Consider the following 55,895-nt stretch of genomic DNA (forward strand, 5'->3'; position numbering starts at 1 on the left):
GTCTATTAGTATAGAAGAAAGCTCTCAGCACATGTTGAGTGTGTAAGTTTGTTAGTGAAACGTAGCTAAATCTCTCGCTTTTTTATTTCAAAGCTCCAGTGGAGCTTTGAACTCCCAAACCTTTTGAGTCCCACAGATGCATTATAACGGGGCTGTAGCATTGATGTCAAAACTTTCACCTCCTATATAAACAAATTCTATCCAACGTTTAAAAAGGATCAGTAGCTGATAATATATAGCGGTTTGCATCGTGACGACAAGTAGGTGGATTACGATTATTTGTAATTTATAAAATCTATGATGAGAGGTACGTGATTAGAGGTATCAAGTAATTTTTATTTTGCTAGAGCAAGCAACAAATCTTCTTCATAAGGACTATGCTAAGCAGATGTATCAGATACTAGATTTAGATAAATTTGAATGAGTTATGATGAATCAACTTCTAGACCACATCAGCATTTAAGAGGATAGGAAAATTAGAGTACCCTTCACAGAGGGAACTGAGGTACAGTTATAGAAAAAGAAAGGCTGTAATAACAGCTGGAAAACATTTTCGTTACAGCCTAATTTGCGTTTTTGTGGTATACTGAAATTGTTGAATGACTTTGAAAGTAAACAAGAAAAATAACTATTAAGGCTTTTATATTTGATAGTTATATTTTCGAAAATATAATATAATCAAAGATATTGCAGATGGATAATAAAATATGACTAGAGAAAAAGCGTTTAAAACTATTGAAGAGCAGATTTTGATTCAACGGGGCAGGAATTTGAAGATTACCGATGAGCCAGGGATGGTAAGTTTTATTCAGCAGAAAAATTATTTTAATTCTATAAATGGTTTTGAAACTATTTTTTTGGAGACCTCTAACCCTAAAAAATATATGAAAAGAGTCTCTTTTAAAGATTTTGAGAGAATATACACATTAGATAGAAATATAGCTAAGTACCTATTTCAAGAAATCGAAAAGATTGAGGTTGAACTGAAGTCGAGAATTGCATACGAATTTTCAAAAGTTCATTGCAATAATGGTATTGCTTCTAACTTAAAGTATTTAGATATCAATTGTTATGTGCTACCGATAGCACACAATCGAAATTCTTTTACAGAGTATTTTTATACTCATGGAGATAATAAAAAAACGCATTCTTTTTTTAGAGTGCATACTATTTCTGCCAAGATTAAAGATGTAATGTTTACAGGTAAAATTAGTACCTCTCATACTCGTAACGGAGATGTATATTACAACCTAGAAGGTGATTTTGATGGAATAGTTGATGACCTTAAAATAAATCAATATCGAGGGAGATTTTCAATAAAAGCTTCTAATACTCCTAGTAATATTTCTTCATTAAACGGTTCTATGAATGTGACGATTCAAATTAATAACATAGAGGGAAGATTTTTTGAATTATCTTATTCAGACTTCTGTAAAATTAAATATCCATATATTTCTAGCTATAAAAATCCTCCGCTTTGGGTTATTATTGATACACTAATGTTGAATGACTTGCTGGTTTTATTCCAAGGATTAGACATTGCTATACAAAATAAAATTATGAGTGAGATGGGATTTGATTCCTCTATTAGTGGGAGTCGAGAAAAATTCATTAACGCTTGTGAAATACTGCGTGAGTTGAGAAACCAATTGGCACACTTTGGTCTCATAACCAGATATAGGACGGGAAATAGTATTCTAATCAATAGACTTTTTATCTCTGATTTGTTACTTACTCCTAAAAGGAATAATAGAGTTTTAAAGTTTTATCAAGGTTTAAAAATTTTAAATTCTTTTAATAGATTCTCTCTTAAAAGGATTGATCGAGCTATTCAATCATATTATTTAAAAAATATGTTACTATTGAAGTTTGATATTAATAAAAATTTTTTTAATAGAATTGGCAAGTAAGTGTTGCAAAAAGTTGCTGGTTATGATAGAATAATATAGTTATATTTTAGTGCCACGACGGCGTGAAATCCTTGAAAGAGGTTTTCAAAAAGTCATAAGGGGGAAGGTTAATAAACTTTCCTCCTTATTTTATTTATTTAGATAAGTTGAAAATAGTGTTGAAGATGTTTGATTTCTGAAGTACCTTGAATTGTATAGAGTTTACATGCAGTTTAGAATTTCTGATTTATTATCCAGAGGATAGAACCGCTTATTGAAGATATTTTAGAAAGTTAGTCATTACCAAAGTTAATATTTATTTCTACAGTATAATTCTAAAATCACTTTTTTTCTCTTTCGTCTATTAGTATAGAAAAAAGCTAACACTACATGTGGAGTGTGTGAGTTTGTTAGTGAAACGAAATTAATCCTCAAAAGGTTTCCCAAAACTTTTGAGTCCCACAGACGCATCATGAGGAGAAATCATGAGGGATATTATCAGTTGAATAAGTAAGAGTATAATCTACATCTCCAAAGTAGGAGTGGCTAGTTCCAGCAGAAAGACCTTCATAGGTTTTATAACTGAATAGATCGACTTACTTTGTTGTCGAATTTTTCCTGTTCTTCAAGTAATTCTGAGGAATAGACGACAACTTTAAAATCAAATAAGCTAAAAACGCTCTAAAATCATTAAATTGATATTAAAGTGTTTTTTATTGTCAAAATATACAATTGAAAAAATTTCCAGCTTTTTTAAAATCACTATCTCAGATGACAATTTAATCAAAATATGATATAATACAGAAAAAGTAAAAATAACAAAAGTAACTTACCAAAGTAAAAGAAAAAAAGTATATAGATAGCCACGGCGGATATTCCTTTCATCGTTTAGAAGGAGTTGCTGTGGTTATCGTTGTTGCTGAGCTAGTTAATTGCTCTTATTACTTAGATGAAGTTACTTTTATTATTGAATTAATTTAAATAATAATAACGATCAATGAAAGTACTCATCGATATTTCCTTTTTGCAGTTTAGAGCTCAAAGGAGAACAGTACTGATTTGGTCGTTTTTTTGCGTATTGACATCCTAAAAGCCAGTCAGAACCTTCAGTCATGATAAACAAGGAGAATTAATGAAATTTGTAGTTTATAAACATTCGCTGGTTTTAGGTGATAACAACATCGTGACAAAGCAATTGATTGCACTCAAACATGATGATGGCACATTACAATTCACTGATTTTCATAGATATGTAAAATCTGCCACAAAGATTAAATCTATTTCAGACGATGGAAACAAACGATTTTCATACGTTGTTAAATTTTTGAATTTTATATACGGAACAGTTGGGGTTAACAATCTTGATCAACTAACTTTAGAAATGGTCAAGGAGTTTTTTATGCTTTATGGTTTAGGACAACTTCCAGAAGATAGAAAAAATAGAAAGAAAAGTACAGTCGAAAAATGTGTAAATGCAGTTCTTGATTTTTTAACTCTATACTTGAATGAACGAAAAGGAAAGGTTAAATTGAAGCCAAAAGACCTTTATTCTATCAATACGTTTACCAATAGACGAGGCAGAGTCATCAAAAGAAAAGAGCTGAATTTTGAGATATTTGTTGATGATAGCAACACACAGAAGTCAATTTTTAGAGATATGCCAAACAGCGCCTTTGAAATGCTCTTCGCTCACATTGCTCAATGTCACAAGGATTTACTTATGGCTGTTGCCTTGGGAGCATTTGTTGGTTTAAGACCATCAGAAGCTTGTAATGTAAGACGTGAAGATAGCCCTTTGGGGGCAGGTATCATATTTCACCAAAGTGATAATCAAGTATTTAAAATTGAGGTTGATCTGCGAAAAGAAATGCCCCTTAGAAGCGATTTAAAGTCAACTGGACGAATTAAAAAGGAAAGACTTCAAGCTGTACCTTATATCTTCTTAGAGGTCTTTTTAGACACCTACAATGACTATATGAGCTACCTAGAAGGTAAAAGGTATGAGAAAGATTATGGTCCATTAAGCCTTAACAAGCAAGGGAAAGCATTGTCATACGATGTGTACTATCAACGATTTCGTAAGATTATTCGCGAAGAAATGATTCCAATATTTCTTAAATCTGATGACCCAGAGGTTGTCTTTTTTGGTCAACTCTTGCAAGAAAATAATATTTCACCCCATATCTTTAGGCACTGGTACACCACACAATTGGTTTTGTCAGGTGTTAATGAAGTTAGTGAACTGATGTCTGCTAGAGGAGACAATTCACCAGAAAGTGCTTGGGTTTATTTACAAAATAAAGGAGAAATTGCAAAACAATATGGTCAGGTTAATAATGGTGTTTTTGAATATATGAACTGGCAAGCAGAAAAATTGTTTGGAGAAGATTAAAAGGAGTAGCTATTGGTAGTAGATTTAAAAAATTATCTTGAAAGAATATTAGTCGAGTTAGGTGCTGCTACAATAAAACACCGTGAGAAAGTCAGTGGATTCTTACTAGACAATGAATGGTTTGGTGTGTCTATAAATCTTGATGATTATACTATTTCTGAAAAAGATGCTGAAGTTCTTAAAAATCACATCAAAGACTATCTAACAACACCTCCTGGAATTAAGAGTATGGAAGGAATCTTTTCAAAAAAATTTCCTTCTACAAGTGAATTATTCGTACAATTTGCTGAAGAAGAAAAGCTGAGTGAAACAAATCGTTTCTATCTACTTGATTTTTTAGCATACTACTTAACAAAGGATTTGTTTCTATATAGTGATGCTGAAGTAGAGACCTTAGTAGAAGTAGCAACAGAAGTTCTTACGAAGTCACAAGGCAATATCCTCATTCAATTTATTAAATGGCTACTCAATAAAGGCGTTACTCGTTATCGAGTAAGTTTTGAAATGACAAAGCGTTACACGATTGAGAGTGCAAATGGAGCGTATGAATTAGATGAATACCTTGAATTAATGTACTACCTATTCAACGAAAACTACATCATAAAAAATGATATGTTGTGTAAAGCAGCAAATTCAAAAAACTATGCAGATACATGGTTGTATCTAGGGTTACATTTTATTTGCGCACTAAGATCAACAGACTTAGAAAGATTAGGACATCCTAAATTAACAAGAGAACCATTAGAAGTTTTAGAAGCAGTAGTAGATGGAACTTGGAGTAGTAGTGAAGCTAGAAGGACTTTACTAAGTATTACAACAAGATTGACTTATTTAAACTTAACACCTAATAAAACCAAAAACGCTTCTAATGTTGCTCAGTTAAAGTTTCATGTCCCAGAAAGTTGTCAGGTTCTTATTGGAACGTTATTGGCTATCTGTGAGGCACATTTCCAACTTCAAATACCATACAATGCAGAAAATCCATTGATCAGACAAATTAAAACTTATGAAAAGATTACTAGTTATATGGGAGAGGAAATCGGAAATTTATTTTTAGAGCGTAACTTTAGTAGTCGTTCTGCAAACAAGTCCTACTTACAATCTGTCGCAATGTTAGCAGATGATGTTCTTGAAGAAAAGTCAGAACTGAATATTAAAGGTTATTTTCTAGCAGCATTAGCTCGTAGCCATAAAGGGGATTTTAATGAATTTGCACAAACCACAACAACGTATCTAAAAGATGCCCAACTCGGACAACTAAAACCTGAAATGGTTGCAAAAGAGCTATTTGAACGAGGCGTATTATCCATGATTCCGTCTATGCTCTTGACCATTGTAACTAGAGGAAAGTATAAAAAATTAAGTCCAAGCCAACAAACTCAAATGATTAAAAGTTTAGATTTAACGCCAATTGAAATTGAAAAAACGTTGGAATTGAGTATTAGGGCTGATTCACGTTCGCAACAAGCATTAAAAACTCTAGTTGAAAATAATGTTGATCCTGAACAATTACTGACGATCTGTCATCGAATTGGTAACGGAGAAGCTTTTTCTAAGCAAGGAGAGAGTATGTGTCTTTTATCTGCACTAGGGAAACTATGTCCCTATGATGACCGTCAGCATTGCGTCGGCTGTCAGTATGAATTACAAACAAAATCTACCTTGCTTTTGTTAATTGGTGAGTTTAATCGACTCAATAAACAATATCAAAAATTAAAGAATGAACTTGAACGAGGAAAGGTTCGAGCCATTCTTGAGAAGCAGATTAAACCATGTCTTACAGAAATGTTGCAAGCTTTATCAGAACAGTATGGCGAAGCTGTATTGTCTGATTATGAGGATATTATTAAGGAGTTAGTCAGTTGAATAATCAATCAAAATTATTTCGTAAAGTAAATGAAATTATCCTGTTTGATGACAATATGATTGAGAGCGCAAAAGAATGTTTTCAAGACTATGTTGAAAAAGGGATTATTCTAACCACCAATTTTGAAGAAAATAAATGGGAAACGACTAATGAATATTCTAACGTTAGCTTCATTTTTAACTTGAATAAATTCCAATATAAAAGGTTTTATGAACAAGTATTTCAATTATCTTTTGATGATTTTGTTACCTACTTAAAGAGTTTTATAGTGCTATCTATGGAACATCATGTTTTAATCACTCTCCAAGCCTTTTTAAGAGATATAAAGAAATTAGTCAGAGAACTAAAAGTGAACGAAGCCTTCTCATTAGCAAATATGAAGATTTCCAACCCCTCAGTATGTATAGATTTTCTTTCTACACTACCATGTTTAGAGAGTAACGAATTAACCCAACTGATTGAGCAACTAGATGAACTTTTAAATGTTAGTTATCAACTGAACACTAAAAAACAGCGAAAGTTAGCCCAATTTCAATCCTATTTTTTATTTAATGATATTTTAAACGACTATTGGGTTAAATCATTATTAGATGAGGAAAGATTGTTTTACTACCCTCTTTACTTATGGTGGCAAATAACAGCAGTAGTACCACTTAGACCAAGGGAGTTTTTGCTCACTCAGAGAAATTGTCTCACAGAAAAAGACGGAAAATATTACTTAACTCTCAGACGAAATAACTTAAAAGGAAAAGACAAGGGAGTATCCCATAAAATTTCAGAGGATTATTATTTAACAACTTACGAAGTACCATTTAAGCTTGCGAGTGAGATTTTAAATTATTTAGAGCTAACCAAAGACTTATCATCTACACAGTTAGATACCCTATTTGTGACAGACTCTCATTATCGGAAATGGAAACGTATTGCTAGTACTAAAAACCGTTTCTTGACGTACAGTAACTTAAATACAATTTTAAAATATTTCTTTAATGAGATTGTATCTCAACAGTATGGGTATTTTGTCCATCATATCAATTCCCCAAATCAATTAGACGATCATGAGATTAATTTCATTCATATTGGAGATACTAGACACATTGCAATGATCAATTTGATAGCAGAAGGAGCTAGTCCAGTAACAGCAATGCTCTTAGCTGGACATGATAGTATCACAACATCTTCACATTATTTTTCAAATCTGAGTCAGTTTATTGAATGTAGGAGCTATCAGCTTTATCGTAAATTAACAAACTCTCAAACGTCTTACGCTATAAGTAAAACTCAACATAAATACACCATTAATAAAAACTATGTTCCTCTTGATAATAAGGGCAGATGTTATTCACCTCGATTTGCGGAAGGTGATTATTCAGACTGTCTTAAAGTCATTAGCTCACATGCAGAGCTTGGTGCTTGTACTAGTTGTCCATTTTACAGAAAAGCTGGAAAAGATTATTTCTCTATGGATAAATCCTTTAAGAAATCAATCGACGAGGAAGCTTTAATTGTAGATGAGGCTATAAAAAGAGTTCGACAAGGAAAGGGGAATATAGAAGATATTGGTGAGGCATTATTAAAACTTAAAACAGTTAGTCATTCTTATCAAGAATATCTAACTGAAAAACATTTATCCTTACAGGAGTTCTCAAATGGCTAGAAAGAAGTATATTGATAATCAAGAATTGCTATTATTATTTGAACATTATTTACTGGAACATTGTTCGAATAATCCTAGACTATTCAAAATTCCACAGTTTGGAAATTACCTTAGAAGCAACGGATTTCCGCAGGTTGCAGACACAACGATTAGAAGAAACAAAGAATTTAGACAAGCCCTTAATGATAGATTGGAACTATTTGAAGACGACACTTATCAAACAGTTATAACGTATAAAACTCTAGATGTAGAACGTTTCTTAATGACCAATAGAACCCCTAAAGCAATCAAATCAGCATTGATGGAACTTAACAATTATTATAAAAGAGTTGTTGATGCAGCAATAGAATATAAGGAAGAAGCCAGTAAGCTCAAAACAAGAGTTTCAGAGTTGAAAAATGAGGTAGCACAACTTAATGAAAAGAATGCTGAAATAAAGGAGCAGACAGCGTTAAACAAAGAATTATTAGAGGAAAACAAAAAGTTAAGGAATCTTCTTAAAACTAGTTTGTATCCTGATATTGCGAATGAATTGTTAAAAGAAGAGGGCTTGTTAAAATCTGATCAGCAACTAGTAACTAAGAAGTATCTTAGTGAGAATGTTATTACTTCAGACACAAAAATATCTTTTGAAAAACATACTCATACTGAAAAGCAAACAAGCAAAAGTAAGATTTTGGAAATAAAAGACTTACTGGATAACAAGACTAAGTATTAGGAGGAGAAAATGTCAGACTTAATCACTGATTTTCCAGCCTTATTGAACTATTGGGACTTTGACAAGAATATCAAAATAGATGTAGAAAAAATAACAATTACCAGTAAAAAACACATTAACTGGAAATGTCCTACCTGTTCTTATGAATGGAAAGCAAGTACATCAAAATCTTATAAGAATATTCAAAATCATTCAAAAATCTGTCCTGTATGTGAGCTTGGAAAAGTGTTCATAAAAGGGGAAAACTCTATATCTGCAAGGATTCCTAACTTTCTAAGGTACATAAACTTTCATTATGAAAATATAGAAACCATTCAGGAAGAGATTGATAATTTATCTTTTTCTTCAAAGAGGTTATTTCACTTCAAATGTCCTACCTGTCATGTTGGGTGGAAAGATGTAGCAAACACTTCTAAATTAATCAATAAACATAATCAAGAGCTTGTTCATGTCGGATGTAATGAAAGTACACATTTTGTACCTTACACTAAAGCATACCCTAATCTTCGGAAAATTTATCTTCCAGGGGAGCAAAACGATGTAGAGTTTAATGATCTGAAGTTAAGTGACAATGTTACAATCCCTAGAAATTGGAAATGCGACAAATGTGACCATATCTTTAAGTTGTCTATTGATCAGCTAATTTCAAGAATCAAAAGATATAGTTTCTATTGTACTAACTGTAAAGCTACATTCGATACCTCAATTAAAGTGAAAGCGAACCCCCTATTACATACAGATAGAAATCTTTTTAAGCAATTTATTCCAACTCATGTAAAAAGTAATATGATTGATAGTTTATCCAACATCTTAGTAAGATGGCAGTGTTTTAAATGTCATGGTCAATATGAATGTAGTGTTGTCAAAAGGCATCTTGAAGGCTGCCCTTATTGTGATAATAAATTGATGTTAAAAGGATATAATACTTTACAAGAAACTCATCCTTATTTAGAGAAATTTTGGGATAAAAGTAATGATAAACCTATTTCTGAATACTGGTATAAGTCTTCTAAATGCATAAATTGGAAATGCCCTTGCTGCAAAGTCAGTTTTTATTGTAGTCCAATTGAAATGATTTTAAGAACCGACTTAGAGAATAGTAATTTTCAAACTTGTCCTAATCGTTGTGATTGGGATACACTTGTTTTTAACAATGATATACTCTATAATTTCCCAAAATTACAGGAAGAATGGAGCGATAAAAATGGATTGCCTGTTCATTTAGCATTGAGCCACATTGAAACAAAAAAATATTGGTGGAAGTGTTCTGTTTGTCAAGGTGAATACCTTTGTTCAATTCCAATAAGAAAAGAAGTAATAGATAGCTGTCCATATTGTAATGATGAACAAGCATTAAAAGGTTATAATACAATTGCAGATACTTATCCTGAGTTGTGTGACCTTTGGAGTAGCAAGAATGTAGAAAAACCTGATGAGGTGACGAAATCGTCAGAAACCGAGAATAAAATATTTAATTGGATTTGTGATTGTTGTGATTTAGAATTTCAGGAGAGATTAGGGATTGTTCTAGGTGTGTTTACAAACAATAATTCTAATAGTCTCAATTCTATATGTCCTTACTGTAATAAAAAAATTCCTAAACCAAATGAAACACTAAGCTATGTTAAACCGTACTTAAACAATGAATGGGTAAAAGAACTGAATGGTGATATTGATACCTTCTTTTATGATTCAAATGCTTTAACCAATTGGATTTGTCGAAAATGTCACAGAAGTTTTAAAGCAAAAATTTCTGATCGCCACAAAAACGACCAATGTTGTCCATATTGTTCTTTTAAGAAGACTGCAAAAGGTTATAATGATCTTGAAACAACACATCCTTGGTTAATTAAAGAATGGTCATCATTAAATAAACAAGAAATGTCTTCAGTAAGGGCAAATTCAACATATAATGCATGGTGGAAATGCCCTGTATGTACTGGAGAATATCAGAAAGTTATTAAAGAAAAATTTTACAGAGAAAATTCTTGTCCATACTGTAGAAATCAAAAAGTATTAAAAGGATTTAACGATTTAGCAACAACGCAACAAAGTCTAATGAATGAGTGGGATTATCTAAATAACTCCTTGATAGTAAGTCCAACTGAAATTACAGAGTTGAGTATTCTGCCTGTATGGTGGATATGTCAAGAAAATCTTAATCACCGTTACAAAATTCAAGTAAAAGAAAGAATGGCATACAAAAAACGCAATAAAAGGTCGTGTTCCATTTGCAAAGGCCACAGAAGAAAGCAAGAACACTTTGTACAGTTTGAAAAAATATAGATAAATAAAAACACTCTAAATTTCATTAAATTGATATTAGAGTGTTTTTTTATTGTCAAAATGTACATTTGAAAATTTTTTAGTTTTCACTTAAATAAAGTACATTTTCAACTGAATTGAGAGTAGTAAAAAATTTCCAGTGTTCACTTAAATAAAGTACATAATTGAGTATAATTGGCTTAAAAAATTTTTTTGGTTATTTTTTTAAAACTAAAACAGTCCTATATAAACCCTATAACATCTTTCCGAAAAACTATAATTTTCTTGAAAAATATATCTGGCTATGCTATACTACTAGTATAGAAAGATTTGGAGAAAAACATGAAACGCGAGATCTTATTAGAACGTATCGATAAACTCAAACAAGTCATGCCTTGGTACGTCTTAGAATATTACCAATCAAAACTGGCCGTTCCATATAGTTTTACGACCTTATACGAATACTTAAAGGAATACGATCGATTTTTCACCTGGGTCTTAGAATCTGGTATATCAGATGCTGACACCATGGCCAATATTCCCTTAGACGTTCTGGAACACATGACCAAGAAAGACATGGAATCCTTTATCCTTTACTTACGTGAACGTCCTCTGCTCAATGCCAATACGACGAAAAACGGGGTTTCTCAAACAACCATTAACCGTACCCTTTCGGCACTTTCTAGTCTTTATAAGTATTTGACTGAGGAAGTTGAAAACGAGCATGGGGAACCTTATTTCTACCGCAATGTCATGAAGAAGGTTGCGACCAAGAAAAAGAAAGAAACCTTGGCTGCTCGAGCTGAAAATATTAAGCAAAAGCTCTTTTTAGGTGATGAGACAGAAGGTTTCCTCAACTATATAGATCAGGAATACCCTCAAACACTCTCCAATCGCGCCTTATCTTCATTCAATAAGAATAAAGAGCGTGATTTAGCCATTATCGCACTCCTTCTTGCCTCTGGTGTCCGTCTCTCTGAAGCAGTTAACCTAGATCTTCGAGATCTCAACCTTAAGATGATGGTGATTGACGTCACTCGAAAAGGTGGAAAACGAGACTCAGTTAATGTCGCTGCCTTTGCGAAGCCTTATCTGGAGCAATATCTCGCTATTCGAGACAAACGGTACAAGACAGAAAAGACCGATTCAGCTCTCTTTCTGACCTTGTATCGAGGTGTTCCAAACCGGATTGATGCTTCTAGCGTTGAAAAAATGGTGGCTAAGTATTCAGAAGATTTTAAAGTCCGTGTGACTCCCCACAAACTGCGCCATACTCTTGCAACTCGTCTCTACGATGCTACCAAATCCCAAGTTTTGGTCAGTCATCAGCTGGGGCATGCTAGCACACAGGTAACGGACTTGTATACGCATATCGTTAATGACGAACAGAAAAATGCCTTAGATAGTTTATAAGTTACATAATATAAATTATGTAACGTTTTAGTGTTAGAAAAAGAGCGTAGGATTTTTTATCGAATCTTACGCTCTTTTATTCTTTCTATAAAAATTCGATCCAATAATTACGGTGTGGCTCAATAATGACTGGTTTTCCCCAGAATGATTTTAGATAGGCCAAGTTTGTAGGGGTGACCGGTCTTTTTTCACCATTGAACTTCTCTGCACTCTCTTCCGTTAGAAAGCATTTAACTGCTTCATATGGTGTACCATCGCTCGCTATTCGATCAATTCCTAAATAAGCAATTTCATCACCGGCTTTTGGAATATCTGTAAATAGTTTACCAATAAAATAAACCGTCTTATCTTTCATTAATTCATAAGCCTTACTATTTTCCAGTCTGTTATTCGCTGCAGCATACATAATACAAAAACTGTCCACAATATCTTTCAAAGGCATTAATTCTTCTTTGCCAACTATAATTTCGTCGGGAGCAAGTCCGCCAATGATTAAATTTTGATAATGAGGTTGCTGGATGACATTATCTAAAGCCATTCCTAATGGTAGTTGGACAGCTTGATAGCCTAATGGTTCTAGCTCTTGCTTTTTCTGGTCAAGGTGTTCTTGTGTAATACTGACATTTAAATCGTAAGGACTGGAAGGTTGTTGCTTACTAAAAAAAGCCACTACTATACGATCTAACTGTTCAAATAGACCAAGTTTTTCCACTGGAATTTTCATCATCGAATATGATCCCCTTTTTTGTTGAGATTTCCTCTATATTCTACTCTCATTATTTTTGAATATCAAGTTTAAGATAAAAGATATCCATGTTAAATGGATATCTTTTACTTTATTCCACCACTGCTTCAGCAATTTCTTCTGCTGTGATTCCTGCAAAGTAACGACCTAAGTTAATGGTTTGTAGGGCTTTAAGAACATCTTCGCGTTCATATTTAACACCACGAAGAAGCTCTTCTACTGCTGCAACATCTTCGATACCAAAGAAGTCACCGTAGATCTTGATGTCTTGGATTTTTGATTCAATGACGTTGGCGAAGATTTCAACCTTACCGCTTGGGAATTTTGTGCCACGACGGACATTGTATTCAGGAGATTTTCCATAGTTCCAATCCCAGGTACCGAACTTGGTTTCCTTGATCCGGTTGATTTCAGCCAATTCTTTATCTGAGAAGACGTACTCCGTCATTTCAGGGTATTCTTTCTTCATGTAGTCCAAAAGTAGGTCACGGAACTCTTCAACCGTGATTTTTTCTGGCAATTCATCGATAATATTGGTCACACGAGCACGGACTGATTTTACCCCTTTTGATTCAAACTTATCTTTAGACACTTTAAGCGCGTTAGCTAGGACTGACAAATCCACGTCAAAGAGAAGACAACCATGATGCATGATCCGGCCATTGATATAGGCTTGGGCATTCCCACAGAATTTCTTACCGTCAATCTCTAAGTCGTTACGGCCTGTAAATTCAGCTTTAACACCAAGTTCAGCTAAAGTATTGATAACTGGAGTAGAGAAGCTCTTGAAGTCAAAGGCCTTGTTTTCATCTTCTTTTGAAATGATTGTATAGTTAAGGTTGTTCAAATCATGGTAAACAGCTCCGCCACCACTGATTCGACGGACTACTTCAATTCCATTTTCACGAACATAGTCACGGTTAATTTCCTCGATGGTATTTTGGTGACGTCCTACAATAATAGATGGTTTGTTAATCCAAAGAAGGAAGATTTGATCCTCGTCCAAAAGGTGTTTAAAAGCATATTCCTCTAAAGCAATATTAAAAGAAGTGTCGTTTGAATAATTAATAATGTATTTCATAGTAATTCCAAAAATTCGTTTTATAAATCCTACTCATAGCAAGATGAGCATTAGACAGAAATAGTTGAATTTCACTTAAATTTTCTGAAGTAGTAAAAAGAAATGTAACGATAACTCGTTACATTTCTCGGAAAAATTGAGACAAGTGGCTCAATTTTTAGGCATGGAACTCTATGAGAGGTCGCTGCCGTCCGTACTACTTAAAGAAAATTTAAGTGAAAGAATAATATTATTTCTTCTTAGGTGAGTGAACTGCCAATCCAAGTACGTCCGCAAAGGCTTCGTACATCACTTCTGAGAAGGTTGGGTGCCCATGGATGGTCTTGAGCATTTCTTCTACAGTGATTTCCATCTCAATGATAGTTGAAGCTTCGTTGATCAATTCAGCTGCTGCTGGTCCAATGATGTGAACTCCAAGAACTTCACCATATTTCTTGTCTGCAATGACTTTTACAAATCCTTGAGCCGCATCTGATGCAATGGCACGTCCGTTAGCCGCAAAGTTGAATTTACCGATTTGGACATCATATTTCTCACGAGCTTGTTCTTCTGTCAAACCAACAGCCGCAACTTCTGGAAGTGTGTAGATAGCTGCAGGAGTTAAGTTCAATTTGGCAACAGCGTGGTTTCCTTTAAGGGCATTTTCAGCCGCTACTTCACCCATACGGAAGGCAGCGTGGGCCAACATCTTAGTACCGTTGATATCACCTGGCGCATAGATACCTGGAACAGACGTTTCCATGTATTCATTAACCTTGATCCGTCCACGATCCAATTCAAACTCAACTTCACCTATTCCTTCAAGATCTGGAACACGACCGATTGAAAGAAGAGCTTTGTTTGCGATGATATCGTCTTTGCCTTCAACCTTGATACGGAGTTTGCCATCTTCTTCAATGATTTCTTGCAGTTTCGTATCAGTCAAGATGGTCATTCCCTTACGTTCAAGGATCAAACGAAGGTTCTTAGAAACTTCCGCATCCATGGCTGGCACGATGCGATCCATCATTTCGATGACCGTAACCTTAGAACCAAAGGTCATGAAGGCTTGGCCAAGTTCGATACCGACAACCCCACCACCAATGATCACAAGGCTTTCTGGGACTTCATTCATATCCAAAATATCATCACTAGTCATTACAAGAGAAGACTCCATACCAGGAACGTTAATCTTGCTGACTTTTGAACCACCAGCAAGGATGATCTTCTTAGTTTCAAGTAACTCAGAACCATTGACCAAAACATTCTTATCTTTCGTAATGGTACCGATACCCTTATGAACATCAACTCCGTAGCTACGAAGAAGCCCTGCAACACCACCAACCAAAGTATTTACGACCTTGTTCTTAGTTTCAAGAACCTTGTCCATATCCACTGTGAAGCTAGGATTGTCAATGATGATCCCACGGTTTGCCGCATGACCGATATTTTCAATGATTTCAGCATTATGTAGGTAAGTCTTAGTTGGGATACATCCACGGTTCAAGCAAGTTCCACCAAGTTCAGATTTCTCAACAAGGGCAACTTTACCACCCAATTGAGCTGCCTTGATAGCAGATACGTAACCAGCAGGACCACCACCGATCACTACGATATCATAAGCATCATCGCTCTTATTGTCATCGTTTGAAGCACTTGCTGCAGCTGGTGCTGGGCTCGCTTCTGGTGCTGCTGCTCCAGCTGTAGGGATATTTTCCCCTTCTTCACCAAGGTAACCGATTACTTCTGTTACAGGAACAGTTTCTCCGTCCCCTTTCAAGATAGCGATCAAGTAACCGTCTTCTTCTGCTTCCAATTCCATGCTGACTTTGTCTGTCATGATTTCAAGGAGCACTTCTCCTTCTTTTACAAATTCGCCGACTTTTTTATTCCACTGGACGATTTGTCCTTCGGTCATATCTACGCCGGCTTTTGGCATAATTACTTCTAAGGCCATTTTATTTCCCTCTTTTTCTTGTTTCTATTCTCTCTCGTTGATTAGACCAACATTGAAATCGGGTCTTCAATCAAGGCTTTCAAGTCTTTCATGAATTTGGCACCAGCCATACCATCGACAACGCGGTGGTCAATGGTCAAGCCCAAGCTCATGATTGGACGAATGACAATTTCACCATTTACAACAACTGGTTTTTCAACCGTTGCACTAACTCCAAGGATGGCAGAGTTTGGTTGGTTGATAATCGGTCCAAATGATTGAACGCCAAACATTCCTAAGTTACTAATGGTAAAGGTTGAGTTTTGCAATTCACTTGGAGCAAGCTTACCATCCAAAGTACGTCCGATAACGTCCTTGAAGGCTACCACCAACTCTGATAAAGTCATCTTTTCTGCGTTATAGACAACCGGTGTCATCAGCCCATTATCCATCCCAACTGCCATCGCCAAGTTGACATAGTTGTGAGTGATGATGGTTTTGCCATCTTCCGTCAATGACGCATTGATGTATGGGTGTTTCATCAAGGTCTTAACAACTGCTAGAGAAAGCAAATCTGTTACAGTGACTTTTTTGCCAGTTGCTTCCATGATTGGATCCAATACTTTCTTACGAAGGGCCAACATTTGAGACATATCAACGTCATAGTTCAAAGTAAAGGTTGGTGCTGTCAAGTAAGATTCCACCATCCGTTGAGCGATCACCTTGCGCATTGGTGTCATCGGAATCCGCTCAATCTCACCATAAGGTGTCACATTATCTGGAACTTCTTCCACCTTCTCGATTTGAGCCGGTGACTTAATGGTCTCATTCTCAATATTTTCAGGAAGGAAAGCAAGGACGTCCTTCTTCATGATCTTACCACGATGACCAGTTCCTTGAATCTCTTGCCAAGCAATATTGTGTTCTAAAGCAATTCGTTTTGCAAGTGGTGAAATGCGAACCACATTTGTGTCTTTATAGGTTTCCACGTCTTCTTTGTGGACACGACCGTTTGCGCCTGAACCAGAAACATCATAGAGGTTGATCCCAAGATCATCCGCTAATTTTCTAGCCGCAGGAGTCGCTCTTAGCTTATCATCAGCCATGACCTCTCCTATTCTATACTAAGATATCAGGGACGCAGAGGACAAAGAAAAAATAGGAGATTGACGCTGTGTTCGATGAACACAAGGAAATCTATCTTTTTTTCACAGTCCTCCGTCCGGATTCAGTTATAAGATACTAAGGGCGTCAAAAGTCAAAGTGAAAATAGGAAACTTGACGAAGAAACTTTAGTTTCTATGAAAGTTTATCTTTTTCACCCAGACTTTAGCCCGTGCTCTAATCTAAGATATTAAGGACGCAGAGAACTTTGTACCTAAAAAGATACAAAGTTTCCTCGTCTAATTCAAATGACATTACATAATTTATGTTATGTACTATTCTTTATTGTACGTTTTACGAATGGCATCTTTGATGCTTTCAACTGTCGGAATCATTGCATTCTCAAGATTTTGTGCGTAAGGCATTGGCACATCTTCCCCCGCACAACGGCGGATCGGTGCATCCAAGTAATCAAATGCTTCTGATTCAGAAATGATAGCTGAAATTTCACCGATATAGCCACTTGTTTTGTGGGCATCATTGACAAGGACTACTTTTCCTGTCTTCTTGACAGAATTAATGATGATCTCTTTATCGAGTGGGACCAAGGTCCGTGGGTCTACTACTTCTACTGAGATGCCTTCTTCTGCCAATTCTTCAGCTGCTTGCATAACACGACGAAGCATTTTTCCATAGGTTACGACAGTGACGTCAGTTCCTTCGCGTTTGATTTCTCCGACACCAAGTGGAATCGTATAGTCTGGATCCACTGGCACTTCCCCTTTTTGGTTGAATTCTGATTTATACTCAAGAATGATTACTGGGTTGTTATCACGGATCGATGACTTGAGAAGTCCCTTCATATCTGCTGGAGTTCCAGGAGCAACAACTTTCAAACCAGGAATATGAGTAAACCATGATTCCAAGGATTGGGAGTGTTGAGCTGCAGATCCAACTCCGTTACCAGCAGCACAGCGAATGGTCATCGGCACTTGACCTTTACCACCAAACATGTAGCGAGTCTTAGCAGCTTGGTTAACGATAGCATCCATGGCAATTACTGAGAAATCCATGAAGGTCATATCAACGATTGGACGAAGGCCAGTCATGGCTGCACCAGCTGCCGCCCCTGAAATCGCAGCCTCAGAAATCGGACAGTCACGAACTCGTTCTGGTCCAAATTCTTCCAGCATCCCTACAGAAGTACCGAAGTCTCCACCGAAAACTCCGACATCTTCTCCCATCAACAATACATTTTCATCGCGACGCATTTCCTCAGACATAGCAAGGATAATGGTATCGCGGAAAGACATTAATTTAGTTTCCATAATTCTCTACTCCCCCTTAGTCTGCGTAAATATCTTCGAAAGCTGATTCGAGTGGAGGGAATGGGCTTTCTTCCGCAAATTTCACTGAAGCTTCCACTGCTTCTTTTACTTCTTCTTGGATCTGATCCAATTCTTCTGCGCTCGCAATCTCATTTTCAAGGAGATACTTGCGAAGGTTTTCGATTGGATCTTTCTTCTTCCACTCTTCTACTTCTTCACGGGTCCGGTATTTACCAGGATCAGATGAAGAGTGACCAAGCCAACGATAGGTGACACTTTCAATCAAGACAGGGCCTTTACCAGAGCGGACGTGTTCAACAGCCTTTTTAAATCCTTCATAGACATCGATAACGTTGTTTCCATCAGGAATAAACATTCCAGGAATGCCGTAAGCAGCACTACGTTCGTGGATATGCTCCACATTAGTCATTTTCTTGATGTCAGCAGAGATTCCGTAACCATTATTGATACAGTAGAAAATAACTGGCAGATTCCAGATTGAAGCCATATTGACCGCTTCGTGGAAGACACCTTCGTTGGTTGCGCCGTCCCCAAAGAAGCAGACAACAATCTTGCCAGTCTTATGCATTTGTTGAGTAAGGGCTGCACCTACGGCAATCCCCATACCACCACCAACAATTCCGTTGGCACCAAGGTTACCTGCATCAAGGTCAGCGATATGCATGGAGCCGCCTTTCCCCTTACAAGTACCGGTATACTTACCAAGGATCTCAGCCATCATGCCATTTAAATCGATTCCTTTAGCAATGGCTTGTCCGTGACCACGGTGGTTAGATGTCAGCAAATCATCGTCGTTTAAAGCCAACATAGCTCCAACATTGGCTGCTTCTTCCCCAACAGAAAAGTGCGTCATTCCTGGCACTTTCCCTTTTTTTACTAACTGTGCAATTTTTAAGTCCATACGACGGATTTCTTCCATTTTACGGAACATTTTCAATAAGAGACTTTTATCTAATGTTGCCATCATTTCGCCTTTCTTAGCATTTATTCATTCTCTTTCATTCTAGCCAAAAATGAAAGCACTGTCAAAAATAATGCTCATATAATTTCACAAACTTTATTCCTTGGAAGAAGGTTTTATAAGCTTTTTAAAATCCAAATACAATTTTTCACAATCTTTTCTCTTCTTCCTTTGCTATACATATAAAAAAACCGATAAGATCCTATCCTACCGGTCGTTATCTTATGATTGGCGTTGACCAAAGTCATGAATCATTTGTTCCAATTCTTCACGACTAGGTGTTGTAAGCATATAGAGGTAATCTCCCTGAAGTTCCGCAAAGGCCGCTGGCATGTCTTTCTTGACGCGGAATTGATCATGGTATTTAGCCAAAACTTCTTCCTCTGACAGAGCATAAGCTGCATTTGCACGACGAGAAGTTGCCAAGCAATAAAGGGGCTCAAACTCAGAAGCTGGGAAAGTTTCTCCTGCTACGATGGCAGCATAGCCACGGTACAAATCAATCGAGTGAGCGTAGTTGTAGACATCGATAGTAAAGCCACCTGCAGGGCGATTATTGTACTCGATCGCAATATAGTCATCCCCATCGCGGAAGAACTCAATGTGGAAGAAACGTTCCTTCATGCCAAAAGCTTTGACAATGGCTTCCCCGTATTGACGCAATTTTGAATCCATCTCTTTGAGGACATAATAAGAATTGTCCATCTTGTAGAGCATCAAATCGAGTGGCGTATAGGCATAGTCAAAAGTAGTCGAGAAGACAATATTACCATCGCGATCGACCAGACCATCAAAGGTACAAATCTCGCTAGAAGTGACGAATTTCTCAAAGAAGTACTCGGTATGGCCATCCCATTCTGCCTTGAAATGGTCCACATCTTCTGCTGTTTCGATCTTGAAGGTCGCTGCTGCTCCTACCCCATTGTCAGGCTTAGCAATCAATGGCAACCCAATCTTCTTCACGGCCTTATCAATGTCTTTTTCTGTTTTAACCACAGCACCCGGAACGACTGGGACTCCAGCCTTCTTGAAGAGTTTCTTCATTTCGGATTTGAACTTGGTTTTCTTCAAATCTTTTGGCTTGGCACCAAAGACATTGAATTGCTCCCGAAGCGCCGCATCCAATTCCAACCAGTATTCATTGTGGGATTCGATACGATCGATTGGACCGTGTTTGTAGAAAAGAAAGGCTACTGCACGCTTCACTTCGTCCAGATTTTCTAAATTTTCAACACGGAAATATTCTGTTAAGCTGTTGCGCAATGGCTCATCTAACTGTTCATATGGCTCTTGACCAATTCCCAAGACAGTGATCCCTTTATTAGCCAGTTCGATTGTAAATTGTTGGAAGTTTTGTGGGTAATATGGTGAAATAACGATATAATTCATTGAGGTCTCCTCCCTTTTTACTTATAGATGCATTTGGCCTAGGAAATAAGGCATTTGTTTGCGCCACCATTCCCAATCGTGGGCTACATCATGTCCCCATTCAGCGAACCATGCAGGAATATTTTTGTGATCAAAGGCTTCTTTCAGTTTGTAGAAAGAGGGAAGCCCGTCTTGTTCCCAAGCCCCTAAACCAGTACAAACAACGATTTCAGCCTGACGGTAACGATCGATAAACCAGCCATCGTTTTGGTTCCAAATATAATCAGATGGCGAGTTTTGGTAAATGGCTTCATCGCCTCCAAAGTCACCAACAAAGAAACGAGCGTCATAGACACCACTCAAGGCAATCACTTTGTTAAAGACATCTGGATGTTGCAAGAAGAAATTAAGTGCGTGGTAGGCCCCCATAGAGCAACCAGTTGTCATCATCGGATCAAACCAGCCTGTTTTGTGTTTGATAAAAGGAATGGCTTCTTCAATCACATAGCGTTCATAAGCTCGGTGCATTTCTGCTCGATCGTGAGGATTCTTCCAATTACAAAGCCAGCTTTCACTATCGACACTCGAAAGGGTGAAGAATTGAACCCGTCCTTCTTCGATAAACTGAGCACAAGCATCAATCATACCAAAGTCATAGTATTCGTTATGGCTTCCACCTGAGGAGGCAAAGACCACAACAGGAATCCCTGCGTGCCCATAGCGGTTCAAATACATTTCACGGTTGAGTTGGCCACTCCAGTGGCTTAAATGTTCAATATTCATAAGTTCCCTCTTTCCTTTATTTCTTTAATTTACAGTCTATTAATCCCATTTTTCTGCCAAAAAGCGAAGGCATTCTGGTAAATGTTCGGCCCATGCTTCTTCGTGGTGAATAGCCCCAGATTGAATCCGAATGGCAATATTTTCCAAAGCCACCCCTTGTTGAATGACATCGTGATAGTAACGAAGGGATGAGTCGATGTAGGCTTGCTTGATGTTTCCTGCCATCAGCGTTTTATCCGTATCATCCGCCTCTTCAGTCCCAACATAAATGTAGATCCGTTGGTCTGCATATAATTTTTTGCGTTCGATATAATGATTGAAGGCATCTTGATGCAGCCAGTTAGCAGAGGAGAAGACTCCCAGACAACCGATTTGATCTTGGTATTCTAATCCCAAGAATTGGGTAATATTTCCACCCAAGGAAGATCCAATCATGGCCGTATGTTCTCGATCAGCAAGAGTTCGGTATTCTTGGTCGATAAAAGGTTTCACCACCTCCATGACAAATTCGCCGTACTCAACGCCCTTGCCACCAAATTGCATGCCAGGAATATTAGATTCCTTGTACTTCCAGGCAGAGTATTCATTCATCCGTTGCAAACCATCGTTATCAATCGCAACGACAATCATGCGACTAATATCGGGATTCCGCTTAATGGCTGGAATCACCTTCCAGGAATGACCCGCATAGGCCTCCTTGCTATACAAAACGTTTTGTCCATCGTGGAAATAAACAACAGGGTAACGTCTGTCTGTATCCGTTTCATAATTCTTAGGTAATAAGACTCGCACACGACGGAGTTTTCCGGTATAAGGCACTTTCAACTCGTGTGTCTTCATATCTAAATAAAAATAGGATTTGTTCATTGTCAGAAAACTCTCTATATTCTAAATTTTATTCATTATACCATTTTTAGAAGAAAAAGTCTGGATTTTCTCCAAACTTTTTCCTTTCTTGGGTTATTTTTCCATAAACTGAGCCAAATCTTGTAAAGAACGTTCGGCAATTTTCTCATACCGTTCCTTTTTATCCCGAATGCGTGGGCCTTCTAGCTCCTTGATAATCCCGAAGTTGACATTCATGGGTTGGAAATGTTTGCTGTCAGCATGGGTGATATAGTGAGCCAAACTTCCGATAGCTGTTGTTTCTGGGAAAATGGCCGCTTCTTCTCCTTTGAAAAGGCGAGCTGCATTAATCCCAGCAACCAAACCTGAGGCAGCTGACTCAACATAGCCTTCTACCCCTGTCATTTGACCCGCAAAGAAGAGGTTTGGTTGTTTCTTCGAACGGTAGGTTTGTTCAAGCAAATTTGGAGAGTCCATGTAAGAATTGCGGTGCATGACTCCGTATCTGACAAACTCCGCATTTTCCAAACCTGGAATCATTTGGAAAACCCGTTTTTGCTCACCCCATTTAAGGTGAGTTTGGAAGCCAACGATATTGTAGAGGCTAGCAGCCGCATTGTCTTGGCGCAACTGAACGACTGCGTAAGGTGTCTTAAACTCTCCATCACGTGGACCTTTGTAATCATCTGGATACTCGAGTCCAACTGGCTTCATAGGACCATAGAGCATGGTTTTGATACCACGTTTGGCCATGACTTCAATGGGCATGCAGCCTTCGAAATACTTTTCTTTTTCAAAAGAGTTGAGCGGGGCTTCTTCCGCATTGACCAAAGCCTCATGGAAATCCATAAACTCTTGTTTGGTCATGGGACAGTTGAGATAAGCCGCTTCTCCCTTGTCATAGCGTGACTTGAGATAGACCTTGTTCATATCGACAGTATTGACATCGATAATAGGAGCTGCTGCATCATAGAAATAGAAGCCATCTCCACCATTAAGGGCATGGATCTTCTCTGCCAAGGCATCACTGGTTAGGGGACCCGTTGCGACCACTGTAATAGCATCTGTCGGCAATTCCGTAATTTCATCACGAATGACTTCAATGAGAGGGTGTTGGGACACCTTCTCCGTCACCCGGCTAGCAAACCCTTCCCGGTCCACTGCCAGTGCTCCACCGGCTGGTACACGAGTCGCTTCAGCTGCTTCAAGGATGACAGAACCCAGACGGCGCATTTCTTCTTTGAGGAGACCGACAGCATTGGTGAGAGAATCCCCACGAAGAGAGTTGGAACACACTAACTCAGCAAAGTTATCTGTTTTGTGTTGCGGAGTTGATTTGACCCCCCGCATTTCGTAAAGCTTGACCGGAATACCACGTTCTGCGATTTGGTAGGCTGCTTCCGAACCCGCCAATCCAGCACCGATAACATTGATATAAGATTGAGACACGACACTAATACCTCTTTGGGTATCAAAACACCCTTCTGGACTGTTTGACACCCACAAATCTTTCTAATTTTCTACTTGGTCCATTATACCAAAAAGCCAAGTAAAAAGACAGGGAGGCTTTTCCTTCCTGTCTAGACTTTAACTAATTATTTTCTTATAAACACAACCAAGCTGCTAAGAGGGCAGAGAGGATACTGAATAAGGACCCGATCAAGTAATACTCCGCAAAGGCTGGATTTTCCGAAATTTTATTGTAGCGAGCGATGGACTTGGCTGTAAAGACTAGACCGATCGAAGCAAATTGCCCATAGACGAGACAGGCGCCAATCACCAAACGCTCTAAAAAACCAATCATAGAACCAGCCCCAGTGATCGTATCCATTTTCTTCTTGCTGGTTGGTTGATACTTGGCAAACAGAATTTTAAAGGCAATATTGCTTGGTTTCCCAACTAGGAGGACATAAAAGATTAGATTTAAAATGTCCAAAGGCAGATAGGTCGAACCATTCTTCGCTCCTAAAAGGACTAGACAGCTAATGATGCTGATATGCAAGACTTGATCCAATGCAAAAATCCAGGCGGTTGGTAATTTCAATTGCTTCTGCACGATAGGTTTCAAGAAATCTATTGCGGCATGGCTTATTAAAACGACTAAGCAAATCCACCACAAGTCTAGATGAAAGAGCGAAACAATGAACAAAGGCAAAGCCACATACAGAATGTGAAGCCCGAGCACCTTCTTATCCTGATCCTTGCGATCCGCCATCTTCTGACTTTGAAAATAATAATCCGATAACAAATGACAAATCAACAAAAGAATCAAGTATGGATTCGTTACGATACTAGACAATCCGCTCATGGGCCTCTCCTTTCTCTAATCTTTGAATACAAGCTAGTGCTGCTGCTCGTCCCCGTAAATAAACACGAATACTACTACTCTTTAAGCGCTTGGACAGGGCACTTGGGTTAAGCCCCAGCGATTGGGCCAAATCTTGCTGACTAAAGTTTTCACTATAGACAGATCTCTTTAGCAGATTGAGCAGGATCTCTTCCTGACTCTCTCTCCAGCCCGAACGTATGGCCTCTCCAGAAGCGATGAGCGCATTCACCACTAAATCCTGGCTGTCATTACCGCTCAAAAAATAGATCTGGGTATTGCCATAATCATTTTTCTGATGGACCAGATTAATGGCTGCGCGTGCATTCCAATAGGCTGGTCCATCTGCACCGATACTTTGCAGAGGATCAATATCCGTTACAATCTCCCCGAGGCCAATGCCGAAACGAAGTTGAGTCGGTTTTAGTTCTGAACGCAAGGTATCGATAATTTGAAAAACGGGAGCCTCTACTTTCAAAAGGGCCTGAAACTCATCGCCCAAAGTTAAGGTAAAAGCCGATGCTAGGCAGTCTTTAAAAAGCTCATTGATCTTTTGAAGCGTTTTTTCTAACTGTTTTTGCAGGTCAAAACGTTCTTGTACGATTTTGGAATCAATCACATCTGCAATCAAAGCAAGATACATAAGCCCACCTCCTTGTGTCTATTATAACGAAAAAAACAAAAAATGTCTATTATAACAGACATTTATAAAAATTGCCGTTATAATAGACATTGAATCGTTTGAAAGCTTATTTCACTTTTTCTTCTTCGTAGTCGCCATTGCTACATACGACTTGTTTGCCGCCACCACGAACTTTTTTCTCAACTAAGTAGTGGCCACATTTTGGACAATCCCGACCGATCGGCTTATCCCAAGAGGTAAATTCACACTCTGGGTAGCGATTGCATCCATAGAAGATACGGTTGCGCTTGGTTTTGCGTTCGATGATTTGTCCCTGATGACACTCAGGACACTCCACGCCGATTTCTTTGACAATGGCCTGGGTATGACGACAATCTGGGAAATTGCTACAAGCATAGAACTTTCCAAAACGTCCTAATTTAATCACCATCGGGCTTCCACAAACTTCACAATCAAAACCAGCTGGTTCGTCTTTAATTTGGATTTTTTCCATCTCTTCTTCAGCCTTTGCGACCTCTTTAGAAAATGGTTTGTAGAAAGCATCGATGACCTTTTGCCACTCTTCCTTTCCAAGTTCGACATCATCGAGTTTCCCTTCCATCTCCGCTGTGAAGGTCACGTTGACAATATCTGGGAAGAATTCAACGATCAGTTTATTGACGATCTCCCCTAATTCTGTTGGTTCAAAGCGTTTGGCTACCAGCTTCACATAATAACGTTTTTGAATGGTCTCAATCGTCGGTGCATAGGTTGAAGGACGGCCAACACCGTTCTCTTCCAAGGTCTTAATCAAAGTCGCTTCAGAATATCGAGCAGGTGGTTGGGTAAAGTGTTGCTCAGGCTTGCTATTGACTTGCTTAACAATATCGCCTTCTACCATATCCGGCAACATCTTGTTCTTATCTGAGTCGTTATAAATAGCCAAATAACCATCAAACTTCACCTGGCTCCCATTTGCCGTATACTGAACCCCATTTTGACCTAAACGGACATTCATGGTATCAAAGACAGCTGCTGTCATTTGACTAGCTACAAAGCGGTTCCAAATCAATGTGTAGAGTTTTAATTGATCTTTGTCCAAGTATTTAGCAATGCTTTCAGGTGTATTGAAGACGCTGGATGGACGGATCGCCTCGTGGGCATCTTGGGCACCAGAAGCATTCTTCACACGGCTTCCATGCTTGGAATATTTCTCACCAAAGCGATCCACGATAAAGTTAGCCGCCTCATTTTGCGCAACTGGACTGATCCGTGTAGAATCAGTACGCATATAGGTAATCAAACCTTGAACACCAGAACCAATATTGATTCCTTCATACAACTGCTGGGCGACCATCATGGTCTTACGTGTACGGAAGTTGATCTTATTGGCAGCATCCATCTGCATGGAAGAGGTGGTGTATGGAAGTGGCGCATTCCGACGACGTTCTTTCTTTTCAACTTTTTCAACGGTAAAATCTTTGCCATCTAAGTGTTCAAGAACAGCTTTCACCTCTTCATTGGTGTTGAGCTTCATCTTCTTGCCATCAATCCCATAGAAGCTAGCTTGGAATTGCTTAGTCCCTTTTTTAAAGACACCATCAATGGTCCAGTATTCTTCCGGCTTGAAATCATTAATCTCATTTTCACGATCAATGATTAACTTGAGGGCAACTGATTGCACGCGCCCTGCAGAAAGTCCTTTTTTAACCTTTTTCCAAAGAATAGGCGAAATGGAATACCCTACAATCCGGTCCAAGACCCGACGTGCTTGTTGGGCATCGACCAAGTCCATATCGATTTGGCGCGGTTCTTTAAAGGCATTTTTAACAGCATCCTTGGTGATTTCGTTAAAGACCACACGGTTTTTTTCTTTGGCATCCAAGTTCAAAATATGCGCTAAATGCCAAGAAATAGCTTCTCCCTCGCGGTCCGGGTCACTTGCGAGAAAGACTTGTTTGGCTTTTTTAGCTTCTTTTTTCAAATCATTGATCAAGGGACCTTTTCCGCGAATATTGATATACTCCGGTTCATAGTTATTGTCGAAGTCGATCGACATCGTAGATTTTTTCAGGTCCCGAATGTGGCCAACACTGGCCATGACTTTGTAGTTACGACCAAGGTATTTCTCGATTGTTTTGGCCTTCGCAGGAGACTCCACAATCACCAAATTTTTCTTGGTTGTACTGCTTTTCTTTTTTGTTACCACGTTTTATCCCTCTGTATTGTATAAATCTCATTGAGTTTAATACATTTTAAGAAAGATGTCAACTAGGAACTTCTCCTATAGGAAAATCACAATTTGTATTTCAATTCATCAAGAATGTCCTGGCCTGAGGTGACAAGTTTTGCGCCTTCTTGAATCAGGTGATGGCAGCCTGCAGATTTACCATCTAAAATATTTCCTGGAATAGCAAAAACGTCTCGGCCTTCTTCCATAGCACGCTCACAAGTAATCAAACTCCCTGAACGGAGTCGAGCCTCTGCTACAATCACTGCCTGACAGAGACCTGCAATGATGCGATTTCTCTCAGGAAAATGAAACTTAAGAGGGGCCTGCCCTGGTCCATACTCACTCAAGATCAGATGGTGTTCCCCCATATGTGCCTGCAGTCTTTGATTGCTCTTAGGATAAGAGACATCCAGTCCTGTTCCAATCACTCCGATGGTCTTGCCACCATTGCGGATACTGGCATAATGAGCTGTCGCATCAATCCCCTTAGCAAGTCCACTAACAATGACCAGTTCATTTCCAAGTTCCTTAATTATCTTCTCTACAGAACGAACCCCTTCTCGCGTGGTCTCGCGAGCTCCAACAACTGCAATCTTCGGTTTGCTTAACAGTTGCAAATCCCCTTGGTAAAAAAGGAGTACAGGAGGATTGAAGATCTGTAGCAATTCCTCAGGGTATTCAGGATCAAAAATGGATAGAGATGGGAACCGTTCAAACTCCTTGTGTAAATGCTCTTCATCCAGCTGCCGGTATTTGTCTACAAAATGAATAATACTGCGACAGCGAGCGATCCTTGCTATCTCTTCTAAGCTTGGTAAGGCTTGGTCTTTCCTACAGTAGTCCAAAACTCTCAAGACTTGCTCATTTGATAAACCAGCTTCTTTTAATTTAAAGATTTCAAATTTCTCCATGGTCACCTTCTACTTCCTCTCACTTATTTATTCGAAAAAGAATGGAAAAAAAGCTCTATTTCTAGAACTTTTTTTGATATGTAGAAGAATAAAAGTAAGATGCGGCACCAATCAAGTTGCTTTCATTATGGAAGCGAGCCGCTTGGATCGGCAAGGCCTCAAATTGTTTATGCCCTTTTTGAGAGAGTAGGTTATGGTATTGTCGACTGATCTCATCGATCAGTAGCGGTTGGCTACTAATGCCCCCTCCAATTGTCACCTTCTCAAGCAGGAGCAATGATTGAAGATTAAAAATCAGAATAGCAATATCATGACAATACTCCCGAAACAAGGATTTCAGCTCCTCATGGCCTCCTTGATCAAGAGCCTTGAAAACGGCTATACCATCTGCCTTTTCTAGGTTTAAGATGTGACTAGCCTTCTCAACAAATTGAACAGCTGAACCGGTGTTTTCCAAAAGATTGGAAATACCTTGCAAAAAGAGTTCACGATGAAAGCGGCGATTTTCTGGTGTTCTTTCTGCCTTATCAATAGACCGAATGTATTCTGTCAGTTGCCATCCTCTCAATAGATCACCGTTAGAAAGAAGAGCAAGGCCGACTCCTGTCCCTAAGACCAAGGTCGCACCGCAAGAACAATCTTTTAGATTACCAAGCCTTGCTTCTGCTAGACCAGCGGCTTCTCCATCATTGAGAACAGTGACGGGTACTTGAAATGTTTGTTCGAGTCTACTTGCTAGAGGAATGCCGCGCAAATATGGAATGAGACCACCTCGAAAGACAAAGCCAAGGCTCTTTTGGATCTCACCGGGGCATGAAATGGCGATTCCCTCGATTTCTTCCCTTACGGGTGTAACGATTTCTTCTAATCCTTGCCAAAACTCCTCAATCGTAGGTGGTGTTGGGATCTTGTCTGTATGAACCAATTGATAGTCTGCGTCCATCAGACCGTACTTTATAAAGGTACCACCGATGTCGATAGTGAATAGCATAACCTAATCCTCACACATTGATTTGACGGGTTCAAACGAACGCCGATGGATAGGGGTCACTCCCAGCTGGTCGAGGCCAGCCAGATGCTTAGCTGTCCCATAGCCAGCGTTCTGTGCAAAATCATAACCCGGATATTCTCGATCAAAGTCTTCCATCATCTGATCCCGAGTCACCTTGGCTACAATAGAGGCAGCAGCAATGGATAAGGAGTTAGCATCCCCTTTGATGATACTAGTTTGGGAAATAGGAAGATCTAACTTCATAGCATCAATCAAAAGATGCTGGGGTTGAGGCTCTAGCTGACCAATGGCTTCCATCATGGCTAGCTTCGTAGCTTCATAGATATTAACCTGATCAATCACGTGATTGTCCTTGACGCCGACTCCGATCGCAATGGCGTTTTGGAGCACAGCCTCATAGATTTCCTTGTGTTTGGCTTTTGGAATCTTTTTACTATCGTTGAGCCCTGGAATCTTACAAGCTTTCGGCAAGATCACGGCAGCTGCAACAACTGGCCCTGCTAACGGGCCACGTCCCACTTCGTCTACTCCTGCAATGAGGTGAATCCCTTGAGTATAAAGTTCTTTTTCATAGGCTAGCATTTTTTCCAAACGCAAATCTTCGTCCACTTGTTTTTGGAGTTCGCGTTTTCGTTTGCTGATAGCCGCTTGAACGCCTGCTCGACCATCAAGGATCAACTCTTCAAATAAGGGATGATCTAGCTCGTCAATCATTGCCAAACGCTCTTTAACTTCTTTAATCGTTGACATCTATTTCACCTACGCGATCCAGCGTATACCGTCCCAATTTCCCATCGCGAACATCTTTGACAAAGAGTTGGTAAAAACGGTCGTAATCCTCTCGAAAGCCTAATTTCTGGGTCATCTCCATAATGATTTCAGGAGCTTCTTGTTCCAGATCCATTTGTTTAAAACGTTCTTGCAAAACAGCTGGATAATGCTCTTTAAAATAGTTAAGGCCAAAAATGGTCACTTCATCCATTGGAAGCAACTGATCCTTGATGGCGCCTGTTAAAGCAAGTTTTAAGGCCACTTCTTCATCTTCAAACTTGGGCCAGAGAATCCCTGGGGTATCCAAGATTTCAAGGTCTTTATTGGTTTTCAACCATTGTTGCCCCTTGGTCACCCCTGGTTTATTTCCAACAACAGCAATCTTTTTCCCCGCTAAGCGGTTCATCAGAGTTGATTTCCCGGCATTAGGAATCCCGATAATCATGGTCCGAAGGGTTTCAATCTGAATACCTCGTTCCTTCTGACGGGCAATTTTATCGGCCATCAAAGACTTAGCAGCATCTGTGACCTTCTTAACCGTAGATTGCTCTTTGGAGTTGATAGCCAAGGTTTTGATGCCTTGAGACTCAAAATAGTCCTGCCATTCTTTTGTTGCCACAGGATCTGCCAAGTCTACCTTGTTCAAAATCATTAATTTAGGCTTATCACCAACAATTTTGGTTAACATAGGATTTTGGCTTGATAGGGGCAAACGAGCATCTACCAGAACCGTCACAAAATCCACGAATTTTAAATTTTCTTGTACTTGTCTTCTAGCTTTGGACATGTGTCCAGGAAACCATTGAATAGTTGCCATGTTCTCCATTCCTTTCCAGTTCAATCTCTTCTATTATACCATGTTTTCTTGAATTCTCAGCCTTAAACGAGAATACAAAAAATGAAGCTACCTAGGTAACTTCATTTTTCTTCTATTCTGTCCAATTTATCAACGATTTCAATTGATTGTCCATTGTATAAGTATAGGTGTCGATATTTCTAGTAAAGTAGTTCTTCAAGTCATTCTCATCAGACATGCTTTGGAAATCGTACTTCTTAGCATTTTTCTCAAAGGTTTGAATGGTTTTTCCAGGTTTTTTATGAACGTTGGCTTTTCCATGGTTTTCGACCTGTTCAATAACCGCTATCTTGGAAATGACAAAATAACTTGTTTTTGATTTACCATAAGATGTATCGGTAATAGAGTATACATAGACCAATTGAGGGATTTTGGAATCAAATGTACCTCCCCAATCAACTCCATCTTTGATTGCCGCAAAAGCCATCCCTTCAAATTTTGGAAGGTCTTTATAATTGCGGTCAGCTGCATAAGCCTTTGCTGCATCCTCTACATTCTTAGAGATGGCTTCTTGTGTATCCTTATCCACTTTTGACAAGGAAGTCACATAAGCCCCTTCCTCAAAATCAGCCAAGGTGACCTTGTATTTCTTACTGTCTTTTCCTTTCTCAACAGTTTTACCTTGTTCTTTCAATGCATTTTTACCACTTTCATTGAGACGAATCTCAATTTCATCTCCAACTGCAATAGGATCATTACTTGATACTTCTTTACCGTTCAGATAATAATCAAATGGGAAGCCATAGTTAGCGGTTGCTTTTGCAATAATTTCTAGATCTTTTCCTTCAAATTGAGATGGTTTTGATAAACTTCCATTTGGAGAAATGCCCTTGATCTTTGGATAAAACCCTTTAAAGGGATCAATACCTACAAGCGGGATAAGATCCGCCTCCTTAGTTACAGATGTACCAGTAAAGTGAAGGCCAGGTATCATGTCTTCAAGATCATTTTTATCGTAAAGTAATTTGACCGTAATTTTATCATGATTATTTAGGTTCTTGCGATCTTTTACATCGATCAGTTCATCCCCTTTATAAACACTAAATTCTACTTTTGAAACTAGCTGATCGATATTGTAGTTTGAACTCTCAGTATTCAAGCCTTCCGCTTCTAACTTCTTCTTGATATCCCGGTCTAATTTTTCCTTGTTCAAACTAGGCGACTTCTCAACAATAGATCCTTCACCATCAGTTCCTTTAATTTCCAGATTCACATAATCTTCTAAATTAATGGTGTCACTGCTACCACGATTTAATAAGAAATAACTTGCAAGAGAAATTACAGTAAGAAGGGCAAAAATCCCTAGTAAAATTCCTATCATGTTTCTTTTGTTTTTTTTAGGTGCTGGGGATTGAGTTGGACTTGGCCCTAATTGCACTGTCTTTGGTTGAAACGCAACAGCTTTTGGTTCAGCTTGGGTAGCTACTTGAACTTTAGCTCCACACTTAGAACAAAATGCATCACCGGCATTAATAGGTGCCTGGCAATTGGTACAGTTTTTCATAAATCATCTCCTTATTGTTTATCGAGCGTCCTTACGGACAGAAGTCAATACGAGGGAAGTTGCGACTATAAATAGAGCGGCAAAAGCAAGCAAGGCTCCCCAATTTCCAAGAATCGCAAGTAGATCATAAGCATAGGTTCCTACCCCATCTTTTTGATAAACTTGCCAGTCAGTATGACCTTGAGACGGGACCATATTGTTCATGTTTGCAATCCGAAAGAAGGCAGTTGTTCCCCATCTCGTAATGGTCGCGTGTGAGATCCACACTAAAAATGGAATTTTTTCATCCAAGGATTGGAGAAAATTTGAAAACAGCAATTGAACCATCAATACTAGCGGCATGGCTGTCATCGCTTGAGATGATTTTTTTACAAAAGCTGAAATCAATAAGGCCAACATATCCGAAGTAAAGATGACTAAAAACAATGTGATCCCCAAAAGGAATATCTGGCTACCGTTTCCTTGGATACGTGGATAGCGCACAACAATGGTTCCAATCATTAAGATCGCTTCCGCAAAACAGAGAACCAACTCTGTCAGCACGCGCGCCGTCACATAGGAAGGCAAGGACAAGCCTTTAATTTGGTACTCAAACTTGATGACTTTACGCTCGTTACAAATACTGGTCACTGAATTAAAGAGACCAATCCAGAGTGCTGCAGAAATAAACATAATGGAAGAAGTTCTCGTAATATGGTATTTATCAAAAACTTCATTGGCATTAAAAGCGATCGAAATGATGAAAGGAAGAAGAATCGCTTCTAACACAAAAAACAGAGATTTTTTATTGAGAAGGAGTCGAAGGAATTTTCTAAAATAAATCGAGACTTGCTTCTTATCCAGCATGGCCACCTCTCCTTTCATTTTCAAACCATTGAACATATTGGTCAACAAGAGCTGCATTTTCAGCACCTGAAATTTTATGGACGATTTCTTCCAAACTCTGAGCAGCAAAAACTTTCAGCGCATTGTCTACGGAGCCAAAGTAACACAGTCTCCCACAGCCTTCCGAGCTCTTTCCGACCACCATGACCTTGTCAAAGAGATGACGAATACGATCGGGCGTATGCGTGATGACACATAAGATCTTTCCTTCATCTGTAATCTCTCTCAATGTGGTCATGACCTCCATGACCATGCTCCCATCAACACCGGAATCCGGTTCATCCATAAAGAGGATTTCAGGGCGCGTGATGTATTCCATGGCAATCGTGAGTTTTTTCTTTTGTCCGCCAGATAGAGAAGAACACTTGGATCCTTTGACAGATTCTAAATCCAGCTTTTTCAGAACAGATAGCACTTCTTCTTTACGAAGTTCAGGATTGTCTGCTAATTCAGATGGACCGTAGAGCTTTGCTGCATCTTCTAGATTCTTATAGACCGTGTCTTCCATTCGGTAATGCTCGTCAGGGGATTGAGGAGCCAGGGTGATGACCCCTTGTTTCTTCCCATCGTTTAACAAATCAACCCCATTAAAATAAGCACTGGTATTTGAATGAACAAGTCCTGTCACTGCTTCCATAAAGGTAGATTTTCCAGCACCTGATCCACCCAGAATTAAGATCATTTCCTTGGGTTTAAATTCCACCTGAATATCCTTGAGGATGGTTTTACGGTTTAAGAGAGTTCCGACTGTTACATCTTGAATAGCAATCGTTAGTGATGAATGAGAAAAGTTCTGACGATCCCTCGGTGAAACGGATGGGTCTGCAGTTGCTGCCTGAAGATCTTGGTAAATAATCTGATCTCCTAATTGGACAACCAACTGATTCGATAAGACTGCACAATCAATCCTAGCAAGCGAGGATAGATCCATCGGAAAAGCATCTTTTGCAATGGTCTTCCATTCTAGAGATTTCATTTCAACAATGATGAATTTTGAGCGAAAAACATGGCCGTCGGCGTCACAAAGATGGATAATGGAACGATGATTTAATATAACACGTTGATTTTTCGGATAGGTGACACCATCCACCTCGATCATCCCAGACAAACATTCAAGAAACCATTGACCGTTTAAAAAATGGAAAACAGCTTTAGAAGGGGACTGAAAATCATCAGCCAGATGCAAATCTGCCTGACTTCCTTGAGAAATACCATCAACGCTCAATCCATCAAAAAGTGGAATAGCTGTAAAATCCTGATTGAGATAGGTATAGATGGTTGGGTTTTGCATACATGTAAACCTTTCGAAATAAACTAATTGGCTAGACAGTCAAAACCACCCTATAAGGGTGGTTCAAAACGATAGCTCTACCTAGCGAGCACTACTCTAGCTTAGCGAATTTGCTCAAAATGCAAATGCACGGCGATGTGATCACCATAGCCGCTCCGTTCCAAATCACGTTGCAAGCGATAAGAAATGTAGTGTTCTGCAATGGTAATATAACCAGCACCAAGTAAGCGGTGCTCAACCATTGACTGGATCATGCTGATCGTCGCACGTTCCACTTTAGCTTCTTCCAAATCCATGGCAACTTTCTTGGTCACTTGCGCCAAGTTTTGGCGAAGATCATCCGTCAAGACATAAACTGTTTGTGCTGCCTTCAAAACAGCTTGATAGATTTTATCTGGGTCAAATTCTACAACTTCACCACTACGTTTAATGACTTCCATCTTATTCTCCTTGATTATCAATATACTTCTATTATCTTAATAAATAGGGGATTTGTCAAGAATCTAAGACATCAATAATCCGGGCGAAGAACTCCCGTAATGATCTCTTTAGTAGCATGGTAATCCCCATCTACTACAACCTTGATAATGCGCTTCGCTTCTTCTGCCGGTGCTGGCACCAATGGCAAACGGGTTGGCCCTGCTTCAAAGCCCATATAGTTTAAGACAGCTTTGACAGGAGCTGGACTCGGATATGAGAAGAGAGCGTTGACTTTAGGGATAAATTGACGTTGGATGGCTGCAGCCTTTTTAATATCATTGTGTTCAATGGCTTGGAACATCTCATGCATTTCATCTCCATTTGTATGAGAAGCCACTGAGATCACTCCATCTGCCCCAAGGTTCATCGCGTGGAAAGCATCCCCATCTTCCCCTGTATAGACGAGAAATTCTTCTGGCTTGTGTTCAATCAAATAGGCCATATTAGCCAGGGTTGTACACTCTTTGACCCCAATGATATTTGGGTGTTCTGCCAAACGAAGCATGGTTTCAGGCGTCATTTCCACAACCACGCGTCCAGGAATATTGTAGATAATAATCGGAAGATTAGATGCATCCGCAATCGCTTTAAAGTGTTGATACATTCCTTCTTGGGATGGTTTATTGTAGTAAGGGACGATAGCCAATCCTGCTGCAAAGCCACCAAAAGCATCCACTTCTTTAACGAACTCAATCGAGTCGCGGGTTTCATTGGTTCCGACACCAGCGATCAAAGGGACCCGTCCATTGACAATCTTTTGAACAGCCGCAAAGAGTTGTAATTCCTCATCGTGGGTCAGAGTTGGACTTTCTGCAGTCGTTCCAGCTAAGAGAATCCCATCTGTATGATGTGCCAAGAGGTGCTCGATCAAGGCAGGAAGAGCGTCAAAATTAATGGTTCCATCTTCATGGAAGGGAGTGATAAATGCAGTGATGATTTTACAATCTTTTAAATCATTATAAGACATAGAAAAACCTTTCTCTATATAAGAAAGAGGCTGGGGCATGCTTGCCTTTGCCTCATGATCTGTTCATAAAACAAGTTGATTCGCTAAAAAGATGAGAAAGAAATCAAACTCTTCGAGTTACTGATTTCTGTTTCGCTCTCTACTTCAACTCAAATTTCAATTCAGCTGTTGGACGTACGAGTCCACGTTCGTGAAGGGTTTCTGCGATTTGGACTGAGTTCCAAGCAGCTCCTTTAAGGAGGTTATCTGAAACAACCCACATGTGGATTCCTTTTTCAGCATCCAAGTCTTTACGAATCCGCCCAACGAAAGTATCGCGTGAACCGACCGCATTAACGGCTTGTGGGTAGATTTGGTGAGCAACATCGTCTTCAAGGACTGCACCTGGGAATTCTGCAATAGCAGCTTTCACTTCGTCAATTGGTGCCACTTCTTTTGTTTCAATGTAGACTGACTCTGAGTGAGCTGACAAGACTGGAATCCGCACACAAGTTGCTGAAACGGCAATGCTATCATTTTCCATGATTTTCTTAGTCTCGTTCGTCATCTTCATTTCTTCATAAGTATAGTCATTTTCTGTGAAGACGTCGATTTGTGGAAGAGCGTTGAAGGCGATTGGATAGTGTTTCTTATCTCCACCTGAAGGTAAGATTTCTGCTTTAACATCACGTGGATTAACTCCATCATTTAAGACTTCTTTCAACTCACGTTGGGTTTCAAGAATAGCTCCCATACCAGCACCTGAAACAGCTTGGTAAGTAGATACGATGATACGGTCCAAGCCCCATTTTTGACGGACTGGTTCAAGAGCTACCATCATTTGAATGGTTGAACAGTTTGGACAAGAGATGATTCCGTTATGAGCATCAAGAGCATGTGCATTCACTTCAGGAACAACCAATGGGACATCCGGATTTTGACGGAAATAAGAAGTGTTATCAACCACTACTGCGCCTGCTTTTACCGCATAAGGTGCATATTTGGCAGATGTTGAACCACCAGCTGAGAAGAGAGCAATATCAACCCCTTCAAAAGCATCTTCAGTCGTTTCTTCGATGGTCACGTCTTGCCCTTTAAATTGCAAGACTTTTCCTGCAGAACGTGCAGACGCAAGGTAGCGAATCTTATCGATTGGAAGAGTAGATTCTTCCAACATTATGATCATTTGAGCACCAACGGCACCTGTAGCACCGACAACAGCAACTGTGTATCCCATAGTAAATCCTCTTTCAAAATTTTCTAAAAATTGAGTATTTGTACTATTATACAATTTTTTGGCATAAATGAAAAGTACCAACAGTAGGAAAAAATCCTGATTCTAAGACCAGGATTTTTAATGGTTATTTATCATAAAAGATCTTTAATTCAGGTCATAGTTCAAATCACTTAAATCTTTCTTACCTTGTGTTTCTTCAGCAAGAAATGGAACTTGATGGATCCCCTTTACACCTGCTACGATAGACGCTGGAAAGGAAACAATTTCTTGATTGATGTGGCTGACATTACTGTTAACAATTCGCTTCGCTGCAGCAAGATCTTCATTTTCGTCAGCAATTTCCTTTTGTAAGGTCAAGAATTGGTTAGAAGACAAGAGCTCTGGATAGTTTTCACCGACTGCACGAATTTGTGCCAAGACATCATTTTGATTGGTAATAACTTGGTTGGATTCTTGGATAGATGCTCCTTGACGTAAAGCAACTAAATCAGTGAAAATCTGTTGTTCATGTTTGGCATAGGCTTTGGCTACTTTTAGCATTTCCGAAATGGTATCATAGCGTTTTACAAGGACGATATCAACGGTTCTCTTTGATTCTTCAATGGTCACTAGATAGCGATTGAGACGATTTCCTACACTAATAAACCAAATAGCCAATAGGGCAACAAATATGATTAAGCCGATAATGAGATTCATGATGCTTCTCCTTCAAAAATTGCTGTTATTTCTTTAATTAAAGCTAGTTCTCTGCATAATTTATGATATTCAGATACCAAAGATAGTTGATCAATATCTTCCGGTTTTTGGGGCGTCGGAAAGATATAGCGATCGGTATACAAAGAAATAAATAGTTTCTTGTCTTTCAAAAATACACACATGGCATTTTGAGAAATTTGTCGATCAAACCATTCTAACATCTTAGGGGTGAGAAATTTTCGGGCAGACAGTTCATCCGTGCAGTAAATATTGTAATTCTCGTTATTGCGAATATCCTCTGTTTCAATCTGAACTTCATCTCCTCTGGCTCCAGGATAAACCCCATTCACCTCCCTCTTAAAAAGAAAGGATTTCTTGGTTGGCACAACCCGAAGATGACCGGAGAAATTGATCGGTAGACATAAAGAGAACACTTGTCCAAGGAAATCTGTAACTTCTACATGTTCCGTCCTCGTATGTCCATTAGATGTCCGATAACGAGTCTCCGTATGATGGGCATAGAGATTTGACACCGTTAGCTCTTTGTCATCATGAAACGATAGTTCTTTGAAACATAGAAAATCAGTCGACCGAGGACATAAATGCGAGAGAGCTTCAGAAGGGATGGAACCGTCCTCTTTGATCGAAGCTCGAGGAAAAACTTCCTTTAATACAGGCGAAAGGATATCATCAAGATAGATCTCATCGTTCGAACGAATTCGATCCCCAAACAAGGCTTTTCGTTTTTTATATTGTGGCCAATAATACAAACCAACAACTAAAAGGATCAAAGGAATAGCTGCAAAACGCAATAAAATGAGAGACAGTATGGCGCAAATAATACCAAAGGATCGCAAAACATTCCACTTAAGATTGTTCTTCATCTGTTCTCGGATCAATCCGATGGCATCCTGAAATTGTTTAGAGTTTTCAAGCTCCTCAATTTTATGCGAATAGTCTGTAGATGCTGAATCATTAGACTGATAGAAATCTCCCAATCAACTCCACTCCTTTCTGACCTAGGCACTTTACTATATTATAACACCAACATAACTTTGTAGCAACTGTATTATAATAGTTTTCGGTTCTTTGAGGAAACAAAAAAATCCTGATCCGAAGACCAGGATTCGAGGCACCTTTCGGTGAGAACAGCAGGTTCACACAACTGTTCAAGGTCCGCTCCTGCGTTACAATTGAATGTAGACCTCCTCAGCGCAAAAGGCTCCAAAGGAGCCAATCGACTCATCGCATGAATCTAGTTTACCATGAACATCCACAAACTGTCAAGAAGGTAAGTACTTGCTTCCTTCCCGAATGCTTAATGGTGACAACTGATCTCGATAGCGGTCGATAAAGGCCCCTACCCAATCCGGATTGACCTTGGAATAGTTGCGTAAGCTCCAGCCAATTGCCTTATTTATAAAGAACTCGCTTTGACCTAGATTATTGAGGATCACTTTTTCTAACAAATCCGTATCTGTTTTTTCTTTCCTCATAAGCTGGTGATCAATGGCAATCCGCCTCAACCAAAAGTCCTGATCCCTACTCCAATCCAGCATAACCTGTTTGGTTTCTGGAAATGTGAAAGTAATCTCTCCGATGATGCGGTCCAACTGATCAATACTATCCCACCAGGACTTGGTTTGAGCCAATTCCTTTAGCTTTGGAAAATCTTCAGGTCTAAGCTCCTTCTTCTTTTTATCCAGATAATCCATAGCAATATATTGAAACTCACGGTAAGGTTGCTGCCAACACTCTTCCACAAAAGTCCAATCAATTGGATCCTTTATGAAGGGTTTAAAAAACTCTCTTTCAATCTTTTTGAGAATTGGTTTTTGAACGCCAAGAAAGCTGAATTTATTTTTCATATAAGCTTCCATTGCTGAGACTTTCGCTGGATCAGCTTGGTTTTCTAACAATTTCAAAAGAATTTTTGTATCCATATGATTCCTCCTTTTTTACATCAAAGGTCCAATCAAAGAAAAAAGATAGCCACCCAGACGATGAACCATAGGTATTTTTGATAAACTTTCTAAAGTGACTTCCTCTGAGAGAGCCTGGGTTTTCTCAAAATCTTCTTCAATCTTAAGCACTTCCAGATTTTTGTAGAGATAAACCCCATCTTCAAAATTTTGATAGAGGCTTCGGTAGTCTGTATTAATGGTTCCTACCACAGCTTGTTGGCTATCAGAAACATAAACCTTAGCATGGACAAAGCCTGGGGTATAACGGAAAATACGGACGCCAGCATCCAAGAGGGCTTTAAAATAGTTCGTCGCAATATCAAAGGCATACTGTTTATCTGGAATCCCTGGCATAATAATCCGAACATCTACTCCTCGTTTGGCCGCGAAAGTCATAGCTCTAACCAATTCGTCATCCAAGATCAGATACGGCGTCATGATGTGAACATAATCGGTCGATGTATTCAGTAAATGAAGATAAACATCCTCAGCCACCTTATGATAAGTCAATGGTGAATTGCCATAAGGAAGAACCAAGCCCTGGCTCTTTCTTTGTTGAGGTTTTTCTTGTAGATAGCGCTCCATATCCGCTTTGTCTTCTATTCCGGTCACTGTCCACATGGTCAAAAAGAGAGCTTTTAGCGTTTGAACTGCTGAACCATCTAATCGAAGGGCCGTATCCTTCCAATGACCAAAGCGTTCTAGTTTATTGACATACTCATCAGCGATATTAACGCCACCAGTATAAGCAACTTGACCATCAATTACTGTAATCTTTCGATGGTCTCGGTAATTGTAATAGGTTGATAGAATAGGCTTGACTGGTGAGAAGGCCTGAGCTTTAATGCCAACCTTGTGCAATCGCTCGATATAATCGTAGGACAAGGTAGTCATCTCATTCATCCCATCAAACATGACACGAACATCCAGACCTGCCTTGGCCTTCTCCTCTAAAATGGCTAAAATCTCACCCCACATGATACCTTCGTCAATGATGAAATATTCCATGAAGATATAACGCTCCGCCTTTTTCAAATCCTCCAACAAGGCTGGAAGCATGTCATCTCCAAGTGGAAAATAGGTAACCTCTGTGTCTCTGTAGATAGGAAACTGTGCTGGACTATGCTCCAAAAAATAAGCTAATCTCTGTAATTGGCGATCACTTTGGGATAAATAATCAGCAACTTCTGGATCGGTGCTTAGATAGTCGGATGCCTGCACTGTAGCATCCTCAAGCCGCTTCTTCAAGCGTCTCACACCCAACTCAGCTAACGAAAAGTAAAGCAGAGCCGTCCCAAAAATTGGAAAGAGGGCAATGATAATCACCCAGGACAATTTGGAACGAGAATCCATAGAACGATTGAGCAAGTAAAAGAAAGTAAAGACACTCAACAAGTGTTCCCATAAGATAATGGATGGAAAATGCTCTTGTAGGCTGAGATATGAAATGACAAGAAAGGCCAATTCCAGTAAGAAGAACAGGAGAATAGGAACCTTTCGGTTAAGTAGAATTTTAGCCCATCTGGAGGGCTTTTGGGGTAACAGTCTAGCACTGCTTACTTGAGTCATATAGGCTCCTTTCATGTAGGGGAGACCATCACAACTTTCCGATCTCTTTCAGTAATTTTATTAGTATCGTTTTATCCTATGCAAAAGGTAGGGATAATTAGCTATTGTGATTTACAAATGTCGTGATTTCTACTTTATTTTCCTAACAGGGCCGTCTATGGTCTTTTGCATCCAGACGATATCATGCCATTTGTTAAACTTATAGCCAATTTTTGGAAAATGAGCTACTTGGACATAGCCCCGTTTTTCATGCATGGAAATGCTCGCTTCGTTCGGAACTGCGATACAAGCCAGAAAGCGTAAGTAGCCTCGTGCTTGCAACTCCTCTTCTAAGGCCGTATAGAGGGCCGATCCAATCCCTTGTCCACGCGCCTCTTTGGCTAGATAAATAGACAATTCAGTGGTCCAATCATAGGCAGCGCGTGCATAATAAGTCGAGGCATAGGCATACCCCACAACTTTCCCATCCACTTCTGCAACCAAATAAGGAAATTGGGTCAGCGTTTTTGTGATGCGGCTTTCAAACTCCTGGACAGTCGGTACATCAACCTCAAAGGTAATGGCTGTCTCTGTCACATAAGGTTGGTAAATCGCTCGGATAGCTTCTGCATCGCTGAGCTGAACGGGTCGAATCATCATGGTGGCCTCCTAATTAGATTATACCTAGTATACCGATCTGCCTTCTCACTGTCAATGAAGAGAGGCAATGATCTAATAGTTTCATTTTTTGCAAAAGGATTTATATAGAAAAGAGGTTGAGAAATCCAGTCTCAACCTCTTTAGCTTATTCCGCTTTTTTATTTGAAAATTGGCTATTGTAGAGCTCATAGTAGAATCCTTTATCTGCTAACAAGGATTGGTGATTTCCTTGCTCGATGATTTGTCCATCTTTGAGGACAAGGATTTTATCTGCTTCTTGAATGGTGGACAAGCGGTGAGCAATGACAAAGCTAGTCCGCCCTTTCATCAAATTCTTCATCGCTTTTTGAATCAAGAGCTCTAAACGCGTATCCACAGAAGACGTCGCTTCATCCAAAATCAAGATTTTAGGATCCGCTAGGAGCGCACGCGCAATGGTTAGGAGTTGCTTTTGGCCTAGAGAAATATTGCTAGACTCCTGGTTCATTTCCATATTGTAACCACCAGGAAGCGTCCGGATAAAGTGATCGACATTGGCTGCTTTTGCGGCTTCAACAATTTCTTCATCCGTTGCCTCGAGGTTACCAAAGCGAAGGTTTTCTTTGATAGTTCCCTCATACAACCAAGCATCCTGAAGCACCATTCCAAATTGCTTGCGGTAATCTTGGCGAGACAGATGGCGAATATCATGACCATCCACTGTAATCGATCCTGCAGTCACATCGTAAAAGCGCATGAGCAAATTAATCAGGGTTGTTTTCCCCGCTCCAGTTGGTCCGACAATGGCTACCATTTCACCTGGTTTGACTTCTAGGTTGAAATCACGGATCAAGGGTTTGTCCGCTACATATTGGAAATCAACGTTTTTAAAGCTGACTTGCCCTGTCAAATCTCCAGAGAGGGTTTCTGTCACATCTGCTACTTCATCTGGCTCATCCATGACTTGGAAAATCCGGTCTAGAGACGATTTGGCACTTTGTAGCTGTCCTGCCAATTGGGTCAAGTTTTGAATCGGTTGGTTGATCTGCCAAACATATTGAACGAAGGCCTGCATATTCCCGACAGTCAAACGACCTGCTATCACTTGCAAGCCACCAAACAAAGCGATAATGAGATAAGTCAAATCTGAAATCCCATTTAAAATCGGCATCATTAAGCCGGAAATGAAATTAGCCTTGAATCCTACCTTTTGAAGGTGATGGGTAATATCATGAAACTCTTCCTGGGAAGATTTTTCCCGAACGTAGAGCTTAAGGACGTTAAAGCCTGTTAAATTTTCTTGCACAAAGCCGTTCATTGCCCCCAAAACATCTGCCTGCTCTTTAAAGTAAGGCTGAGATTTTTTCATGATAAATCGAGCACTGAAATAAGTGATCGGAATGGACAAAATGACCACTAGCCCCAGCTGAATGTTTAAGTACAAAACCATGCTGATGACAAAGAGCAAGGTAAAGATAGCGTTGACGATTTGTAAGAAGGACTGTTGCAAGGCATTCGAGACGGTTTCGACATCGCTAGTAAAACGTCCTAACAAATCACCAAACTGATGCCGGTCAAAATAGGAAACCGGAATGTGATTGATTTTATGAGACAAATCATTTCGCATGTCCTGAACGGTCTTTTGAACAGCATTAGTCATGAAATAGTTAGAATAATAAGATCCCAGCTCATAGAGGACCCCACGGAATAGATAGAGCGTCATAATGATCGCGATATAGGAGGTATTAAGATCAGCTCCCGCAAGACCTTTTGCCATATCCATGAGATTTTTTGTCAACTCAGTAATGGCAAGCCCCAAAACAAAGGGTTCGACAACACTCATGACGACACTCAGGATTTTTAAGAAAATGGACAAGCAAACTTCCAAGCGATAGGCTCTCAAATAAGTCCATAGTCTACTAAAACTGTTTTGTTCTTGTTTCATCTGCTTCTCCTTTCTATTCCTCTGTTAATGATGGACTATCGAGCTGCGAATTGGCAATTTCACGATAAATCTCATTGATTTCCATCAATTCATCGTGAGTACCTCGACCGACGATTTCCCCTTGGTCCAAGACAATAATTTGATCCGCATCCATAATGGTTCCCACGCGTTGCGCTACGATCAAGACGGTCGCATCTCCTGTAACTTCTTTGAGACGCTTGCGCAAAGTAGCATCCGTCTTGTAGTCCAAAGCAGAGAAGGAATCATCGAAAATAAAGATATCGGGATCTTTGACAACGGCACGAGCGATGGACAAGCGTTGTTTTTGACCACCTGAAAGGTTGCTACCACCTTCTGCCAAATGCGTATCAAAGCGCTCCTCACGACTGTCGATAAATTCCTTGGCTTGGGAAATTTCAGCCGCTTGTTCTAGTTCTTGTACAGAGGCATCTTCTTTCCCATAACGAAGGTTTTCAGCAATGGTTCCTGTAAAGAGCAAGGCCTTTTGTGGAATAAAACCAATCTTTTGGCGAAGGGCTTTCAGATTGTAGTCACGGACATCCACACCATCCACCAAAATCTTCCCAAGTGTTACATCATAGAATCGAGGAATCAACTGCACAAGTGAAGATTTTCCAGAACCGGTTGAGCCAATAAAGGCAATGGTTTCGCCAGGTTTGGCTTGAAAGGAAATATTATGGAGAACTGGACTCTCCGTCTCACCTGGATAAGCAAAGGTGACATTGTCAAATTCCAAATAGCCACGAGATGCTGTCTCTGTTACACCATTCTCATTTGGATCAATCGAAATGGGCATATCCATGATTTCCTTGAGACGCCGGCTAGAAACCGCAGTCCGAGGATACATGGTAAAGAGATTGGCTAAAAAGAGGAAAGATAAGAGCGCGTGGAAGCTATACTCAATAAAGGCAACCAGATCCCCAATTTTCAAACTACCGTCATGAAGAGGATCCAAAGCAAACCAGACAATCGCCACAATCATAGCAATGATGATCTGCACAAATAGGGGTTCTGTCAAACCAGTAAGTTTGAACAATTTATTCGAGTTTTCCGCGTAGACTTCATTTTCAGCCGCAAATTTATCCTCTTGGAATTCTTCACGGGCAAAGGCACGAATCACACGAAGTCCTGTCAAATTTTCACGGGCAAATTGATTAAGATGGTCCAGGGTCTTTTGTTGCTTCTCAGAAAGAGGACGTGTCTTAACTGCTACATACCAAACGACGACAGCAAGAAATGGTACAGATACTGCTACAATCCACGCTAGAGAAGGACTGGTCGTCAGAATCAAGAGAACACTGGAAACCATCATCAAGGGTGTGATGACCCCCATCTTCAACATAGAATCCGCAAACTGCATCAAAACAAAGGCATCTGAAGTCAAGCGAGTGACCAATGACGATACCCCAATTTGCTCATACTCGTGATGCGAGTACTCCTGTAACTTGGCATAGAGGTCATTGCGCATATCGCGGACCATGGTGGTCGTTAGCTGACCAACCGCGTAAGACAAGATAATCCGTCCCACAATCCCAAGCAAAATGATCGCAAACATGACCCAGCCCCAGAAATACAGCCGATCCACATCACGCGGGTTAATCCCCTCATCAATCATGCGAGCTAGAATCGTTGGCAAGCCCAAATTGACAATAACAAACAGGACCGCTGAAAATAGATTCAGAGCTAGCCACTTGGGATACTTTTTCAAGTAAGACCAAATATAAAGCATAGATGATTCTCCTTTTCCATAAATAATAACCTTGATCACACAGAAAAGAGGGAGCGAGACGAAATCATTTTCAAAGAAAATCATTCCTGCCCCAATCCCATCTGTAGTCTCATTTATTATATCAAACCAGTCATAAATGTAAAGCAAAAGAGAGTGGGACAGAAATCGGTAATTCGTTAGAATTCGATTTCGTCGTCCCACCTCCGCACAGTTGAGTAGGGCTGTAAAAGCTGATGAAACCAGCGTAGTAGAGCCCACTCAACCACTGCGTCTTGCTCGACAATCCAAAAATAATTGAGAGGCTAAGACTTTTGTCCCAGCCTCTCAGTCGCTTTATTTCGTGCGTTTGAGTTTAGCATTTTTAAGAATAACAAGATTCGCTTGGTCACTAGAACTTAATTTAGATAAATCAAATGTCAATTCATCACCTTTGATGTTGTATTTCAACTCCATATCACCATAAGAACGTTTTAATGATTTTTCCTTTTGATCAACTTTTAAATCCAATTTTAATGGTACTTCATTACCAGCCATCTTCTGAATAATTTTTAATTCCCCTTTTGAATCTTTAATAGTCAATTCAATGGTAACTTTCGCATCTTTCAACACTTCAGATTCTGAATCTTGCCCCATTAACTGATCTATATTCGTCTCCATTTTGTAGGTCCCATTATCACTTTTAGCACCACAAGCTACTAACAGAACAACTGCAAAAATAGCAACAATACCTAACATAAGGCGTTTAACATTTTTCATAATCAATCTCCTAATGTATTTTATAATCAGATTTTACCATTATTTTAATACTAATTCAAGATATTTAAAAAAAAGAAAAGAGCAGGTTTCCCCACTCTTCAGTCGCTTTATTTTGTGCGTTTGAGTTTAGCATTTTTAAGAATCATAAGATCCCCTTGGTTGCTATTACTTAACTTAGAAAGATCAAATGTCAAATAGTCACCATCGACCTTGTATGTAATCTTTTCTCCACTACCATCATTTGACGAGATTGTTTTCTCTTTTTGATTGATTTTGACATCATAAGATCGCTCATTCTTTTGACCAGCGACTTCACCCGCGATGCTGAGGGTTCCTTTAGAATCTTTGATCTTAATAGAAACTTCAAAATTAATAACGTTTCCAATAGACTCTAATTGACTACCTGATAAGCCTTGATCTTCAAGAATTTTCTTGAGTTCAGTTTTTGATGGTTTGTAGACATAAGTCCCATTATCACTTTTGGCACCACATGCCACCAAGAGGACGGCTGCAAAAACTGCAACGAAAGCTAAAAGAATACGTTTAATATTTTTCATAATCAATCTCCTAATGTATTTTATAATCAGATTTTACCACTATTTTAATACCGATTCAAGATGTTTTGAAGAAGAAAAAGAGCAGATACTCTCTGCCCTTCTCTTGTATTATTTTGTACGTTTGAATTTAGCGTTTTTGAACATTTCCAAAGCGGCTTCATGACCTGAACTCTTTTCACCAGATAAATCAAAAGTGAACACATCGCCTGAAACTTTGTATTTAACCTTTTCACCTTTACCTGTTTTAGATTGAAGAGTTTTCTTTTGTTGGTCAACTTTCATATCAAATGATTGGTCTGTTTTTTGTCCCATCATTTCACCTTTAATTTTAAGGCTACCTGTTTTATCTTTAATGGTCACTGAAACTTCCAATTTAACATTGTCGATCAATGCATCTACACTTGAACTTGGAGCACCTTGTTCTTCAAGGATCTCCTTCACTTCAGTTTTTGTTGGTTTGTAGACATAAGTCCCGTTATCACTTTTGGCACCACATGCCACCAAGAGGACTGCTGCAAAAACAGCTACTACAGCCAAAAGAATTCGTTTAAAGTTTTTCATAACTTCTCCTTTTTAGTTAGATTCACCCTATTATATCAACAATTCAGACACACGGCAATGAAAGTTTATAAATGTCATATTCTTGTAATATTTCTTGTATCAACAAAGAAATAGAATAAGGCGGAATTTAAATCCCGCCATGATTGCTTATTTAACTTTTTTGAACTTAGCAATTTTCATGTAGTTATTAAACATGTCTGTGTCACCCATCAAAGAATTCTTCACATCCTTAATCGTTAACACATTTCCTGAAACTTGATAAGTAATTTCCGCTTTCCCATACTCATTTTCTGAGACAAGAGTTTTAGCTTTTTGGTCTACTTCCAAATCAATCACTTGATTTACATTTTGACCACCTGCATTGGTGTCTACTTTCATCTCACCTTTCTTATCATTGATTGTAATCGAAATAGTGAATGAGTAATTATCACCTATCAAAGATTGAAATTCACTTGGCATAATATCTTTGATCTCATCCTTAGTAGGCTCAAACACGTAAGTCCCATTATCGCTTTTAGCGCCACATGCTACCAAAAGGACGGCTGCAAAGACAGCTACAACAGCTAACAAAAGACGTTTAAAATTTTTCATCATCTTCTCCTTTATGATATGATTTATAGCCATTATAGCAACAAATTAGCAACATCTCAAGGGAATATAGCAAATGTAACATCATTAAAACTGCACTATTTAGTAGGTTTAGAGAAAATAAAGAGAGCTACACATGTTAGCTTTATAAAAGCCCTCTATTCACATTCTATCATCATTATTTTCAACGACAAAAAAACCGAGGCCTAAACCTCGGTTTTCATTTTGTTTGGAAACTCTATTATTTAAGAGTAACTGAAGCTCCAGCTTCTTCCAATTTACCTTTGATTTCTTCAGCTTCAGCTGCAGCAACACCTTCTTTGATGACACCAGGTGCACCATCAACAAGTTCTTTAGCTTCTTTAAGACCAAGACCAGTGATTTCACGTACAACTTTGATAACGCCGACTTTCTTGTCGCCTGCAGATGTCAATTCGATATCGAATGAATCTTTAGCAGCACCTGCGTCAGCAGCACCAGCTGCAGCAACAGCTACAGGAGCAGCTGCAGTTACACCAAATTCTTCTTCGATAGCTTTTACAAGGTCGTTCAATTCAAGGATTGAAGCTTCTTTAATTTCAGCAATAATGTTTTCAATGTTCAATGCCATTGTTATTTCCTCCAAATAAGTTTTAATTTTATATTTTTATTTTTTTGTAGCTAGGCTACGCTGCGTAGCTTAAGATTAAGCTGCGTCTTCTTTGTTGTCTGCAACCGCTTTGACTGCAAGAGCAACGTTGCGCACTGGCGCTTGAAGTACAGAAAGGAGCATAGAAAGAAGTCCTTCGCGGTTTGGAAGAGTTGCAAGTGCAAGAATCTCTTCTTTAGATGCGACAGCGCCTTCGATTGCACCACCTTTGATTTCAAGTGCTTCAGCGTCTTTTGCAAAATCGTTCAAGATTTTCGCAGGTGCGATAACATCTTCGTTAGAAAATGCTACTGCAGAAGGTCCAACGAATACAGATGCAAGATCTTCAAGACCAGCTTTTTCAGCTGCACGACGCAAGATTGAGTTTTTGATAACTTTAAACTCAACTTCGCTTCCGCGAAGGTTGCGACGGAGAACTGTATCTTGCTCAACTGTCAAACCGCGAGAATCTACAACGACGATTGATGCAGCAGCTTTCATTTTTTCAGCTACCACGTCAACAAGTTCCGCTTTTTTAGCAATAATTGCTTCACTCATTAGTGTGTTCACCTCCGTAATTATTTTGCTTGGGGAATTTTTCCAAAAGAAAAACGCGCCCAAACCTAGACACGAAAGTACAATACGCTTCTTTTAATTGATACGTTTTGTCCTCGGTAGGATCTTTATGAGTCGAGCTCCCCTACTGTCTTAGGCAGTTTTTTCAAACCGTAGATTAGTTTATCATATATAAAAAAAGAATGCAAGTACTTTTGCAAACTTTTTTTATATTTTTTAATCGTTATAAAGACTCTTGATATTATTCAACCAAGCATAGGCTAGTCCCATTAGAACTCCTCCTCCTACCCAGTTGGCAAAGAAGGTCACGCTATAATGACGTAAAATATTTAAAAACTCAAAATGTGGTAATTGGCTAGAAACTGGATTTAAGCTTAATAATGAGAAAGAAGCAAAGTTTGCAGCCAAGTGTTCATTGGTCATAAAGACAAACATATAGATAGCAGAGAGTGCTAAGAGCACCTTCGCTGTTTCATCTTTGAAATATAGATAAGAAAGAATAGCAATATTTACAAAGATATTGGCAATAACTCCTTCAAAGAAAACCACTTGATTGCTTCGTTGGAGTTTATTTTCTGCTACCGTGGCTAGGAAACCTTTTGGATCGACATGAGCAAAGGCTGTTGTCTGATTGAAAAGAAAAGCCACGATTAAAGCACCAATTAAATTAAAGAAGGTACAATAAAGAAGAATTTCCAGTGCTTTCTTCCAATTAATTTTCTTTAGATAGGTCCCCGCCGTCAAATACATCATATTTGAGGTGGTTAATTCCGCATTTAAGAATAAGAGGTATACCAAACCCCAGGCAAAGATGAATGGAAATAGAAAACGACCAGATCCAGGTACAAAGGTATTTAATAAGTCAGCTGCAACTGATCCGACCGCCGTACTTAAAGTAAGAAATCCTCCAGCAAAAATAGAACGGACTGCATAGCGCGTTTTAGATTTCTGATAGAGATCCTCTTTCTTATTACACGCCGCTCCAACTTTTTGAATAAAATTAGATTCAGACATACTATTCTCCTTATATAATGTTTGTGAACAAAATCATTATATCATAGAGAGAAAAGTTTGAAAAGGTTTTCAGGAAGAATTCTTAACTTTTCATCATATACGTTTTATATCGAATATCGCTGTGTGCTAAAAACAAATAAAAAACAGGCATCTGCCTGTTTTAGTTTTAATAATTCAAACGGTTCGCCCAAGCGATATCCAAATTCAAGATTTCTTGTGAAGTGAACTGTTGACGATATGGATTGTATACCGAACCTGTAATACCACCTTGAACATTTGGTGAATCGTATTGAGTCAAATTATAAGTTTCAATGATGTTATTAAGTTTTGCATAGTAGCTTGTGTCTGTCGCATAAACACCTGTCAAAGCTGCTGTTGCATCTTGATAACTAGAGGTGTTGCTCTTCCATGCACCTGCAAAATGTCCTTGTTTCAAAACAGCTACATAGTCTTGCAATGATTCATAGTAAGATGGGTAAGAACGAAAAGCATCATTAATCGTATAGGCATTTCCAGCACCGTCATCTTCCCAAGTTTGCATTACTGCAGATTGACCAGCATAACTTCCTTTAATACCGAAAAGGTTGTAATGTGGATAAGAAGACAAGCCAGACTGACCTGATCCACTTTCAAGAATAGCTTGTGCGATCATAACGGAAGCATAAAGGTCGTTCTCTTGACCGAGCTGACGAGCTGACTCACCAATTTGTGAGATGAAAGCTTCAGTAGGGTCTGAATAAGCTTGGTAAGTTCCGTCATTAGCGCCAACTGATGTGACGTGCTCGCTCATAGCAGCAGCAAATGTCCCCACTGCCAATACAGAAACGAACAAACCAAATAATTTCGTTTTATTCCGTATTTTCTTCTTCATAATACAATTTATCTCCAATTAATTTTTTATCATCTTTTATCTTTATAGAGATTATACCATATAAATAGAAGAAAACAAAGGCACTTATATTACACTTGTATTACAATTGCGAGATAAATCCAAAACAAAAATGACATTTTCATGTCATTTCAATTTATTTCGTAAAACGCATTTTCTAAAATAGCATCCCATGACTTCTCTAGTCCTTCCCTGGTTACAGAAGAAAAGACAATAAAGGTGTCAGCAGGATCGAAATCTAGTTTTTTCTTGATGATCGATTCATGTTTGTTCCATTTTCCACGTGGAATCTTATCTGCCTTGGTAGCAACTAAGATCACAGGAATCTCATAATATTTTAAGAACTCATACATCTGAACATCATCTGCTGAAGGTTCGTGGCGAAAATCGACTAGGCTAACGACTGCTTTTAAGTTTTCGCGACTAGTGAGGTATTCTTCAATCATCCGCCCCCACTTCTCGCGCTCTTTTTTTGAAACACGTGCATAGCCATAACCAGGTACGTCTACCAAACGGAGTTTATCATCGATATTGAAGAAATTGAGCAATTGAGTTTTTCCTGGTTTTCCAGATGTTCTGGCCAGGTTTTTTCGATTTAAGAGAGTATTAATAAAAGAAGACTTGCCGACATTGGATCGACCGGCAAGTGCAACTTCTGGAATCTCATCTTGAGGATAATGGCTCTTATTTGCAGCGCTTAAGAGGATATCCGCATTATGTGTGTTAATTTCCATATTTTATCTTTCTAGGCTGTTTCAAGAATTGGTTTTTCAGTTCCATCTACAGCTTCTTTTGTGATTCGAACAAGTTTGACATCTTCTTGACTTGGAATTTCAAACATGACATCCATCATCGTTTCTTCGATAATCGAACGAAGTCCACGAGCTCCTGTTTTTCTTTCGATGGCTTTATTAGCAATCTCTTGAAGGGCTTCATCATCGAATTCCAATTCAACATTATCATAAGAAAGCAATGTTTGGTATTGTTTTACCAAGGCATTGCGTGGCTCTTTTAGAATACGGACAAGGTCGTCAACTGTCAATTGCTCAAGAGCGGCAAAGACTGGAAGACGTCCGATCAATTCTGGGATAATACCGAATTTTTGAATATCTTCTGCCACGATTTCTTGCATGTAAGAGCTTGATTCATCAATGGCTTTATTGTTCTTACCAAAACCGATGACTTTTTCACCGAGACGTTGCTTAACAATTTCTTCGATCCCGTCAAAAGCTCCACCTACAATGAAGAGAATATTCTTGGTATCCACTTGGATCATCTCTTGTTGTGGGTGTTTGCGTCCCCCTTGAGGTGGGACACTAGCGACGGTTCCTTCGATGATCTTCAAGAGGGCTTGTTGTACCCCTTCACCAGAAACGTCACGTGTGATAGAGACATTTTCACTTTTCTTAGCGATCTTATCAATTTCATCGACATAGATAATTCCTCGTTCAGCACGCTCGATGTTAAAATCAGCCGCCTGAAGAAGTTTCAAGAGAATGTTTTCAACGTCTTCTCCTACATAACCAGCTTCTGTCAAGGCTGTTGCATCTGCAATGGCAAATGGGACATTCAAGCTACGTGCTAAGGTTTGGGCTAAGAAAGTCTTACCTGAACCAGTAGGACCAATCATGAGGATGTTTGATTTTTGCAATTCAACATCTGTCTCGTCTTCGCGCGTATCGTGGAAGTTGATGCGTTTGTAGTGGTTGTATACTGCTACAGCAAGAGCACGTTTGGCACGATCTTGACCGATCACATAGTGGTTCAAAATATTGAGCAATTCGATTGGTTTTGGAACTTCACTAAGATCTGCAAGAACTTCTTCTGCTAGCTCCTCACGGATAATTTCTTGTGCTAACTCAACACATTCATTACAGATAAACGCGTTGTTTCCTGCAATGATTTTTTGGACTTCATCTTGACTCTTTCCGCAAAATGAACAATAAACCATCATATCATTATTTTGATTCGTTGGCATGTATTTCCTCTTTCTGTCATTTTCTGTTTCTATTTAGTTTAAAATAAGGTCATGTAAAAGGCGTGAATGGAATTCACAAGATTGGTAAAAGCATTTAGTAAGAATAAAATAGCGAGGCCAAACCGTTTTTTACGAAAGGTTTGTAAGGCACAAATCAAACAGATGACACATAGGACAGCTGTAAAAAAACCAAAGACACTTCGCTCCATTAGTCTAAATCCTTTCTCTTATAATAGTTGACCGTAAAATCATATGGGTTCTTCTCATCTTTCGGATGATGAACTTGACGGACTATTTCATAGTGGCTCTCTTCAAATCTCGGTGCCAATGTATCGCCATCAATATCCGCATGAATCATGGTCTGGATCAACTCTTCTAACTGGTCTGAGAAGAGCCTTAAAATCTGACTGCCACCGATAATATAAAGATTTTTCTCTTGGTTCTGGTACCACTCCAAGACTTCTTCTTTGCTGTGCATGACGAGTACAGCATCGTTTTCAGGATCATAGGCTTGATCTTGCGTTAAGATAATGCTGGTCCGACCTGGTAGAACCCGTTTTTTCATACCATCAAAGGTCACTCTTCCCATGAGAATCGCTTGCCCCATGGTTGTTTCTTTGAAATGCTGAAGCTCAGCAGGCAGATGCCAAGGCATCACTTGGTCCTTTCCAATAATGCCATTTTCAGTTTGAGCCCAGATACCAATTATCTTTTTCATTCTCTCATCCTTTACACTGATACTTCTATTTTATCAAATTTTCTTATAAAAGACAGATTTCAACTATCTAGTTTGGAGGATATTTTTTTAAATACAAACAGAAAAAACCGCGAGATTTTCGCGGTTTTTCTTAGCCACAAGTTAGCTTAGTCTTCTTTTTTGCGTTTTGCAAATCCGAATAATGAGAGACCTGCTAAAGCACTAAAGATTGCAAGACCAGCAGTAGAAGATTCTTTTGTTCCCGTGTTTGGAAGTTGTGCAGTTGGATTTTGTGGATCGATATACTTCACTTCTTCTTTCGTTTCTGGAACGACAGGAATCGTTGGTTCTTCTGGTTTTGGTTGTGGAGTAGGTTGTGGTTGTGGTTCTGGTGTTGGTTGCGGTTGTGGCTCTGGTGTCGGAGTTGGATCCGGCATTGGAGTTGGTGTCACAGTCTTCTTGTAGATATGTTGAGTGTTTCCATCTTTATCTACAACAGTCTTCACGAAGTCATAACCTGGGATATCCTTCTTCGGTTGCTCCCCATCTTCTGTTGGGTTACCTGGGATTGGATCCCCATTTTCGTCTACATATGAAGTTGTAACTTTTTCATAGACGTGTTCAGTATCACCATTAGGCAATTTCTTCGTTTCCACAAAGCGGTAACCTGGAATTTCAGCTTTTGGTTCTTCGCCATCAACTGCAGGATATCCTGGGATTTCCTTACCTTCTTTATCAACAAACTTAGTGATTGGAAGGACAGTTGGTGTGTAAGTTGCAGAAGCTTTGGTTCCGTTCACATCTTCGCGAACCACTGTTACAGCTGGTGCAGTTCCAGTGAATTCAGGTTCTGGTGTGAAGGTTACGGTTCCGTCTGCTGCTACAGTGTATGTACCAACACCTGGAATTGTCTTCGTAGTTGAACCATCTTCAAATGTTGCTGGAACTTTGTCATTCATTGGTACACGGCTATCACCTTCTGTGAAGGTTGGTTTGCCTGTTTGGGTTTGACCCTTCTTACCAATTGAAGTAACTGATTCTGCAGTTGGTGTAACTGGTGTTACTGTTGGTGTGTAAGTAGCGGTTATTGGTGTACCGTTCTTATCAACACGTTTCACGGTTACGCCTGTACCTGTTCCTGTGAATGATTTTTCTGGTACAAAGGTTACGGTTCCGTCTGGAGAAACGGTGTAAGTTCCTTCTCCTGGAATAACTTTAGTAGTTGATCCATCTTCAAAGGTTGCAGGCACATCATCATCCATTGGTACACTTGGGTTACCAGGCGTGAAGCTTGGTTTACCTGTTTGGGTTTGACCTTGGATATCTGTAGATGTTGCAGGATCAGCTGTTGGTGTAACAGGCGTTACGGTTGGTGTGTAAGTTGCGGAAGCTTTTGTTCCGTTCTTATCTTCACGAACCACAGTTACAGCTGGTGCAGTTCCGACGAATGATTTTTCAGGTACAAATGTCACTGTTCCGTCTGGGGCTACAGTATAAGTACCAACACCTTCAACTGTCTTCGTAGTTGAACCATCGTCAAATGTTGCTGGAACATCGTCGTTCATTGGTACACGGCTGTCGCCTTCAGTAAATACAGGTTTACCTGTTTGAGTTGCACCTTGCACATCAGTAGATACTGCTGGACTTGCAGTTGGTGTAACAGGCGTTACGGTTGGTGTGTA

At 39.3% G+C, this 55,895-nt stretch carries 49 protein-coding genes, 1 pseudogene and 1 other annotated feature; of the genes and pseudogenes, 8 read left to right on the plus strand and 42 right to left on the minus strand.

Going from position 1 to position 55,895, the window contains the following annotated elements; genetic code table 11:
• Positions 1-343: 343 nt before the first annotated feature.
• From HMPREF2918_RS11790 to xerS, 8 genes and pseudogenes are all read left to right on the plus strand, one after another.
• Positions 344-463: pseudogene (locus tag HMPREF2918_RS11790) on the plus strand (site-specific recombinase resolvase); the annotation flags it as partial.
• Positions 464-707: 244 nt separating this feature from the next.
• Positions 708-1,910, plus strand: coding sequence for an Abi family protein (locus tag HMPREF2918_RS05545; RefSeq protein WP_003007328.1), 1,203 nt, complete (start codon positions 708-710; stop codon positions 1,908-1,910).
• Between the two features lie 1,111 nt (positions 1,911-3,021).
• Positions 3,022-4,281, plus strand: coding sequence for a site-specific integrase (locus HMPREF2918_RS05550; protein ID WP_003007331.1), 1,260 nt, complete (start codon positions 3,022-3,024; stop codon positions 4,279-4,281).
• Positions 4,282-4,293: 12 nt separating this feature from the next.
• The gene (locus tag HMPREF2918_RS05555) at positions 4,294-6,147 is read left to right on the plus strand and encodes a hypothetical protein (protein ID WP_004252851.1); all 1,854 of its coding nucleotides are present in this window, start codon (positions 4,294-4,296) and stop codon (positions 6,145-6,147) included.
• Positions 6,144-7,805: a hypothetical protein gene (locus HMPREF2918_RS05560; RefSeq protein WP_004252853.1), complete on the plus strand. Its 1,662-nt coding sequence runs from the start codon at positions 6,144-6,146 to the stop codon at positions 7,803-7,805. The genes HMPREF2918_RS05555 and HMPREF2918_RS05560 overlap by 4 nt, the downstream gene beginning before the upstream one ends.
• On the plus strand, positions 7,798-8,523 hold the full coding sequence (locus HMPREF2918_RS05565) for an MreC domain-containing protein (protein ID WP_003007349.1): 726 nt from the start codon (positions 7,798-7,800) through the stop codon (positions 8,521-8,523). The genes HMPREF2918_RS05560 and HMPREF2918_RS05565 overlap by 8 nt, the downstream gene beginning before the upstream one ends.
• A gap of 9 nt (positions 8,524-8,532) precedes the next feature.
• Positions 8,533-10,809 carry a zinc-ribbon domain-containing protein gene (locus HMPREF2918_RS05570; RefSeq protein WP_004252854.1) on the plus strand — a complete coding sequence of 759 codons (2,277 nt, stop codon included), beginning with the start codon at positions 8,533-8,535 and terminating at the stop codon, positions 10,807-10,809.
• Positions 10,810-11,130: 321 nt separating this feature from the next.
• On the plus strand, positions 11,131-12,201 hold the full coding sequence (xerS, locus tag HMPREF2918_RS05575) for a tyrosine recombinase XerS (protein ID WP_070594812.1): 1,071 nt from the start codon (positions 11,131-11,133) through the stop codon (positions 12,199-12,201).
• An 85-nt stretch (positions 12,202-12,286) separates the two neighbouring features.
• On the opposite strand, the gene HMPREF2918_RS05580 is transcribed toward xerS, so the two are convergent.
• The 42 genes from HMPREF2918_RS05580 to HMPREF2918_RS11645 all read right to left on the minus strand — a co-directional run.
• Positions 12,287-12,928 (minus strand): hypothetical protein, encoded by a 642-nt coding sequence (locus HMPREF2918_RS05580; RefSeq protein ID WP_070594813.1) that lies wholly within the window; start codon positions 12,926-12,928, stop codon positions 12,287-12,289.
• Between the two features lie 109 nt (positions 12,929-13,037).
• Entirely contained in the window at positions 13,038-14,027 is a 990-nt protein-coding gene (locus HMPREF2918_RS05585; protein WP_070594814.1) for a lipoate--protein ligase, read from the minus strand.
• Positions 14,028-14,256: 229 nt separating this feature from the next.
• Positions 14,257-15,963: a dihydrolipoyl dehydrogenase gene (gene lpdA, locus HMPREF2918_RS05590; protein WP_070594815.1), complete on the minus strand. Its 1,707-nt coding sequence runs from the start codon at positions 15,961-15,963 to the stop codon at positions 14,257-14,259.
• Between the two features lie 41 nt (positions 15,964-16,004).
• Positions 16,005-17,048, minus strand: a complete 1,044-nt coding sequence (locus HMPREF2918_RS05595; protein ID WP_048789010.1) for a dihydrolipoamide acetyltransferase — start codon at positions 17,046-17,048, stop codon at positions 16,005-16,007.
• Positions 17,049-17,381: 333 nt separating this feature from the next.
• Positions 17,382-18,374, minus strand: a complete 993-nt coding sequence (locus tag HMPREF2918_RS05600) for an alpha-ketoacid dehydrogenase subunit beta (RefSeq protein ID WP_003011072.1) — start codon at positions 18,372-18,374, stop codon at positions 17,382-17,384.
• A 16-nt stretch (positions 18,375-18,390) separates the two neighbouring features.
• Positions 18,391-19,359: a thiamine pyrophosphate-dependent dehydrogenase E1 component subunit alpha gene (locus HMPREF2918_RS05605; protein ID WP_070595079.1), complete on the minus strand. Its 969-nt coding sequence runs from the start codon at positions 19,357-19,359 to the stop codon at positions 18,391-18,393.
• 219 nt (positions 19,360-19,578) lie between these two features.
• On the minus strand, positions 19,579-20,745 hold the full coding sequence (locus tag HMPREF2918_RS05610; protein ID WP_070594816.1) for an ATP-grasp domain-containing protein: 1,167 nt from the start codon (positions 20,743-20,745) through the stop codon (positions 19,579-19,581).
• Positions 20,746-20,766: 21 nt separating this feature from the next.
• The gene (locus HMPREF2918_RS05615) at positions 20,767-21,507 is read right to left on the minus strand and encodes an esterase family protein (protein ID WP_070594817.1); all 741 of its coding nucleotides are present in this window, start codon (positions 21,505-21,507) and stop codon (positions 20,767-20,769) included.
• Positions 21,508-21,546: 39 nt separating this feature from the next.
• Entirely contained in the window at positions 21,547-22,374 is an 828-nt protein-coding gene (locus HMPREF2918_RS05620; RefSeq protein ID WP_070594818.1) for an alpha/beta hydrolase, read from the minus strand.
• 93 nt (positions 22,375-22,467) lie between these two features.
• Positions 22,468-23,802, minus strand: coding sequence for a methylenetetrahydrofolate--tRNA-(uracil(54)-C(5))-methyltransferase (FADH(2)-oxidizing) TrmFO (gene trmFO / locus HMPREF2918_RS05625; protein ID WP_070594819.1), 1,335 nt, complete (start codon positions 23,800-23,802; stop codon positions 22,468-22,470).
• A gap of 154 nt (positions 23,803-23,956) precedes the next feature.
• Positions 23,957-24,661, minus strand: coding sequence for a DUF3307 domain-containing protein (locus tag HMPREF2918_RS05630; protein WP_070594820.1), 705 nt, complete (start codon positions 24,659-24,661; stop codon positions 23,957-23,959).
• On the minus strand, positions 24,645-25,322 hold the full coding sequence (locus HMPREF2918_RS05635; protein ID WP_070594821.1) for a SatD family protein: 678 nt from the start codon (positions 25,320-25,322) through the stop codon (positions 24,645-24,647). The genes HMPREF2918_RS05630 and HMPREF2918_RS05635 overlap by 17 nt, the downstream gene beginning before the upstream one ends.
• Positions 25,323-25,428: 106 nt before the next feature.
• Complete coding sequence (topA, locus tag HMPREF2918_RS05640) at positions 25,429-27,510, minus strand: type I DNA topoisomerase (RefSeq protein ID WP_070594822.1); 2,082 nt, start codon at positions 27,508-27,510, stop codon at positions 25,429-25,431.
• Between the two features lie 86 nt (positions 27,511-27,596).
• The gene (gene dprA, locus HMPREF2918_RS05645) at positions 27,597-28,445 is read right to left on the minus strand and encodes a DNA-processing protein DprA (RefSeq protein ID WP_070594823.1); all 849 of its coding nucleotides are present in this window, start codon (positions 28,443-28,445) and stop codon (positions 27,597-27,599) included.
• Between the two features lie 61 nt (positions 28,446-28,506).
• Positions 28,507-29,436 (minus strand): ROK family protein, encoded by a 930-nt coding sequence (locus tag HMPREF2918_RS05650; RefSeq protein ID WP_070594824.1) that lies wholly within the window; start codon positions 29,434-29,436, stop codon positions 28,507-28,509.
• Positions 29,437-29,439: 3 nt separating this feature from the next.
• Complete coding sequence (locus HMPREF2918_RS05655) at positions 29,440-30,207, minus strand: ribonuclease HII (RefSeq protein WP_070594825.1); 768 nt, start codon at positions 30,205-30,207, stop codon at positions 29,440-29,442.
• Positions 30,194-31,045, minus strand: coding sequence for a ribosome biogenesis GTPase YlqF (gene ylqF / locus HMPREF2918_RS05660; protein WP_070594826.1), 852 nt, complete (start codon positions 31,043-31,045; stop codon positions 30,194-30,196). The genes HMPREF2918_RS05655 and ylqF overlap by 14 nt, the downstream gene beginning before the upstream one ends.
• A 112-nt stretch (positions 31,046-31,157) precedes the next feature.
• Entirely contained in the window at positions 31,158-32,588 is a 1,431-nt protein-coding gene (locus HMPREF2918_RS05665) for a zinc-ribbon domain-containing protein (protein WP_070594827.1), read from the minus strand.
• 18 nt (positions 32,589-32,606) lie between these two features.
• Positions 32,607-33,434: an ABC transporter permease gene (locus tag HMPREF2918_RS05670; RefSeq protein WP_070594828.1), complete on the minus strand. Its 828-nt coding sequence runs from the start codon at positions 33,432-33,434 to the stop codon at positions 32,607-32,609.
• Positions 33,424-34,764, minus strand: coding sequence for an ATP-binding cassette domain-containing protein (locus HMPREF2918_RS05675; protein WP_070594829.1), 1,341 nt, complete (start codon positions 34,762-34,764; stop codon positions 33,424-33,426). The genes HMPREF2918_RS05670 and HMPREF2918_RS05675 overlap by 11 nt, the downstream gene beginning before the upstream one ends.
• Positions 34,765-34,865: 101 nt before the next feature.
• Positions 34,866-35,204: an ATP cone domain-containing protein gene (locus HMPREF2918_RS05680; RefSeq protein ID WP_070594830.1), complete on the minus strand. Its 339-nt coding sequence runs from the start codon at positions 35,202-35,204 to the stop codon at positions 34,866-34,868.
• Positions 35,205-35,275: 71 nt separating this feature from the next.
• Positions 35,276-36,211, minus strand: coding sequence for a 4-hydroxy-tetrahydrodipicolinate synthase (dapA, locus tag HMPREF2918_RS05685; RefSeq protein ID WP_049483556.1), 936 nt, complete (start codon positions 36,209-36,211; stop codon positions 35,276-35,278).
• Between the two features lie 139 nt (positions 36,212-36,350).
• Positions 36,351-37,427, minus strand: a complete 1,077-nt coding sequence (locus HMPREF2918_RS05690; protein ID WP_070594831.1) for an aspartate-semialdehyde dehydrogenase — start codon at positions 37,425-37,427, stop codon at positions 36,351-36,353.
• Positions 37,428-37,571: 144 nt separating this feature from the next.
• Positions 37,572-38,123 carry a LemA family protein gene (locus HMPREF2918_RS05695; RefSeq protein WP_070594832.1) on the minus strand — a complete coding sequence of 184 codons (552 nt, stop codon included), beginning with the start codon at positions 38,121-38,123 and terminating at the stop codon, positions 37,572-37,574.
• Positions 38,120-39,121: a DUF3137 domain-containing protein gene (locus HMPREF2918_RS05700; RefSeq protein ID WP_070594833.1), complete on the minus strand. Its 1,002-nt coding sequence runs from the start codon at positions 39,119-39,121 to the stop codon at positions 38,120-38,122. Before HMPREF2918_RS05700 ends, HMPREF2918_RS05695 begins: the two co-directional genes overlap by 4 nt.
• A gap of 285 nt (positions 39,122-39,406) precedes the next feature.
• Positions 39,407-40,066: a DNA alkylation repair protein gene (locus tag HMPREF2918_RS05705; RefSeq protein ID WP_070594834.1), complete on the minus strand. Its 660-nt coding sequence runs from the start codon at positions 40,064-40,066 to the stop codon at positions 39,407-39,409.
• Positions 40,067-40,081: 15 nt separating this feature from the next.
• Positions 40,082-41,656, minus strand: coding sequence for a cardiolipin synthase (gene cls / locus HMPREF2918_RS05710; RefSeq protein ID WP_070595080.1), 1,575 nt, complete (start codon positions 41,654-41,656; stop codon positions 40,082-40,084).
• Positions 41,657-41,785: 129 nt separating this feature from the next.
• On the minus strand, positions 41,786-42,295 hold the full coding sequence (locus HMPREF2918_RS05715) for a GNAT family N-acetyltransferase (protein WP_070594835.1): 510 nt from the start codon (positions 42,293-42,295) through the stop codon (positions 41,786-41,788).
• 145 nt (positions 42,296-42,440) lie between these two features.
• Positions 42,441-44,219 (minus strand): ABC transporter ATP-binding protein, encoded by a 1,779-nt coding sequence (locus HMPREF2918_RS05720; RefSeq protein WP_070594836.1) that lies wholly within the window; start codon positions 44,217-44,219, stop codon positions 42,441-42,443.
• A 13-nt stretch (positions 44,220-44,232) separates the two neighbouring features.
• Complete coding sequence (locus HMPREF2918_RS05725) at positions 44,233-45,969, minus strand: ABC transporter ATP-binding protein (protein ID WP_070594837.1); 1,737 nt, start codon at positions 45,967-45,969, stop codon at positions 44,233-44,235.
• A 333-nt stretch (positions 45,970-46,302) separates the two neighbouring features.
• The gene (locus HMPREF2918_RS05730) at positions 46,303-46,725 is read right to left on the minus strand and encodes a hypothetical protein (RefSeq protein WP_070594838.1); all 423 of its coding nucleotides are present in this window, start codon (positions 46,723-46,725) and stop codon (positions 46,303-46,305) included.
• A gap of 107 nt (positions 46,726-46,832) precedes the next feature.
• Complete coding sequence (locus tag HMPREF2918_RS05735; protein WP_070594839.1) at positions 46,833-47,282, minus strand: hypothetical protein; 450 nt, start codon at positions 47,280-47,282, stop codon at positions 46,833-46,835.
• Positions 47,283-47,390: 108 nt separating this feature from the next.
• Positions 47,391-47,843 (minus strand): hypothetical protein, encoded by a 453-nt coding sequence (locus HMPREF2918_RS05740; RefSeq protein WP_070594840.1) that lies wholly within the window; start codon positions 47,841-47,843, stop codon positions 47,391-47,393.
• Positions 47,844-47,990: 147 nt separating this feature from the next.
• The gene (locus tag HMPREF2918_RS05745; RefSeq protein ID WP_023918201.1) at positions 47,991-48,434 is read right to left on the minus strand and encodes a hypothetical protein; all 444 of its coding nucleotides are present in this window, start codon (positions 48,432-48,434) and stop codon (positions 47,991-47,993) included.
• Positions 48,435-48,672: 238 nt separating this feature from the next.
• A complete protein-coding gene (rplL, locus tag HMPREF2918_RS05750) occupies positions 48,673-49,041 on the minus strand; it encodes a 50S ribosomal protein L7/L12 (protein WP_003001622.1) in 369 nt (122 codons plus the stop codon).
• Between the two features lie 75 nt (positions 49,042-49,116).
• Positions 49,117-49,617, minus strand: a complete 501-nt coding sequence (gene rplJ / locus HMPREF2918_RS05755) for a 50S ribosomal protein L10 (protein WP_003001722.1) — start codon at positions 49,615-49,617, stop codon at positions 49,117-49,119.
• 38 nt (positions 49,618-49,655) lie between these two features.
• Positions 49,656-49,790, minus strand: a sequence feature (ribosomal protein L10 leader region).
• Between the two features lie 61 nt (positions 49,791-49,851).
• Positions 49,852-50,649 (minus strand): formate/nitrite transporter family protein, encoded by a 798-nt coding sequence (locus HMPREF2918_RS05760; protein WP_070594841.1) that lies wholly within the window; start codon positions 50,647-50,649, stop codon positions 49,852-49,854.
• 166 nt (positions 50,650-50,815) lie between these two features.
• Positions 50,816-51,520, minus strand: a complete 705-nt coding sequence (locus tag HMPREF2918_RS05765) for a glucosaminidase domain-containing protein (RefSeq protein WP_021153281.1) — start codon at positions 51,518-51,520, stop codon at positions 50,816-50,818.
• Positions 51,521-51,669: 149 nt separating this feature from the next.
• On the minus strand, positions 51,670-52,272 hold the full coding sequence (yihA, locus tag HMPREF2918_RS05770) for a ribosome biogenesis GTP-binding protein YihA/YsxC (protein ID WP_003016353.1): 603 nt from the start codon (positions 52,270-52,272) through the stop codon (positions 51,670-51,672).
• A gap of 11 nt (positions 52,273-52,283) precedes the next feature.
• Positions 52,284-53,516 (minus strand): ATP-dependent Clp protease ATP-binding subunit ClpX, encoded by a 1,233-nt coding sequence (gene clpX, locus HMPREF2918_RS05775; RefSeq protein WP_003001797.1) that lies wholly within the window; start codon positions 53,514-53,516, stop codon positions 52,284-52,286.
• Between the two features lie 208 nt (positions 53,517-53,724).
• Complete coding sequence (locus HMPREF2918_RS05780; RefSeq protein WP_070594842.1) at positions 53,725-54,234, minus strand: dihydrofolate reductase; 510 nt, start codon at positions 54,232-54,234, stop codon at positions 53,725-53,727.
• 146 nt (positions 54,235-54,380) lie between these two features.
• On the minus strand, positions 54,381-55,895 hold a 1,515-nt coding region (locus HMPREF2918_RS11645; protein ID WP_256263197.1), incomplete at its 5' end, for an LPXTG cell wall anchor domain-containing protein.

Source organism: Streptococcus sp. HMSC065C01, assembly GCF_001813525.1.
Lineage (GTDB): Bacteria > Bacillota > Bacilli > Lactobacillales > Streptococcaceae > Streptococcus > Streptococcus parasanguinis_V.

What these genes read in the sequence shown, in the direction of transcription:
- HMPREF2918_RS05680 (WP_070594830.1), bottom strand. Translation starts at nt 35,204, where the DNA reads ATGGAAGTCATTAAACGTAGTGGTGAAGTTGTAGAATTTGACCCAGAT.
- HMPREF2918_RS05690 (WP_070594831.1), bottom strand. Translation starts at nt 37,427, where the DNA reads ATGGGATACACAGTTGCTGTTGTCGGTGCTACAGGTGCCGTTGGTGCT.
- rplJ (WP_003001722.1), bottom strand. Translation starts at nt 49,617, where the DNA reads ATGAGTGAAGCAATTATTGCTAAAAAAGCGGAACTTGTTGACGTGGTA.
- cls (WP_070595080.1), bottom strand. Translation starts at nt 41,656, where the DNA reads ATGACTCAAGTAAGCAGTGCTAGACTGTTACCCCAAAAGCCCTCCAGA.
- HMPREF2918_RS05655 (WP_070594825.1), bottom strand. Translation starts at nt 30,207, where the DNA reads ATGTCAACGATTAAAGAAGTTAAAGAGCGTTTGGCAATGATTGACGAG.
- HMPREF2918_RS05675 (WP_070594829.1), bottom strand. Translation starts at nt 34,764, where the DNA reads ATGCAAAACCCAACCATCTATACCTATCTCAATCAGGATTTTACAGCT.
- HMPREF2918_RS05745 (WP_023918201.1), bottom strand. Translation starts at nt 48,434, where the DNA reads ATGAAAAATTTTAAACGTCTTTTGTTAGCTGTTGTAGCTGTCTTTGCA.
- dapA (WP_049483556.1), bottom strand. Translation starts at nt 36,211, where the DNA reads ATGTCTTATAATGATTTAAAAGATTGTAAAATCATCACTGCATTTATC.
- HMPREF2918_RS05630 (WP_070594820.1), bottom strand. Translation starts at nt 24,661, where the DNA reads ATGAGCGGATTGTCTAGTATCGTAACGAATCCATACTTGATTCTTTTG.
- HMPREF2918_RS05635 (WP_070594821.1), bottom strand. Translation starts at nt 25,322, where the DNA reads ATGTATCTTGCTTTGATTGCAGATGTGATTGATTCCAAAATCGTACAA.
- HMPREF2918_RS05610 (WP_070594816.1), bottom strand. Translation starts at nt 20,745, where the DNA reads ATGAATTATATCGTTATTTCACCATATTACCCACAAAACTTCCAACAA.
- HMPREF2918_RS05595 (WP_048789010.1), bottom strand. Translation starts at nt 17,048, where the DNA reads ATGGCTGATGATAAGCTAAGAGCGACTCCTGCGGCTAGAAAATTAGCG.
- HMPREF2918_RS05570 (WP_004252854.1), top strand. Translation starts at nt 8,533, where the DNA reads ATGTCAGACTTAATCACTGATTTTCCAGCCTTATTGAACTATTGGGAC.
- HMPREF2918_RS05695 (WP_070594832.1), bottom strand. Translation starts at nt 38,123, where the DNA reads ATGAATCTCATTATCGGCTTAATCATATTTGTTGCCCTATTGGCTATT.
- HMPREF2918_RS05580 (WP_070594813.1), bottom strand. Translation starts at nt 12,928, where the DNA reads ATGATGAAAATTCCAGTGGAAAAACTTGGTCTATTTGAACAGTTAGAT.
- HMPREF2918_RS05740 (WP_070594840.1), bottom strand. Translation starts at nt 47,843, where the DNA reads ATGAAAAACTTTAAACGAATTCTTTTGGCTGTAGTAGCTGTTTTTGCA.
- HMPREF2918_RS05730 (WP_070594838.1), bottom strand. Translation starts at nt 46,725, where the DNA reads ATGAAAAATGTTAAACGCCTTATGTTAGGTATTGTTGCTATTTTTGCA.
- HMPREF2918_RS05735 (WP_070594839.1), bottom strand. Translation starts at nt 47,282, where the DNA reads ATGAAAAATATTAAACGTATTCTTTTAGCTTTCGTTGCAGTTTTTGCA.
- HMPREF2918_RS05605 (WP_070595079.1), bottom strand. Translation starts at nt 19,359, where the DNA reads ATGGCAACATTAGATAAAAGTCTCTTATTGAAAATGTTCCGTAAAATG.
- HMPREF2918_RS05550 (WP_003007331.1), top strand. Translation starts at nt 3,022, where the DNA reads ATGAAATTTGTAGTTTATAAACATTCGCTGGTTTTAGGTGATAACAAC.
- dprA (WP_070594823.1), bottom strand. Translation starts at nt 28,445, where the DNA reads ATGGAGAAATTTGAAATCTTTAAATTAAAAGAAGCTGGTTTATCAAAT.
- HMPREF2918_RS05665 (WP_070594827.1), bottom strand. Translation starts at nt 32,588, where the DNA reads ATGAAAAACTGTACCAATTGCCAGGCACCTATTAATGCCGGTGATGCA.
- HMPREF2918_RS05600 (WP_003011072.1), bottom strand. Translation starts at nt 18,374, where the DNA reads ATGGAAACTAAATTAATGTCTTTCCGCGATACCATTATCCTTGCTATG.
- HMPREF2918_RS05705 (WP_070594834.1), bottom strand. Translation starts at nt 40,066, where the DNA reads ATGGATACAAAAATTCTTTTGAAATTGTTAGAAAACCAAGCTGATCCA.
- yihA (WP_003016353.1), bottom strand. Translation starts at nt 52,272, where the DNA reads ATGGAAATTAACACACATAATGCGGATATCCTCTTAAGCGCTGCAAAT.
- HMPREF2918_RS05565 (WP_003007349.1), top strand. Translation starts at nt 7,798, where the DNA reads ATGGCTAGAAAGAAGTATATTGATAATCAAGAATTGCTATTATTATTT.
- HMPREF2918_RS05585 (WP_070594814.1), bottom strand. Translation starts at nt 14,027, where the DNA reads ATGAAATACATTATTAATTATTCAAACGACACTTCTTTTAATATTGCT.
- rplL (WP_003001622.1), bottom strand. Translation starts at nt 49,041, where the DNA reads ATGGCATTGAACATTGAAAACATTATTGCTGAAATTAAAGAAGCTTCA.
- HMPREF2918_RS05725 (WP_070594837.1), bottom strand. Translation starts at nt 45,969, where the DNA reads ATGCTTTATATTTGGTCTTACTTGAAAAAGTATCCCAAGTGGCTAGCT.
- HMPREF2918_RS05545 (WP_003007328.1), top strand. Translation starts at nt 708, where the DNA reads ATGACTAGAGAAAAAGCGTTTAAAACTATTGAAGAGCAGATTTTGATT.
- HMPREF2918_RS05620 (WP_070594818.1), bottom strand. Translation starts at nt 22,374, where the DNA reads ATGAACAAATCCTATTTTTATTTAGATATGAAGACACACGAGTTGAAA.
- HMPREF2918_RS05615 (WP_070594817.1), bottom strand. Translation starts at nt 21,507, where the DNA reads ATGAATATTGAACATTTAAGCCACTGGAGTGGCCAACTCAACCGTGAA.
- HMPREF2918_RS05780 (WP_070594842.1), bottom strand. Translation starts at nt 54,234, where the DNA reads ATGAAAAAGATAATTGGTATCTGGGCTCAAACTGAAAATGGCATTATT.
- HMPREF2918_RS05715 (WP_070594835.1), bottom strand. Translation starts at nt 42,295, where the DNA reads ATGATGATTCGACCCGTTCAGCTCAGCGATGCAGAAGCTATCCGAGCG.
- HMPREF2918_RS05765 (WP_021153281.1), bottom strand. Translation starts at nt 51,520, where the DNA reads ATGAAGAAGAAAATACGGAATAAAACGAAATTATTTGGTTTGTTCGTT.
- xerS (WP_070594812.1), top strand. Translation starts at nt 11,131, where the DNA reads ATGAAACGCGAGATCTTATTAGAACGTATCGATAAACTCAAACAAGTC.
- lpdA (WP_070594815.1), bottom strand. Translation starts at nt 15,963, where the DNA reads ATGGCCTTAGAAGTAATTATGCCAAAAGCCGGCGTAGATATGACCGAA.
- HMPREF2918_RS05720 (WP_070594836.1), bottom strand. Translation starts at nt 44,219, where the DNA reads ATGAAACAAGAACAAAACAGTTTTAGTAGACTATGGACTTATTTGAGA.
- ylqF (WP_070594826.1), bottom strand. Translation starts at nt 31,045, where the DNA reads ATGGCAACTATTCAATGGTTTCCTGGACACATGTCCAAAGCTAGAAGA.
- HMPREF2918_RS05760 (WP_070594841.1), bottom strand. Translation starts at nt 50,649, where the DNA reads ATGTCTGAATCTAATTTTATTCAAAAAGTTGGAGCGGCGTGTAATAAG.
- HMPREF2918_RS05650 (WP_070594824.1), bottom strand. Translation starts at nt 29,436, where the DNA reads ATGCTATTCACTATCGACATCGGTGGTACCTTTATAAAGTACGGTCTG.
- clpX (WP_003001797.1), bottom strand. Translation starts at nt 53,516, where the DNA reads ATGCCAACGAATCAAAATAATGATATGATGGTTTATTGTTCATTTTGC.
- HMPREF2918_RS05670 (WP_070594828.1), bottom strand. Translation starts at nt 33,434, where the DNA reads ATGCTGGATAAGAAGCAAGTCTCGATTTATTTTAGAAAATTCCTTCGA.